A 56,893-nucleotide genomic window follows, 5' to 3' on the forward strand; every position below is an offset into this window, starting at 1 on the left:
CGCCGAGCGCCGCTCCGGCCAGCCGCGCCCGTCCGGTCAGCCGGTCGCGATGCGGCGTGACGGCGACCGGCTGCGCTTCGTCGGCGCGGCCACCCGGCGGATCGCCCGCGGCATCGACCTCGACGAGATCGTGATGGGGCTGTGCCGGGCCACGGTGCCGACGTTCTCGGACGCGATCCTGGTCTATCTGCGGGAGCCGCTGCCGGTCGGCGACGAGCGGCCCACCGGGCCGATGGTGCTGCGGCTGCGCCGCACCGACCGGATCCCGGACTCCGCCGACGACACCGAGACGGAGAACGGCGGCACACCCTCGGCGATGACCGCCCAGCAGCCCGAACTGGCCCCGGGCAGCGCCGAGTTGTGCGAGGTGCGGCCCGGTGGCCCGCTCGCCGAGGTGCTGCGCGGGGTCCGTCCGGTGTTCGCCGACTCGCCCGCCGCGCTCGCGGCGCTGCCCGAACTGCTGGGCGGGGAGCGGTCGTTGCCGACCGGTCGCCGCGCGATCCTGGCGCCGCTGCGGGGGCGGCGCCGGGTGATCGGCGCGGCCGTGTTCCTGCGCCGCCCCGACCGGGCCGCGTTCGACGCGGACGACCTGCTGGTGGCCGGGCAGCTGGCCACGCACAGCGCGCTCGGCATCGACAAGGCCGTGCTGTACGGGCGCGAGGCGTACATCGCGGACGAGTTGCAGCGCACGATGCTGCCGGAGACGCTGCCGCGCCCCACCGGGGTGCGGCTCGCGTCGCGCTACCTGCCGGCGGCGGAGACGGCGCGGGTGGGCGGCGACTGGTACGACGCGATCCCGCTGCCGGGCAGCCGGGTCGCGCTCGTCGTCGGCGACGTCATGGGGCACTCCATGACGTCGGCCGCCATCATGGGCCAGCTGCGCACCACCGCGCAGACGCTGGCCGGGCTCGACCTGCCGCCGCAGGAGGTGCTGCACCACCTCGACGAGCAGGCCCAGCGGCTCGGCACCGACCGGATGGCGACGTGCCTGTACGCCGTGTACGACCCGGTCTCGCACCGCATCACCATCGCCAACGCCGGGCATCCGCCGCCGGTCCTGCTGCACCTGGGCGGGCGCGCCGAGGTGCTGCGAGTACCGCCGGGTGCGCCGATCGGCGTCGGCGGGGTCGACTTCGAGGCCGTCGAGCTGGACGCGCCCGCGGGCGCCACGCTGCTGCTGTACACCGACGGGCTCGTCGAGTCGCGGCTGCGGGACGTGTGGACCGGGATAGAGCAGCTGCGCGAGCGGCTGGCCGCGACCGCGCAGTTGACCGGGCCCGACCATCCGCCGCCGCTGGAGGCGCTCTGCGACGACGTCCTCGACATGCTCGGCCCGGGCGACCGGGACGACGACATCGCGCTGCTCGCGGCCCGGTTCGACGGGATCGCGCCGAGCGACGTCGCGTACTGGTTCCTGGAGCCGGAGGACGCGGCGCCGTCGCGGGCGCGCAGGCTGGCCAGGAGCGCCCTGGCCCGCTGGGGTCTCGAGGAGATGACCGACGCGGTCGAGCTGCTGGTGAGCGAGGTCGTGACGAACGCGGTGCGGTACGCCTCGCGGCCGGTGACGCTGCGGCTGCTGCGGACCGACGTGCTGCGCTGCGAGGTGGGCGACGACGTGCCGCAGCTGCCGCGGCTGCGCCAGGCCCGGGCGACCGACGAGGGCGGCCGGGGACTGTTCCTGGTCAACCGGCTCGCCCGGCGCTGGGGGGCGACGCGGCTCAGCACCGGCAAGGTGGTGTGGTTCGAGCTGGCCAGGCCGCAGTCGGGCGCCGCGACGCCGTAGCCCGCCCGGTCCGGTGCCGGGGAAATGTTGCCGACGGGGTGTCGGCGGAGTTGACTGGTGCGGGTGACCAAAGCGTGACATGACCCCCGAACCCCCATGAAACGACGGGAGGACGTCGTGACCGAGGCGCCCCGGAACACCCCGTACACGACCACCAACGCAGGCATCCCGGTGGAGAGCGACGAACACTCGCTGACCGTCGGGCCCGACGGCCCGATCCTGCTGCAGGACCACTACCTCATCGAGAAGATGGCCCAGTTCAACCGCGAACGGGTCCCCGAGCGGGTGGTGCACGCCAAGGGCAGCGGCGCGTACGGCGTCTTCGAAGTCACCAACGACGTCAGCCAGTTCACCAAGGCGGACCTGTTCCAGCCCGGGAAGCGGACCGAGGTGCTGGCCCGCTTCTCGACCGTGGCCGGCGAGCAGGGCTCGCCCGACACCTGGCGCGACCCGCGCGGCTTCGCCCTCAAGTTCTATACGGAGCACGGCAATTACGACATGGTCGGCAACAACACGCCGGTCTTCTTCGTGCGCGACCCCATCAAGTTCCAGGACTTCATCCGCTCCCAGAAGCGCACCATCGACAGCGGGCTGCGCGACCACGACATGCAGTGGGACTTCTGGACGCTGTCCCCCGAGTCCGCCCACCAGGTCACCTGGCTGATGGGCGACCGGGGCATCCCGAAGACGTTCCGGCACATGGACGGCTTCAGCTCCCACACCTACATGTGGGTTAACGGCGGCGGCGCGAAGTTCTGGGTGAAGTACCACTTCAGGACCGACCAGGGCAACGAGTTCCTCACCCAGCAGGAGGCCGACGAGCTGGCCGGCTCGGACGGCGACCACCACCGGCGCGACCTGTTCGCGTCGATCGGCCGCGGGGACCACCCGAGCTGGACGCTGAAGATGCAGATCATGCCGTTCGAGGACGCGGCGGACTACCGCTTCAACCCGTTCGACCTGACCAAGGTGTGGCCGCACGCCGACTACCCGCTGATCGAGGTCGGCCGGATGACCCTGAACCGGAATCCGGAGGACTTCTTCGTCCACATCGAGCAGGCCGCCTTCGAGCCGTCGAACCTGGTGCCCGGCATCGGCCCGTCCCCCGACAAGATGCTGCTCGGCCGGCTCTTCTCGTACCCGGACACGCACCGCTACCGGATCGGCCCGAACTACCTCCAGCTCCCGCCGAACCGGCCGCACTCGCAGGTCAACTCGTACGCCAAGGACGGCCCGATGCGCTACGAGCCGCCGAACGTGGCCCGGCCCTACGCGCCCAACTCGTACGGCGGCCCCGCGGCCGACGTGCAGCGGTTCGGCGACCCGGCGGGCTGGGCGACGGCCGGGGAGATGGTCCGCGAGGCGTACGCGCTGCACCGCGAGGACGACGACTGGGGCCAGCCGGGCACGCTGGTGCGCGAGGTCCTGGACGACGCGGCCCGCGACCGGCTCGTGGACAACATCAGCGGGCACCTGCTCGACGGGGTGTCCCGGCCGGTCCTCGACCGCGCTCTGGAGTACTGGAGCAACGTCGACAAGACCCTCGGCGAGCGGGTGGCCGCGAAGGTGAACGGCGGAGGCTGAGGCCGGCCGTACGGACGCGAAGGGGCCCGGAACCGTGCGGTTCCGGGCCCCTTCGCGTACGCGCCGGTCAGTTGGTCTGCCGGCCTGCCTGTCTGCCCGACCCGTCGCCGTCGGCCGGGTTCTCCGGGATGCCGATCGTCGGTGTCGTCGGGTCGGTGGGCGGCTCGACGGTCTGCGTCGGCTCGTCCGTCGGCGGCTCGGTGGTCGGCGTCTCGCTCGGCGTCGTCGGGGTCGACGGCGGCGTCGAGGACGGCTCCTCCGTCGGCGAGGCCGGGGTCGAGGGCTCCTCCGTCGGCGTGACCGGGGCCTGCGTGGTGGGCTCGACGCCCGCACCCATGTCGGTGTCGAGGTCGAACTCGCTGCCCGCACTCGTCGCGTTGAACATGTACTGCGCCCAGATCCGCGCCGGGAAGCTGCCGCCGTCGACGCGGCCGCCGCCCGCGGCGCCGGTCATCGGCACCTGCTGGTTCGCCTTGGCCGTGCCCTGCGCGCCCTCGCCGAACAGGCCCACCGAGGTGACCAGGTCCGGGGTGTACCCGGTGAACCAGGCCGACCGGTTGTTGTCGGAGGTACCGGTCTTGCCTGCGACCTGCTGGCCGTCGCGGCCCGGGTTGTCGCGGACCGAGGCCCGCGCGGTGCCGTCGTCGACCACACCGGTGAGGACCGAGGTGACCGAGTCGGCGGCGCCGCGGCTGATGACCTGCTCGCCGACGGCGTCCGGCAGCTCCGACTTCTCGCCCTTCACCGACACCGACTTCACGATCTGCGGGGTGACCAGCTTGCCGTGGTTGTCGAGGGTCGCGTAGACACCGGCCATCTCCAGCGGGCTCGCGCCCATGGTGCCGAGGGTCTGGGCGTAGTACGGCTTGAGGTCGGCGCCGTCCATGCCGAGCTTCTTCGCCATCTCCATGACCTGGTCCATGCCGACGTCGGCGCCCATCTGCGCGAAGACGGAGTTCACGGACTTGTTCATGGCGGTCTGCACGGTGACCGGGCCGTAGCTGTGGTCGTCCTCGTTCGGCGGGGCGAAGCCGACCTTCCTGCCGTTCTCGACGACCGGCCGCTTGTTGGTGCCGTCGTAGATCGTGCTCGCCTTGATGGACGACCCGTTCTGCGTCTTGGCGTTGTCCTCCAGGGCGGCCGCGAGGATCAGCGGCTTGAACGTGGAGGCGGGCTGGTAGTCGGTGCGCGTGGCGTTGTTGCGCCAGTGCTTGGTGAGGCCCTCGCCGCCGTACATCGCGACGATGATGCCGGTCTTCGGATCGACCGAGACGGCGCCGGCCTGCACGTTCGCGTCGGCCTTGCGGTTCTTGCGGTCGAGGTGGTCGGTCAGCTGCGCCTTGACCGACTTCTCCAGCTGCTGCTGCTTCTTGCGGTCGATGTTCAGGGTGATGGTGTAGCCGCCGGCGTCGAACTGCGCGTCGGTCAGGTTGAGTTCCTTCATCACCTCGGCCTTGGCGGCCTGGTAGAGGTAGCCCTCCTGGCCCTGCAGCCCGGCGGCGGCCTTCGGCTTCTCGGGCTCGTCGAACTTCAGGCCCTGCCGCTCGCTCGCGCCCAGCCAGTGCATGTCGACCATGTTGTCCAGCACGTAGTTCCAGCGCGCCGTGGCCAGCTTCTTGCCGGTGTCGGAGGCGATCGCCCAGTCGTACTGGTTCGGGGCCTGGAGCAGGGCGGCGAGGTACGCGCCCTGCGAGACGTTCAGCTTCGAGGCGTCCTTGCCGTAGTACGCCTGGGCGGCGGCCTGGATGCCCCAGGCGCCGCGGCCGTAGTAGCTGGTGTTGATGTACCCGGCGAGGATCTCGTTCTTGGTCTTCTTCTGGTCGACCTTCAGCGAGATGACCAGTTCCTTCAGCTTGCGCGTGACGGTCTGGTCCTGGGTCAGGTAGTAGTTCTTCACGTACTGCTGGGTGATCGTCGAGCCACCCTGCTTGCCCTTGCCCGTGACCGTGTTCAGGACACCGCGGGCGGTGCCCTTCAGGTCCACGCCCTTGTCGTTGTAGAACGTCTTGTTCTCGGCGGCGACGAAGGTGTGCTGGACCTCGGGGGATATCTCCGACAGGTCGACGATCTCGCGGTTGACCTCGCCGGTGCGGGCCATGACCCTGCCGTCGCTGTACTTGTAGATGTTGCTCTGCAGCTCGGCTTCCGGGTTGCCCTCGGGTACGTCGATCAGCAGGTACAGCACCACGAACGCGCCCATGCACAGCAGCACGAAACCGAAGAACGCGCCCAGGATCTTCTTCCAGGTGAAGAAGCGGCGTATGCCCGACGGCCGCGCCGCGCGCTTGCGCGCCATTCTCGCATCCGCTCGGCCCATGACCTCTTGCTCCGCTTCTTCTTCCCGTGACCACGTTCCGTGGCCCGTGTGTTCGTGTTCCGTACTGAATCAGCTCATGAAGCTAACACCGTCACTTAAGGCAAAACCCTGCCCTTCCGGTCATTTCCGGACGTGACAATCAGCACCTGACCCATGGGAACCGACGATCCAGGGGTGCGGATGGTTGCCGGGCGGCGTAAAGTGATATCACTTTGCTAGACGGGTTCATGCCGCACCGGTCACGAACCGCCAGCTCAGAGAAACGGGGACTGCCATGTCCGAGACGGACGCCACACCCGACGTACCCACGATGCCGAAGGCCCGTGTGCGCGAGGTCACGGCCCACAGCATCGGCGGCGGGCTCGCCCTGCTGCTCGGCCTGATCGGCCTGCTGGTGGGCGCGGGCCTGATCGCCACCGCCACCGCCCTCGACTCGAACGGCGCCAAGGCGCTGCTGATCGTCCTCGGCGTCGTGATCGCGGTCGGCGCCTTCTTCGCGATGTGCGGGCTGAACATGGTGGCGCCGGGCGAGGCCCGCGTCGTCCAGCTCTTCGGCCGGTACCGCGGCACGATCCGCACGGACGGCCTGCGCTGGGTCAACCCGCTCACCTCCCGCACCAAGATCTCCACCCGCGTCCGCAACCACGAGACGGCGGTCCTCAAGGTCAACGACGCGTACGGCAACCCGATCGAGCTCGCCGCGGTCGTCGTCTGGAAGGTGGAGGACACCGCGCAGGCGACGTTCGAGGTCGACGACTTCCTGGAGTTCGTCTCGACGCAGACCGAGGCGGCCGTGCGGCACATCGCCATCGAGTACCCCTACGACGCGCACGACGAGGGAGGCCTCTCGCTGCGGGGCAACGCCGAGGAGATCACCGAGAAGCTCGCCGTCGAGCTCCACGCGCGGGTCGAGGCGGCCGGCGTCCAGATCATCGAGTCCCGGTTCACGCACCTCGCGTACGCGCCGGAGATCGCCTCGGCGATGCTGCAGCGCCAGCAGGCCGGTGCCGTGGTCGCGGCGCGCCGCCTCATCGTGGACGGCGCGGTGGGCATGGTCGAGGACGCGCTCGCCCGGATCACCGAGCAGGACTTCGTGGCGCTGGACGAGGAGCGCAAGGCGGCGATGGTGAGCAATCTGCTGGTCGTGCTCTGCGGTGACCGTTCCGCGCAGCCCGTCCTCAACACCGGGACGCTCTACCAGTGACCCCGCGTCCGCGTAAGCAGGTTCTGCTGCGGCTCGATCCGGCCGTGTACGACGCGCTGGCGCGGTGGGCCGGGGACGAGCTGCGCTCCGCGAACGCCCAGATCGAGTTCCTGCTCCGCAAGTCCCTCGCCGAGTCGGGCCGCCTGCCGGGGTCGACGGGGCCCATCCCCCGGAGGGGTCGTCCGCCCAAGACCCCGACGCCGCCCGAGGATCCCACGACGGACGCCTGACGGCGGGCCAGCGGGCCTTCTCGCACAGTTCCCCGCGCCCCCTGAAAGGCCGACTGCATCCGCGGGCCGGTGGGGGCTTCTCGCGCAGTTCCCCGCGCCCCCTGAAAGGCCAACTGCGTCCGCGGGCCGGTGGTGGGTTGCTCGCGCAGTTCCCCGCGCCCCTGGAATGCACGCCCTTCGGGCGGCATGCCAGGGGCGCGTCGCGTGGGGGGAGGCAGTGGCGAAGCCGCAGGCCTCCAGGGGCGCGGGGAACTGCGCGAGAAGCCCCACCACCCGCACCCCGCGACGAACGACCAGCCCGGCAGACGCAGTCGGCCCTTCAGGGGCGCGGGGAACTGCGCGAGCAACCCACCACCGGGCCGCAGCCCGCGACGAACGATCAGCCCGGCAGACGCAGTCGGCCTTTCAGGGGCGCGGGGAACTGCGCGAGCGACCCACCACCGGGCCGCACCCGACACCACACCCCACCCGGCAGGGCTATGCACCCCGGGTATACACCCCACGTATACACACGGTGTAGAGTCCTCCGCATGTCCATCGGCCACACCCTTCTCGGGCTGCTCGAATCCGGGCCCCGCCACGGTTACGACCTCAAGCGCACCTTCGACGAGACCTTCGGGCACGACAAGCCGCTGCACTACGGGCAGGTCTACTCGACCATGTCCCGCCTCCTGAAGAACGGCCTCGTGGAGGTCGACGGGATAGAGGCGGGCGGCGGCCCGGAGCGGAAGCGGTACGCGATCACCGACGCCGGCATCACGGACGTCCAGCGCTGGCTGGCGACGCCCGAGAAGCCGGAGCCGTACCTCCAGTCGACCCTGTACACGAAGGTCGTCCTCGCGCTGCTGACCGACCGCGACGCCGCGGAACTGCTCGACGCGCAACGCTCCGAGCACCTGCGCCTGATGCGCGCCCTCACCGAGCGCAAGCGCAAGGGCGACCTCGCCGACCAGCTGATCTGCGACCACGCCCTGTTCCACCTGGAAGCCGACCTGCGCTGGCTGGAACTGACCGCCGCGCGCCTCGACAAGCTCGCCGCGGAGGTGCGCCCCTCATGAGTTCCACCCCGACCCCCGCCGGTTCGCTGCTGACCGCGACCGACCTGCACAAGGCGTACGGGCCCACGCCCGCGCTCGACGGTGCCTCGTTCTCGGTCCACCCGGGCGAGGTCGTCGCCGTCATGGGCCCCTCGGGCTCCGGCAAGTCGACCCTGCTGCACTGCCTCGCCGGCATCGTCACGCCGGACTCCGGCACCATCACGTACGACGGCCGCGACCTGGCCGGGATGTCCGACGCGGAGCGCAGCGCCCTGCGCCGCGGCGAGTTCGGCTTCGTCTTCCAGTTCGGCCAGCTCGTCCCGGAGCTGACCTGCGTGGAGAACGTCGCGCTGCCGCTGCGGCTGAACGGCGTGAAGCGTAAGGAGGCCGAGCGCCGGGCCACCGCCTGGCTGCAGAAGCTGGAGGTCGACGGCCTCGCGGACAAGCGTCCCGGCGAGATGTCCGGCGGTCAGGGCCAGCGCGTCGCCGTGGCCCGTTCGCTGGTCACGAACCCGCGCGTGCTCTTCGCCGACGAGCCGACCGGCGCCCTGGACTCCCTCAACGGCGAGCGCGTCATGGAGCTGCTCACCGAGGCGGCCCGCGGCGCGAACGCCGCCGTCGTCCTGGTCACGCACGAGGCCCGGGTCGCGGCCTACTCCGACCGCGAGGTCGTGGTGCGCGACGGCAGGTCCAGGGACATGGAGTACACCCGATGACCCTGCTCGACGACCGCCCGACCCGCACCACCCCCGCGCCCACCCGGCCGGGCCTCGGCGGCCGGCTGCGCGACCTCGGCCTCGGCATCCGGTTCGCCGTGTCCGGTGGCCGCGAGGGCTGGATCCGGGCCCTGCTCACCGCGGTCGGCGTGGGCCTCGGCGTGGCCCTGCTGCTCGGCGCGGCGAGCGTCCCGACGTTCCAGCAGGAGCGCGACGCGCGCGGCGACGCACGCCAGCTGGGCGTCGGCACGGACGACCGGCTGAAGCCCGGCGACCGCACGATGCTCGCCGTCGACGCCTCGTCGGAGTACCGGGACGTCACGGTCGGCGGCTATCTGCTGCGCCCCGAGGGCGCGCACCCGCCGCTGCCGCCCGGCGTCGACAAGCTGCCGGGTCCCGGCGAGATGGTCGTCTCGCCCGCGCTCGACCGGCTCCTGCACTCCGCCGAGGGCAAGCTCCTCAAGGAGCGCTACGACTACCGCACCGTCGGCACGATCCACGACGCCGGTCTCGACAACCCCTTCGACCTCTACGTCTACGTGGGCAGCGACTCGATCAAGGACGGCACGGACACGTCCCGCATCGACCACTTCGGGATGAACTATCCGAAGGAGCCGATGGATCCGGTCCTCATCGTGCTCATCGTCCTGGCCTGCATCGTCCTGCTCGTCCCGGTCGCCATCTTCATCGCGACGGCCGTACGGTTCGGCGGCGAGCGGCGCGACAAGCGGCTCGCCGCGCTGCGGCTGGTCGGCGCGGACGTGCCGATGGCCCGGCGGATGGCGGCGGGCGAGACGCTGTTCGGCACGCTGGTCGGGCTCGTGCTCGGCGTCGTCTTCTTCCTGGCCGGGCGGCAGTTGCTGGGTGTCGTGGAGATCTGGCGGCTGTCGGCGTTCCCGTCCGACTTCGTGCCGGTGCCCGCGCTGGCGGTGCTGATCCTGGTGGCCGTGCCGCTGGCCTCGGTCGCCGTCACGGTGTTCGCGCTGCGCTCGGTGGTGATCGAGCCGCTGGGCGTCGTGCGCAGCGGCCGGGTCCGCGGCCGTCGCCTGTGGTGGCGGCTGCCGGTCCCGGTCGTCGGAGTCGCGCTGCTGCTCGCGTCGGGCCCCGGTGACACGCTCGGCACGCGCGGCGTCGTACAGATCTCGGCCGGCATCGCGTTCACCCTGATCGGTCTGGTCCTCGTCCTGCCCTGGGTGGTGGAGGCGACCGTACGACGGCTGCGCGGCGGCCCCGTGCCGTGGCAGCTGGCCGTGCGCAGGCTCCAGTTGAGCACCGACGGCGGCAGCCGCGCGGTCGCCGGCATCACCATCGCGGTGGCGGGCGGCATCGCCCTGCAGATGTTCACGGTCGGCATCAACGACGACTTCAACAAGAAGACCGGTCAGGACCCGTCGCGGGCCCAGCTCGGCGCGAGCGCGGGCTTCGCCAGCGGCGAGCTGGCCGAGCGGATGGTGACCGAGTTCGGCGCGACCAAGGGCGTCCGGTCGGTCATCGGCACCGTGGACAGCTGGGCGAGCCGGAGGGGCGCGAAGCCGGACGCCGACGGCATCCTGGCCTCCGTGTCGGTCTCCGTCGGCTCCTGCTCCACGCTGCGCGAGCTGGCGAAGGTGGACTCCTGCCGGGACGGCGACGTCTTCCGCGTCGAGGGCGCCGAGAACGCCAGTATCGACGACGAGCTGAAGATCGCCCCGCCCGGCGCGAAGCTCGACGTCGGCGACCCGGCCGTACGCTGGACGGTCCCCGCGGACGCCCGCACGGTGCACTCCCGGCGCGACCCGGGCGGCCACTACTTCGGCGGCCTCCTCGTCACCCCGGGCGCCCTGGACGTGCGCGAACTGGGCAACGCCTCGACGTCGGCGCAGGTCCAGGTCGACCCGAGCGTGCCGGACGTCCTCGACTACGTGCGCAACACCGGCTTCGCGATCAACCCGGGCATGCACATGTACGTGTACCAGACCACGCAGCGCGACAGCGAGTACGCCAGTATCCGCTCGGGCCTCTTCACGGCCGCCGCGCTCACCATGACGCTCATCGCGGCGTCCATGTTGGTCTCGCAGATCGAGCAACTCCGCGACCGCAGGCGCCTGTTGTCGATCCTGGTCGCCTACGGCACCCGGCGCTCGACGCTCGCCTGGTCGGTGCTGTGGCAGACCGCGATCCCGGTCGTCCTCGGCATGGCCGTCGCCGTCACGGGCGGCCTCGGCCTGGGCTGGCTGATGCTCCGCATGGTCGACAAACCGGTGACGGACTGGTTCCTGTTCCTGCCGCTGGCGGGCGTGGGCGCGGCGACGATCGCGGCGGTGACGCTGCTGAGCCTGCCTCCGCTGTACCGGATGATGCGCCCCGAGGGCCTGCGGACCGAGTAGCCGACCGCTCCGCCCCGCCGAAGGGCCCCTCCCCGCACCGCGGGGAGGGGCCCTTCGGCGTGCCTCAGAGGCTGAACTCCTTGATCACGCGGCGCACTTGGGCGACGAGCATGCCCACGTTCACGGACTTGCGGCACACCGTCACGGAGACGATGTCCTGCTGCTCGTTCAGCCGGACGAACAGATGGGTGATGTTGTCGCTGTTGACGAGGATCTCCTGGAAGAAGTGGTTGTCGTGCTCCTGATTGCGCCGCTCCTTCCAGACGTCCTCGATCATCAGGACGGTGCGGCCCTGGAACAGGTCGAGGGTCGCTCCGGCCAGCAGGTCGAGGACCTCGGGCGGATGGTTGTCGACGGTCTCGTAGGCCAGCAGCATGCCGGTCGACATGTCGACCACGCCCGCGGCGACACAGTCGGGTGCCTCGGTGCGCAGGCTCTTGACCAGGCTCACGACCTGGTCGGAGAAGTTGGCGTTCAGGCGTTTGGTCGCCATGCCGTCACACGCCTTCCGGGGTCTTCTCGGGTTCCGGGTTCTTCGCGGTGAGGATCGCCTCGATCCGGTCGAGGGCGGGCTGGGTCGCCGTGTGCAGCCGCTCCACGTCGAGCCCTTCGTCGCCGAGGACGACCATGAGGGCGGTGTCACCGACCGCGTAGCAGGCGGCGCAGCCCCGGCTGCCGTAGGTCACGGTCCGGCGCAGCGCCCCGCGGGACGCCAGGTCGGTGGTGCGCCGGGCGAGTCCGAGGCCGGCCGCGGCGACGGCGGCCAGCCCCTCCCGGTCGATGGAGTCGGCGGTGTCGGCGGCGATGAGCAGTCCGTCCGCTGCCGCGACGGCCGTGTCGGTTATTCCGGTCACCTGCTCGCGCAGGCCGCGCATTTCCTGCGCGAGAGCGTTGTGGTCCATGGGTCCAACCCCCCGGGTGCGGAGTGCATCTGATCGTGATCTTCGCTTCGCGCTCCTCGACCGCCGGCACGTCCTGCGCTGCCGCCACGGACCAGGAGTTATCTCAACTCGCCTGACTGTCCTGCGAGTTGACGGATTCATTGATGCCGCTGGCGCCGGGGCTGCGGCGCGGCAGATCGTCCGCGTCCGTCGCCGGCTCCTCGTCCGCCGGCGGCTCCGGGTCCGCGGCCCGCTCCGCCGCGTCCGGCTCAGGTCCCGGCAGCGGCAGGGCCCGCAGCCGCTGGCCCACGCCGTGTCGCGCGGCCGCCGGGCTGAGCGGGATGGGCGGCGGCTCCTCCACCCGCTCCAGCAGCCCTTCGCCCAGCATCCGGGCGACCTCGACGGTGACGGCGTAGACGCCGCGCCCGGTGAGGAAGGCGAGGTCGCGGGCGCTGCGCCGGCCGTCGGCGTGGGCCAGCAGTTCGCGCCGCAGTGCGGTGAGCCCCTCGGTCCACTCGGCACCGGGCGCGGCCACGGTGCGTTCGCGGTCCGGGCTCACGGGGCACGCCAGCGTCTCGACGGCGGCGAGCCGGCGGTCCGCGTCCTGCAGCAGCCGCCAGGGCGACTCGCCGTACGGGGACGGTGCGGCCGGCTCGGCCTCGGCATCGCGCTCGCAGTCGTCCAGCCGCCCCGCGACGATCGCGAACACGGCGTCCCGCATCGCCATCAGACAGACCACCCGCAACTGCGCCGCGCCGGCGTACTCCCGGGCGATCAGACCGGCGGCGGGCCAGGGCGATCCGCCCGCCTCCCGCACCAGTTCGGCCCACTGCTCGTCGCTCACCCGGCCGGAGCGCAGCAGCAGCGCCTCAGGACCCGGCGAGCCGGGGCTCTCCACCGCGACGACCAGGCCGCCCCGCAGGTGCAGGGTGCCGCCGGGCGTCCCGGTCACCCGGACCCGGCCGGTGAACTCCTCGCGCTCGCAGGCGGCCAGCTCCGCCGCTAGGAGGTCGCACCCGGCCCGGTCGGAAGACCCCCACCCGTCCTGCTCCGTACCCGACATCGCACCCCCCGGAATTTCGCACAGACGCCTGACGCGTCGCACTCAGGGGGCATGTTGTATCAGCCGGGGCGCACGCCTCCGGGGCTCGTTTCCTACCTGCCCCCACCTGACGCGAGTTGAAGCAATCGGCCGCACAAACGCCCATGCCCGAGGCACATTTGACCGGTTGCCAAGTGCCTTCAGTCGGCGGTGAGCACCCGGACGGGCAAGGGCTTCAGGGCCGCGCGCAGCGCCACGGCCAGCTCCTCGTACTCGGTGCCGCGCGCGGCGCCGGTGCGCATGGCGAGGGCGACCCGGCGCGACGGGGCCGGTTCGGCAAAGCCGCCGGTGAGCAACTGGGTGCTGCGGGCGGTCTCGACGCGCAGCGCGGTCCTGGGCAGCAGCGTGCAGCCGAGACCGCCGGCGACCAGCTGCACCAGGGTGGAGAGCCCGGCCGCGGTCGTGGTGACGCCGACGTCGTCGCCGCGCCCCGCCTCGCGGCAGATGTCGAGCGCCTGGTCGCGCAGGCAGTGCCCTTCGTCGAGCAGCAGCAGGTTGAGCTCGCGCAGCGCCTCGCGCGGAATCCCCTCCCGTCCGCCGAGCCAGTGGTCGAGCGGCGTGACGAGCACGAAGTCCTCGTCGAACAGGGGGAGTTCGGTGACGCCCGGCACACCGAGCGGCACCGCGAGCAGCAGCAGGTCGAGCCGCCCGGCGGCGAGCCCCTCGACGAGCGACGAGGTCTGTTCCTCGTGCACCTGGAGGTCGAGGTGCGGGTACTTCTCGTGCACCAGACGCAGGACCGTGGGCAGCAGGTACGGCGCGACGGTGGGGATCACCCCGAGCCGCAGCGCTCCGGTGAACGGGGCCCGCACCGCCTCGGCGTCCTCCATCAGCGCGCCGACCTCGTCGAGCACGGCCTTGGCCCGCACCGCGATCCGCTCACCGGCCGGGGAGAGCAGCACCTTGCGCGTCGTACGCTCGACGAGGGTCACCCCGAGCGTCTCCTCCAGCGCCGACACGGCACCGGACAGGGCCGGCTGACTCATCCCTATCGCCGCCGCCGCGTCCCGGAAGTGCAGGTGCTCGGCGACCGCGGCGAACGCCCGCAACTGCGCCAGGCTCGGCTGACGCTTGCGCCCGCTCGCGGGTTTTCCGTTCTGTACGGCCACTGATAGCCACCTCCGATCAACACGACCGAGTCTAGCTATTTCCATAATCAATGCACCCTGTGCCACGATCTTGAGCAGTCCAACCCATGGGAAGGTCCCCCAAAAAGGGACCTTTCTCGCTGCAAGGAGTGCGTGTGCTCACTGTCGGTGACAAGTTCCCCGAGTTCGACCTGACCGCCTGTGTCTCGCTGGAGAAGGGCTCGGAGTTCGAGCAGATCAACCACAAGACCTACGAGGGCAAGTGGAAGATCGTCTTCGCATGGCCCAAGGACTTCACCTTCGTGTGCCCCACCGAGATCGCCGCGTTCGGCAAGCTGAACGACGAGTTCGCCGACCGTGACGCCCAGGTCCTCGGCTTCTCCGGCGACTCCGAGTTCGTGCACCACGCCTGGCGCAAGGACCACCCGGACCTGACCGACCTGCCCTTCCCGATGCTGGCCGACTCGAAGCACGAGCTCATGCGTGACCTCGGCATCGAGGGCGAGGACGGCTTCGCGCAGCGCGCCGTCTTCATCGTCGACCAGAACAACGAGATCCAGTTCACGATGGTGACCGCCGGTTCCGTCGGCCGTAACCCCAAGGAGGTCCTCCGGGTCCTCGACGCGCTCCAGACGGACGAGCTCTGCCCGTGCAACTGGAGCAAGGGCGATGAGACCCTGGACCCGGTCGCGCTGCTCTCCGGCGAGTGAACGGACTGATCTGACATGGCACTCGACGAACTGAAGTCCGCCATACCGGACTACGCCAAGGACCTGAAGCTCAACCTGGGCTCGGTCATCGGCAACTCGGACCTCCCGCAGCAGCAGCTGTGGGGCACGGTCCTGGCGTGCGCCATCGCCTCCCGCTCGCCGCGCGTGCTGCGCGAGCTGGCGCCGGAGGCCGAGGCGAACCTGTCGCCCGAGGCGTTCAAGGCCGCCAAGTCGGCCGCCGCCATCATGTCGATGAACAACGTCTTCTACCGCACGCGTCACCTGCTCTCGGACGACGAGTACGGGACGATGCGCGCGGGCCTGCGGATGAACGTCATCGGCAACCCGGGCGTCGACAAGGTCGACTTCGAGCTGTGGTCGTTCGCGGTCTCCGCGATCAACGGCTGCGGGATGTGCCTCGACTCGCACGAGCAGGTGCTCCGCAAGGCCGGCGTCGACCGCGACGTCGTCCAGGAAGCGTTCAAGATCGCGTCCGTGATCCAGGCGGTGGCCGTCACGGTCGACGCCGAGGACGTCCTGGCGTAAGCCGTAAAAAGGCCCGCTGCTGTCCAGGTACTTGGACAGCAGCGGGCCTTTTCTTTCCAGGGACACGGGGCTCCGCCCCGGACCCCGCTCCTCAATCGCCGGAGGGGCTGGAGTGCGGGGCCACGTCCACCGCCGTCGCCCCCCGCGGCACCGGCGCCGACCGGATCGACCCCTCCCGCGACCACGCCCGCAGATAGACGACCACCGTGTTGGTCACGGCCACCAGCGGCACCGCCACCACCGCTCCCCCGATCCCGGCCACCATCCCGCCCGCCGCGACGGACAGCACCACGGCCAGCGGGTGCACCCGCACCGCGCGGCCCAGGATGAACGGCTGGAGGATGTGGCCCTCGATCTGCTGCACGGCGAGCACGACGGCCAGCGTCATGACGGCCGTGAACACGCCTTGCGTCACCAGCGCCACGACCACCGCGAGGGCACCCGAGACGACCGCGCCGACCAGCGGGATGAACGCGAACAGGAAGATGAAGACGGCGAGCGGCACCGCCATCGGCACGCCGAGGAAGAAGATGCCGAGGCCGATGAAGATGGCGTCGATCAGAGCGACTATCACCGTGCCGCGGACGTACGCCGTCAGCGTGCGCCACGCCCGCGGGCCCGCGCCCGCGATGCCCGGACGGGCCTGCGCCGGGACGAGCTTGAGGGTCCAGTCCCAGATCCGCCGGCCGTCGTAGAGCAGGAACAGCGTCGAGAACATCGTGAGCAGGATGCCGGTCATCGCCTCGACGATGACGGTGACGCCTTCGAGGCCCGCCGAGGTGATCTCGTCCGTGTTCGCGCCGACCGCGTCGCGAAGCGACTTCGCGATCTCGTTGATCTGGTTGTCGGTGACGTGGAAGGGGCTGTTGAGCAGCCACTTCCTGAGCTCGTCGATGCCGTCCTGGATCTGGTCGGAGAGCGTGTCGATGTTCTCCTGGACCTGCCAGACCACGAACCAGCCGACGAGTCCCATGATGACGAAGCCGAGGATCGCCGTCAGGGCGGTGGCGAGGCCGCGCGGCACCCCGTGGTTGCGCAGCCGCGCCACGGTCGGCTGCAGCAGCGCGGTGATGAGCAGCGCCGCGATGAACGCGAACACCACCAGCTGAACCGAGCTGATGACCTTCATCAGGACCCAGAGGGCGCCCGCCAGGACGAGCAGCCGCCAGCCCGCCTCCGCCGCGACCCGAAGTCCCCACGGCACGGCGGCGACCGGCTCCGGCCGGGACGCTATGGCCGGCGCGTAGGCGGGAGGGGCGGGCACGTGGTCGCGCGGCGACTCGCCGGCCACCGCTTCGGCCTGTCCGTCCGGCACCGGAGCCGGGGCGGGCCGGTCGCCGGGCAGGTCCCGGGCCTCGGCGCGCTCGGCCTCGGCGCGACGCTCGTCCAGGCGCTCGCCCACCTTGCTGATTCCTGCGCCGACTCGATCGAGCCAGCCGGGAACACGCGACATCATCCGTCCTTTTCCCCCGTGCGCTCTCACCACTCCCCCCGGAGCCTGTGGCTCAGACCGTACATGGCCGAAGCCCCTCACCGTAGGACGGTGAGGGGCTCCGCGAGGTTGAGAACCGTGGTGCTCAGTACCAGCTGTTGGCCTGCCAGAAGGACCAGGCCTCGCACGGGCTGCCGTAGCGGTCGTTCATGTAGTTGAGGCCCCACTTGATCTGCGTGGCGGGGTTCGTCTGCCAGTCGGCGCCGGCCGAGGCGTACTTGCCCGCGGGCAGCGCCTGGAAGAGGCCGTAGGCGCCCGAGGAGGCGTTGACGGCCTTGTAGTTCCAGCTGGACTCGTGGTTCACGATGTTGCTGAAGCACTGGAACTGACCGGACGGCACCATCTGGCGCGCCATCGCCTGGATCTGGGCGACGGAGTACGACGACTGGGTCGAGAAGCTGGAGGCGTCGCGGGTCTCGGAACGGCTGGCGGCTTCCTTCTTCGCCTCAGCGCGCTCCTTGGCCTCCTTCTCGGCCTTCTCCTTCGCGTCCTGCGCGGCCTGCTGCTTGGCGATCGCGTCCTCGGCGGCCTTCTTGCGGGCCGCTTCCTCCGCCGTCTTCTGTGCCGCGTTGTCGGCCGCGATGGCCTGCGTCTGTGCCTGCTGCGTCAGGGACGCGGTCTGCACCTGGGCCTGCTGACCCGCGGGTATGTCGGCGAGGAGGGTCGCGTCGCCTGCCGTGGCCTCAGCCTCGTTCGAGGGCTGAGCGGTGCTGCCCGAGGCAACACCCACGACGGCGCCGACTGTGGTGACCGCGGTGGCCGAGGCCACTGCGAATCCCCGGACCGAAATCCGGCTCACACGGTTTCCTTCCAGCATCGCCCGCTCTGGTGTGACCCCTCGCGGACGCAATCGTGCCCCTGGCACTGGCCTCCCAACTGACGGGTCACGGGAGGCACGGGCCCGGTGGGCAACTCCCTTGCGGAAGGCGCCGCGTGGTGCTCGGGCGGCATACGACGGCCGGTATGGAGTTCAAGGTGCAGCTGGTGCTGCGGTGGTGCTGTACCGCTGGGGGTACGCAAGTGTCGTATGCGGGGCCTGACAGGACCGTGACTCTGCCGTATTCGGACGCCGCAAGGCAATTCTGTGTTGCGTGGGAAACGTCACACCCCGTTTGCCCCACGGGTTTTACGGAAACGAGCACGCGTCAAGACGCCGCCCGGCTAAGCTCTCTCGCTTCGCCGGGCGGCGCCGAATACCGCGAACTACCTCTGACTACCTCAGATTTGGCCGTCTTCGAGCATTTCGGTCACCAGGGCCGCGATCTGCGACCTCTCCGAGCGCGTCAGCGTGACGTGCGCGAACAGCGGATGACCCTTCAGCTTCTCGACGACGGCGACGACCCCGTCGTAGCGCCCGACCCGGAGGTTGTCGCGCTGGGCGACGTCATGGGTGAGGACGACACGGGAGTTCGCGCCAATTCGGGACAGAACGGTCAACAGGACGTTCCGTTCCAGGGATTGGGCCTCGTCCACGATCACGAACGCGTCGTGCAGCGAGCGCCCGCGGATGTGCGTGAGCGGGAGCACCTCCAGCATGCCGCGGGCCGTGACCTCCTCGATGACCTCGCGGCTCGTCACGGCGGACAGCGTGTCGAAGACCGCCTGCGCCCACGGCCCCATCTTCTCGGCCTCGGTGCCCGGCAGATAGCCGAGCTCCTGCCCGCCCACCGCGTACAGCGGCCGGAACACCATCACCTTCTGGTGCTGGCGCCGCTCCAGGACGGCCTCCAGGCCCGCGCACAGGGCGAGGGCGGACTTGCCGGTGCCGGCCCGGCCGCCCATCGAGACGATGCCGACGTCCGGATCGAGCAGCAGGTCGAGCGCGATCCGCTGCTCGGCGCTGCGCCCCTTGAGGCCGAAGGCCTCGCGATCGCCGCGCACCAGCCGGACGTTGCCCTCCGGCGTGACCCGGCCCAGGGCCTTGCCGCGCTCGGAGTGGATCGTCAGACCCGTGTGGACGGGGAGGTCGGCGGCCTCGGGGACGTACACGCTCTCCTCGTCGAAGAGGAGGTCCACCTGTTCGGCGGGCAGCGTCAGTTCGGACATCCCGGTCCAGCCGGAGTCCGTGATGGCGAGTTCGGCGCGGTACTCCTCGGCGAGGAGACCGACCGACGACGCCTTGATCCTGAGCGGCAGGTCCTTCGAGACGACGGTGACGTCGAACCCCTCGGCCTGCAGATTGCGGGCCACGGCGAGGATCCGGCTGTCGTTGTCACCCAGGCGGTAGCCCGAGGGCAGGACGCTGGGGTCGGAGTGGTTGAGCTCGACGCGCAGCGTGCCGCCCAGTTCCCCGGTGGGGATCGGGGCGTCCAGACGGCCGTGCCGGATGCGGTAGTCGTCGAGCAGGCGCAGGGCCTGCCGGGCGAAGTACCCGAGCTCCGGATGGTGCCGCTTGGCCTCCAACTCCGTGACCACGACGACAGGAAGGACCACTTCGTGTTCGTCGAATCGGGTCATGGCGTTCGGATCGGCCAGCAGGACGCTGGTGTCGAGAACATAAGTGCGCCGGTCGGGCTTGGGGAGGCGCTTGTTGCTGGTCACCACGGAAGGACGTACCCCCTCGGATGAGGTCGGGGAGCGACAGAGGGTTCAGGACCGGTCCACGGCCGCGCTGCGCGGGCCGGGGTCCGGCCCTCCAAGTCGTCGTCCGTACCCATCTGCGTACGGTCCACCTGGTGCAAAGGGCCTCCCGGGCGGACGGCCCCGTGCCGTCCGCTGAGATCCGGCGTCCGTGGTTCGGACGCCGACCTGGAAGGCTTATTCCCTCGAACACGCGCAGCCATGCCAGGGCATATGACGGCGCGTGCGTTAACTCCTCATGACGTACGTCCCGTGCGGGGAGGTGCTCAGCCGCCGTAACGCCGGTGCCGGGCCGCGTAGTCGCGCAGGGCCCGCAGGAAGTCCACCTTGCGGAAGGCCGGCCAGAAGACTTCACAGAAGTAGTACTCGGAGTGCGCCGTCTGCCAGAGCATGAACCCGGACAGCCGCTGCTCGCCGCTGGTGCGGATGACGAGGTCCGGGTCGGGCTGCGCGCTCGTGTAGAGGTGCTTGCCGATGAGGTCGACGTCGACGGCGTCGGCGATCTCCTCCAGGGAGTTCCCCTTGTCCGCGGCGTCGAGCAGCATCGAGCGGACCGCGTCGGCGATCTCCTGGCGGCCGCCGTAGCCGATCGCGACGTTGACCAGTATTCCGTCGCGGTGGGCGGTCGCCTCCGCCGCCTCCTTGAGGACGGTCTGCAGGCCCGACGGCAGGATGTCGGTGGCGCCCACGTGGTGGACGCGCCAGCGGCCGTCGGCGGCGAGCGAGCGGACGGTGTCCTCGATGATGCCGAGGAGCGGTACCAGTTCCTCCTGCGGCCGGTCGAAGTTGTCCGTCGAGAGCAGCCACAGCGTGACGACCTCGACGTCCGACTCGCTGCACCAGCCGAGGAACTCCTCGATCTTGTCGGCGCCGGCCCGGTGGCCCTGGGCGGTGGTGGAGCCGGCGGCCTTCGCCCAGCGTCGGTTGCCATCCATGATGACTCCGATGTGCTTGGGCACCTGGTCGTGGTCCAGATGGCCTTCCACCCGGCGCGTGTACAGCCTGACCAGCAGGCCGCGCAGCCTGTCGCGCAGGTTCACGGTCTTCTTGCCCCTCCGTGCAGACGGCAGTCCCCGAAGCCGAAAGCGTACCCCCGCACATCTCGGTGGGAGCTATGGGGTGTCAGTGCACTGACGTAGCTTCGTACCCATGAACGACACCTCTCCCTATGTCGCGTCCGCCGACCGGTACGACTCGATGGAGTACCGGCGCACCGGCCGCAGCGGCCTGAAGCTGCCCGCGATCTCGCTCGGCCTGTGGCACAACTTCGGGGACGACCGCACCCTCGACTCCCAGCGCGCGATCCTGCGCCGCGCCTTCGACCTGGGCGTCACTCACTTCGACCTGGCGAACAACTACGGGCCGCCGGCCGGTTCGGCGGAGCTGAACTTCGGCAAGATGTTCGCGCAGGACTTCGCCCCGTACCGGGACGAGCTGGTCATCTCGACCAAGGCCGGCTATCTGATGCACCCCGGTCCGTACGGCGAGTGGGGCAGCCGCAAGTACCTGCTGTCGTCGCTGGACGCGTCGCTGGACCGGATGGGCCTCGACTACGTCGACATCTTCTACTCGCACCGCTTCGACCCGGACACTCCGCTCGAGGAGACGATGGGGGCGCTCGCATCGGCGGTGCAGCAGGGCAAGGCGCTGTACGTCGGCGTCTCCTCGTACACCAGCGAGCAGACGGCCGAGGCCGCGCGCCTGCTCAAGGAGATGGGCGTGCCCGCGCTCATCCACCAGCCGTCCTACTCGATGATCAACCGCTGGACCGAGGACGACGGGCTGCTCGACACGCTGGAGACGGCCGGCATGGGCTGCATCTCCTTCGTGCCGCTCGCCCAGGGCCTGCTGACGGGCAAGTACCTGAAGGGCATCCCCGAGGGCTCGCGCGCGACGCAGGGCAAGTCCCTCGACCCGGACCTGCTGAGCGACGAGGTGCTGCGCCGGCTGAACGGCCTGAACGACATCGCCAAGGGCCGCGGTCAGTCCCTCGCGCAGCTCGCGCTGAGCTGGGTGCTGCGGGACGAGCGGATGACGTCGGCGCTGATCGGCGCGTCCAGCGTGCGGCAGCTGGAGGAGAACGTGGCGGCGCTGGCCGGTCCGAAGCTGACCGACGAGGAGCTGACCGAAATCGACTCGTTCGCCGTCTCCACGCCCGGCACGAACATCTGGGCCGGCCGGAGCTGATCGAGCGGTCCGTCGGAACCCCCGCGACCGGGCCTTTGTCCGGACAAGAAAACGGGCCGGTCCGTGGGGGGGAGACGGACCGGCCCGAGGGGGGGTTTCCACCATAACCCTTCGTAAGTGATGCTGCGCGCATCGGCGTGCCACAACTACTCTCCGGAGTCGTCCGACGACGGCTGGAGGTAGCTTTCCGGCCGCTCCACAGCGGGCTCACAGGCGCCTTCAGGGCCCTTCCGGCGGGCGTGTCGCCGGGGGTCCTGCGTCCCTCTTGCGTGTCATGCGCGCGGTTGACGCGGTTCCGGCCCGCGCGGACGGCGCCGCAGATATGGCGCATTCGGGCCGCGCGGACGGCAGACGGCACCGCGCAGCCCCCTCCACCGCGCGGTACCGCCGCGCAGCTTTGCTCACGCGAATTGCCGTTGGTCTGAACTTACGTGAGGTTTACGTGAGGATCTAGCGAGCGTCGATAACGATGCGGAATCGGTTGCCTCAGGCGGCGGGTTCCGCCTCCTTCGCGGCCAGGATGGCGGCCATGTGCGCGTCGCCCCACAGACCGAGCGGGACCAGCGCCTCGTTCAGCGACTCCCCGAGACCGGTCAGCGAGTACTCGACGCGCGGCGGCACCTCCGGGAAGACCTCCCGGTGCACGACGCGGTCGGCCTCCAGCTCGCGCAGCTGCTGGGCGAGCACCTTCTCCGTCACCCCGTGCATCGAGCGCCGCAGCTCGCCGAAGCGCAGCGTCCCCGCGTCGTGCAGCGCCCAGAGGATCATCGGCTTCCACTTGCCGCCCACGACGTCCACGGCCGCGTCAAGACCACAGCTGTAGCGTCCCCCGTCGGCCCTGTTGTGCCCCATGAACTCCCTCTCTCCTCATGTTCCGTGTCGCGCCGCGCCGGCCCGGACCACCAGGACGGCGGAGCCCTCATGTCCCCAACGCACGGGGGCGGCCAGTTCGTCCCCGCCGCCAACTCCCTTGCGCTTTAAGCGGATTCGGCCGGAACGGCGGCCCGTGTTCGCGATCGCCGACAGCAACGGCGGTCCGCCCGCGGCCGCCGGACCCGTCAGACGGGCTTGCGGGCCTCGATCAGATGGCGGCTGCTGTGCGCCACGAACGGGCCCTCCCGCTCGATCCGCTCGTGCAGGGCACGGAGCCGGGACTCGTACGCCTCGACCGTGAAGTCCGGCACCATCCAGACGACCTTGCGCAGGAAGTGGACCACGGCCCCGATGTCGTAGAACTCCATGCGCAGGCGCTCCGCGCGCAGGTCGACGACCTCCAGGCCCGCGGCCCGCGCCCGCTCGACCTCCGCCCGCGGGTCGCGGCCGCCGCGGACCTCGTCGGGCTGCGGGCCGAGGAAGTACTCGACGACCTCGAACACGCTGCTGGGGCCCACGTGCTGGGCGAAGTACGTGCCGCCGGGGCGCAGCACGCGCGCGATCTCGGGGAACGGCGGGACGACCGGGTGGCGGGAGGTGACCAGGTCGAAGGCGGCGTCGGCGAAGGGCAGCGGGGCGTCGGCCCGGGCCGCGACGACGACCACGCCGCGGGGGCCGAGGAGACGGGTCGCCTTCTCGACGTTCGGGGGCCAGCCCTCGGTGGCGGCGGTCAGCGGCGGCAGCTTCGGCGCCAGGTTCAGGACCTCGCCACCGCCGGTGTCCAGGTCGAGGGCGGCCTCGGCGCGGGCGAGGCGCTCCCCCATCAGCCGGGCGTACCCCCAGGAGGGGCGCTCCTCGGTGGCCCGGCCGTCGAACCAGGAGAAGTCCCAGCCCTCGGTGGGCGCGGCGACGGCCTCCGCGACGAGCTCGTCGAAGGGCCGGCCGGTGTGGGTCGGGCGGTGGTCGTGGTGGTGGTGGTCGGCAGTGGTCATGCAGCGCATGGTCGCAGGGGGGCACGGTCCCGCTCATCCCCTTTTGGATCCGCACGCCTCGGGTCCGGCGGGGTTGTCGGTGGGCGCTGCTACGTTCTGCGGACCAGATCATGCGTGCGTACGGGGCGACGCGGCGCGACACGGGGGGAGACAGCATGAGCGCGGAGGAACGGATCAGGCACGTCCCTTACGAGGGCGGGGAGAAGGAGAGCCTGCGCGTCTCGCTCGACCGGCACCGGGACGTCGTCGTGTGGAAGCTCGCGGGGCTCGACGAGGAGCGGGCGCGCCGACCGCTCACCCCGTCGGGCACGAACCTGCTCGGCCTGGTGAAGCACCTGGCGGCCGTCGAGTACAGCTGGTTCTGCGAGACGTTCGGGCGGGAGAGCGAGCCGCTCTGGTTCGACCCGTACGCGGGCGAGGACATGGTCGCGGCCGACGACGAGACGACCGAGGGCATCCTCGCCTACTACGCGCGGGCGCGGGCCGCCGCGGACCGGGCCGTCGCGGAGCTCCCGCTGGAGACGGTCGGCACGGCGTGGGACGGCCGGAAGGTGTCGATGCGCTGGGTGCTGATCCACATGGTGGAGGAGACCGCCCGGCACGCGGGCCACATGGACATCGTGCGCGAGCTGATCGACGGGACGACAGGGGCCTATCCACAGCTGTAGACGGGTGGGGCGGCGGAGCGGGGTGGGGCTACCCGGAGGGCGATTTCGGGGGTCGCCCCCTCTTCCGTGCACCCCGGGGACCGCACGTACCCTTGGCGGACCCCGCTCCCGCAAGACCCCCGGCCCCCGTCCCCCACGCAGGGCCAGTCCGTCCCACACGCCTCACCGCAGAAATGCGAGCACATGTCCGTACGTTCCGCGATAGCGACCTGGCTGACCCGTCTCTACTTCTCCCGGCTGCGGAGGAAGGGGACGGGCCTCGATCTCTCCGTGCTGGCGAAACTGCCCGACGGCGCACTGCTGCCGTTGCGCCGCGACGGCGTCGACCCGGTGCCCGAGATCGGGGCGCTGCGTGACCGCGAGCCGGTCAGCAAGCTGCCCATCCCCGGTATGACGGTGTGGCTCGTGTCCGGCTACGACGAGGCGAAGGAAGTCCTCGGCGACGCCAGGGCGTTCAGCAACGACTTCCGTCATCTGGTGGGCGTGGGCGGCGCGGGCGCCGACCAGAACCCGGGCGGCCTCGGCTTCTGCGACCCGCCGGACCACACGCGCCTGCGCCGCCTCCTGACGCCCGAGTTCACGATGCGCCGGCTGTCCCGGCTGACGCCGCGCATCCACGCGATCGTCGAGGAGCAGCTGGCCCACCTGGAGAAGGCGGTGCGCGAGTCGCCGGACGGCACGGCGGACTTCGTCGAGCACTTCGCGATGCCGGTGCCCGCGCTCGTCATCTGCGAACTGCTGGGCGTCCCCTACGAGGAGCGGGACGCGTTCCAGCAGTTCTCGGTCGCCCGCTTCAACGTGCTCGGCGGCGCGGGCGCCTCGTTCGGCGCGGTCTCGCAGTCCCTCGACTATCTGCGCGGCGTCGTCGCCGAGCAGCGCCGCAACCCCGGCGAGGGCCTGCTCGGCATGCTCGTGCAGGAGCACGGCGACAACATCACCGACGAGGAACTCACCGGTCTCGCCGACGGGGTGCTCACCGGCGGCCTGGAGACCACGGCGAGCATGATCGCGCTCGGCACCATGATCATGCTCCAGGACCGCGAGCACTTCGAGGCGCTGCGCGACGCGGAGGACCCGGCGACCGTCGCGGCCCCCTTCGTCGACGAACTGCTGCGTCACCTCACCGTCGTCCAGACCGCGTTCCCCCGGTTCGCGCGCGAGGACACCGAGATAGGCGGCATACGCATAGCCGGCGGCGACATCGTGATCGTGTCGCTCAGCGCGGCCGACCGGGACCCTCGGCTCGGCGACGACATGGACGCCTTCCGGCCGGCCCGCCCGCCCGCCGCCTCCCACCTGGCCTTCGGCTACGGCATCCACCGCTGCATCGGCGCCGAGCTCGGCAAGATGGAACTGCGCGCCGCCTTCCCCCAACTGGTGCGCCGCTTCCCGGAGTTGCAGCTGGCGGTGCCCTCGTCGCAGCTGGAGTTCCGCAAGCTGTCGATCGTGTACGGGGTGGAGACGCTGCCGGTACGGGTGGACTGAGCACCGCCACCGGCGGCCGATTGCTTAGGCTGCTGACTGCATGGTCGATCCATCGGTCGGCCTGGGGATCGGGGGCGGCCCGGGGGACGGGGCCTGCCCGGGGATGGGGGCAGATCGATGAACGACGTACCAGGAGCACGTGGCGCACGCGGGACTGGCGGGACTGGCGGGGTTTTCCAGCCGTTGCAGCCGGACGATCCTTCCGTGGTGGCCGGCTACCGCCTCGCCGCCCGGCTCGGCGCGGGCGGCATGGGCCGGGTCTATCTCTCGCACACCCAGGGCGGCCGGCCGGTGGCCATCAAGGTCGTCCGCCCCGAACTCGCCGACGACCCGGACTTCCGGCGGCGCTTCCGGCGGGAGATGGAGGCGGCACGGCGGGTGCGCGGGGCGTACACCGCCGAGCTGATCGACGGCGACGCCGACGGCGCACCGCCCTGGCTGGCGACGCTGTACGTGCCGGGTCCCTCGCTCGCCGAGGCCGTCGGCCGGCGCGGACCGCTGCCGGTGCCCGCCGTGCTGTGGCTGATGGCGGGCGTGGCCGAGGCGCTGGAGGGCATCCACGGCGCCGGGATCGTGCACCGCGACCTCAAGCCGTCGAACGTGCTGCTGGCGTCCGACGGTCCCCGGGTCATCGACTTCGGCATCTCCCTGGCCTCCGGCATCAGTTCATACACCGCCACCGGCGCCTCCATCGGCACCCCGCAGTTCATGGCTCCGGAACAGGCGGCCGCGGGTGCGGCGGGCGAGATCACGGCGGCGACCGACGTCTTCGCCCTCGGTCAGACGGCGGCGTTCGCGGTGCTCGGCCGGCCGCTGTACGGGGACGGTCCCGCGGTCAGCGTGCTCTACCGGATCGTGCACGACGCGCCCGACCTCTCACCCCTGCCCGAGCAGCTCCGGCCGCTGATCGCCCGCTGCCTCGCCACGGATCCCGCGGACCGGGCCACGCCGGCCGAGATCGTGGAGTGGTGCCGCCGGGAGCTCGGCCGGGACGCGGACGCGGGAGCGGGCCCCGCCGTCTGGCAGGAGGTCACGGGCCCCGAGGTGACGGTGCCGCCCCCGGTCGCCGCCCCCGTCGCCGCGCCGCCCACCCAGGCGTACGGCACCCAGGCGTACGGCACTCAGCCGCTGTCCCCGTGGCGCGCACCGGAGACCACGCAGCCCGGCTGGCCCGACCCGGACCAGCTGCGCGCCCGAAGACGCCGCCACGGCCTGATCGGCGTGGCGGGCGTGACGGTGGGCGTCCTGATGCTGGGCGGACTCGGCTACTCGCTGTGGAACGCGCTGGGCGGGATCGGGGACCGGGGGAACGCCGGGGCGTCACAGTCGTCGGGCGCGACGTCCGGCTCGGCGGGTTCATCCGGTTCATCCGGTTCATCCGGTTCATCCGGTTCATCCGGTTCAGGTTCCTCGAAGACGTCCAAGGACGGGTCGGCGGACACGGCGGGTTCAGCGGGAGGATCCGGAGACTCCGACGGCTCCGGATCGAACGGTTCCACCTCCGGCTCCGGGACACCGCGGGCCGTCGCCCACCCCATGCAGTGGCTGGACGAGAAGAACTCCCTGACCCTCAAGAACGGCACCGCCCGCAAGGACCGCAAGGGCGACATCCGCTTCACCTGCGCCAAGGAGACCAGTTGCGCCCTGGAGGGCGACGAGGTCCTGATCGCCCCGGCCTGGGAAAGGGTGGGCACCCCCTTCGACAATTGCAGCGCCTACCTCGCCGGCAAGGGCGCGGACAAGCGCATGCCGCTGGCCGCGATCACCACGGGCAGCGAGATCTGCTTCAAGCAGCCCGACGGCACCATCGGCCTCTTCGTGGTCGAGGCGAAGTCGACCGCCCTGCCCAAGAGCGGGTCGAGCTTCCTGACGGGGAATCTGACGGTGTGGCGGGCGGACTGACTCCGAGCACGACCCGACCTACCCCATCACCGGATGCACCTGGCACTTCGCTGACCAGGGCGAGCGAGGACAGGGGCGCCCTGGACACGGCAAGGATCCATCCACTGACGGAAGGGCGTGATTTCCGCACTGTTCGACAGCAGGCTTTTCACTGTCACGTCCAGCGGAATCCCGTCAACCTGGAATTACTTCCAGGTTGAGAGTGGATCAGTATCCCTGCGTCCCGAAACATGGAACCGAGTCGGCTTCTGGGAATACTTCTCCTTGAGTCACTGCGGCGGAGCCGCAACGCCACGCCGACGGCCGGACGCAAGTGAATTCGCGTTCGCGCGGCCCGAGTCTGGACGTCAGTCCGACTTCGGGAACGACACCTCCACCCGGCGGTTCTTCTTGCGCCCCTCCTCGCTGCCGTTGTCCGCGATCGGGTAGTCCTCGCTGTAGCCGCGCACCTGGAAGGTGACGTCGCCGCCGGACGCGCCCAGTGCTGCATTCAGTTCGTCGTGGACCGCTTCCGCGCGCTTCTTGGAGAGCGTGAGGCCGTGGGCGTACGAGCCGAGGTTGTCCGTGAAGCCGAAGACCCTTACCGTGCCTGCCTTTTGGTTCTTGATCTCGTCGGCGATGGCCTGGATGCGGGACCTCGCGTCCGGGTTGAGCTTCGCGCTGTCCTTCGGGAAGAGCACCTCGGCCTGGAGGGCGAACGTGACGTCCTCGCTCGTGTCGGAGCGGCGTTCGTCGCCGGAGAGGTCTTCCACGACGGATTTGATGTCGAGGACCTTGGCGGGGGCCAGCGTGGCGCCGTCGGCGAGTTTGAGGCCCGGGCTGTTGGCGTCCACCTCGGGGGGCGGGGACGTCGTGGAGCTGCCGGGTGGGGCGCCCGTGGGGTCGTCGTCGGCCTGCACCGCCGTTGCCGTTCCGGCGACCAGGAGGAGGGTGAGGGCCGCCGTGGCGGTCAGGTGGCGTCGGGTTCGGGGCATGTCATTCGCCCTCGGAGATCTCGATGGGCGCCGGGGGCATCGAGCCGACCTGGAAGGTGACCTCGGTCGTGCCTTCGGGCGGGGCGGGGAACTGGGCGTACCAACTGGCGCTGTCCCCGGCTCGTAGCCGGCTGAACTTCGTGCACAGGCACCGCCCGGTGGTGTCCCGGAGCACGAGGTACTTCTTCTTGCCCTGCGTGTCGATGAGGCTCGCGCCGGACAACGACCCTCCGTTGACGGCGAGTTCGCGCTCGTCGCTCTGCCACTCCGCGCCCATCCAGGAGCTGTTCCCGCCGTTGCGGACCGTCCCGGTCACATTGACGAAGCCGCCCTGATCACGCGTGGCCGACGTGATGGTGACGGTCAGGTCGCCGTCCTTGGTCTCCGCCAGAGTCTTGTCGCTCGGCGACTCGGACTCCGGCTGCTTCGGGTCGGTGTCCTTCTCGGCGGGCGCCGACGTCGAGGAGCTCTTCGGCTGCCCTCCGTCGCCGTCCCCGCCGCACCCGGCCACGGACAGGACGAGTCCGGTCGTGATCGCCACCGCGGCCAGTGCCCGGCGGGTCGTCGTAGTGCGCCGAAGGTTCATCGCTGCGGCTTCCCTCTCTCGTCGTTCACTCGTCAGTCGGCCAGATGGACGGAGAAGAAGGTTGATGCGTCGGGCAGGTCGTCCAGGTCGAAGTCGTCCGGATCGATCTCGATCTTCTCGTCGTCACAGGTGAGTTGGACCGGCTTCTTCGGGTCCGCGTCCACCGGTACGTCACAGCGGGGTTTGACCACGGCCGTGGCATGCGCCTTCGCCTTGTCGTTCTCCGTGCCGGGAATGATCGTGTCGCCGACCGTGTAGCGGGTCTGCACCTCGACCCAGTAGCCCGGGAAGCCGTTCACCTCGGCCGGGTCGGGGCCCCCGACGACATCCGCGTCGTTCGCCGCCGCGAGCTGGGCGGCGGCGTCCGCCGCACCGGCGCCGTCGAGCTCCTGGCCGTCGAGCCACTGCAGCCAGTCGTCGCCGTCGTCCAGGGCCTGCCCCAAGTCGTCGAGCAGGTCGTCGCGCGCGGACTGCGCAGCCGCCAACGCCGCGGCATCAGCCGCGGACTGGGCCCCGTTGCGGGCGGAGGCCGCTTGGGCGAAGGCGAAGAACGCGAAGGCGGCGAAGAGCAGAATTCCGGTCAGCCAGATGTAGATCGGGAGCGTCGAACCCCGATCGCTCCGCAGCGAGGCCCCGATCAGCCGCCGATGACCCGGTCGACCGCGTCGCCGATCGCGCCGGAGATCAGCCCGTCCAACCCCAACTGGTCGATCAACGTGAAGATCCCGGCAATCAGAATCATCAACCCCGCATACTCCACGAACCCCGCCCCCGCGTCCCTCCGAGCCCCCCGGACCCGCTCCCCCACCGCACGCGTCCACGTCACCCACACCCCGAGCACTCGGTCCTTGATCACGGGATCCCCCTTCCGCCACTTCCTCCGCTGCAACCAAAACAACACACGCAACGTACGCGAAAGGCGACCCAGTGCACTCGGTTTCGGCAATTAAGGGGCGGGGCTTGACCGGAAGTTTTCGGCCTGTTGTCCGAGGCGTCATCGGGCATCAGCTCCGCCGGTCGCATCGGCTCCCGTCATGTGCGACACCCCCGTCATCGTGGCGAGATCCGTCCGGCGCTCCATCACAGTCTTCGCAATCGCCAACCATCTGCTCCAGCTACTGTAGCCAGCCGCGGCCCGTTGCTGGAGGGTCTCAACGTCCCAAAATGGAACCGAAGTTGGAACCTGAGCCCAGGAACATGCCCGTCGCGATCAGGATCATCGTGGCCGGGAGCATGAAGACGAGCGTCACCATCGTTGCCTTCGGGATCGTTTTCGCGGCGCGGCGGCGGGAGTTCTGGGCGTCGGTCCTGCGCATGTCGGTGGCCAGTTGGATCAGGGTCTCGGCGATGGGCGAGCCGAGTTCCTCGCCCTGCTGGAGTGCCGAGACGAACTGGGCGACCTGCTCGGAGGCGTTGCGTCGGCGCAGTTCGTCGAAGGCCTGGCGGCGGGGGACGCCCATGTCCATCTGCCGCAGGGTGATGCGGAGTTCGTCCGCCCAGGGGCCCTCGTACTTCTCCGCGACCCGGTCCAGCGCCTGGCGGAAACCGAGGCCCGCCGAGACGACGACGGCGAGGACGTCGAGGAAGTCGGGGAGGGTGCGGTCGATGACTTCCTTGCGTTCGCGCACCGCCTGCCAGATCAGGGCGTCGGCGGCCAGGGCGCCGAAGGCCAGGGTCAGCAGGGCGAGCAGCGGCTGGCCGTTGGTGAGGAAGACCAGGCCCATGACCACGCCGAAGGCGCCGTAGACCGCCCTGCGCGCCGCGTAGCGGTCGATGGTGAGGCCGCCGGGGTTGCCCGCCATGTCGATCCTGCGGCGCTTGGCGTCGACCCGGCGCGGGCCCATCAGGCGCAGGACCAGGGGCGCGAACCGCATGCCGAGGCGGTCGACCGCCGAGGACGGGGCGGAGACGCGGGTGGCGCCGACCTCCAGGGCGAGCGCGAGGTCGCTGGGGACCTTGGCGTCGGCGCGGTACATGCGGACGCCCGTGAAGACGCCGAGTACCGCGATGCCCATGAGGAGGGCGAGGAGAAGTCCTGCGGCCGTGGTGGACATGGCGTGTCAGACCTCGATCTTTCCCAGGCGGCGGATCACGAAGAACCCGATCCCGTACAGGCCGAGGGAGATCAGGATCAGGGTCTGGCCCAGCGGGGAGCCCGTCACCTTGGCCAGCGCGCCTTCGTTCGACGAGTTGATGAGGAGGAGCGAGCCGAGGCCGAGCAGCGGGACCGTGAAGGCCGTCGCGTTGACCTCGGAGAGCATGGTGCGGATCTCGCGCCGGGTCTCCTTGCGGTCCTCCAGGGTCTGGGTGAGGTTGCGCAGGGAGGAGACCACGGAGCCGCCGGCCTTGTTCGCCAGGACCAGCGTCGTGACGAGGACGACGAGCTCGCGGGAGGGGAGGCGGGCGGCCAGTTCGTCGAGGGCGTCGTCGACCGAGCGGCCGAGCGCCAACTGGTCGGCCACCCGGGACAGTTCCTCGCCCGCGGGTGCTTCCAGTTCCTCCGCCGCCATCGCGAGGGAGGTGCGCAGGGCGAGGCCCGCCGCCGTGGCGTTCGCCAGCAGGCGGGCCACGTCGGGGAGTTGGTTGATGAAGGCCTCGATCCTCTTCTGGCGCTGCCAGTTGAGGAAGATGACCGCGGCCCAGACGGCCACGAGTCCGGCGATCGGGCCGAAGAACGGGGCCAGGGCCGTCGCGGCCAGCACCCAGAGGGCGGCGACGACCGCGGACACGTAGACGAAGAACTCGCCCGGGGTGAGGTCCAGGCCCGTCGCCGACAGGCGCAGCTGGAGGGCGCGGCCCAGCCGGGTGCGGCGCAGCCGGCGGTCGACCGTGGTGAAGCGGCGCGTGCGGCCGCCGGGTCCCAGGGCGAGGCGGCCGCCCGGGTAGCCGTCGAGGCGGTCGACGAGGGCCTGGCGCCGGGCGCGTCCCGAGGCGTACACATGGGCGCCCGCGACCGCGAGGACGCAGGCCAGGACGGTGGCGCCGAGGGCGATGAGGGCGGGCTGCGTCATGACGCGCGCTCCTTCTCCGGCAGTCTCATCCCGTGGCCTCCCTCGTGTTGCGTGCGTCGACGGCCTCGACGACCCCGAACGCCGGTGGCACCGACTCCCCCGCCACGTACAGCCGGTCGGCGACGCGGCGCGGCAGCGGGAGGTGTTCGTAGTAGCCGTGCACCCGGCGCTGTTCCAGATCGGTGGTGCCCGACATGTAGGGCTGGACGGTGAAGCGGGTGACCGTGGCGATCGTGAACTGCTCGCGGCCGTGCGAGACGAGCAGCGCGATCTCGCTGATCCGGCGGGAGCCGTCGGCGTGCCGGGTGAGCTGGACGAGGACGTCGACGGCCGAGTTGATCTGGTCCCTGAGCGCCTCGAAGGGGACGTCGACCTCGGACATCGAGCCGAGGGTCTGGAGGCGGGTCAGGGCGTCCTCGGCGGTGTTCGCGTGGACGGTCGCGAGGGAGCCGTCGTGGCCCGTGGACATGGCCTGGAGCATGTCGAGCGTCTCGCCGCCGCGGACCTCGCCGACGATGATGCGGTCGGGGCGCATGCGCAGGCTGTTGCGGACGAGGTCGCGGATGGTGACCTGGCCCTTGCCCTCGACGTTCGGGGGGCGCGACTCCAGGCGGATGACGTGGTCCTGCTGGAGCTGGAGTTCCGCCGAGTCCTCGATGGTGATGATGCGCTCGTGGGAGGGAATCAGCGCCGAGAGGGCGTTGAGGAGGGTCGTCTTGCCTGAGCCGGTGCCGCCGCTGACGATGATGTTGAAGCGGGCCCGGACGCAGGCCGCGAGCAGCATCAGCATGTGCTCGTCGAGCGAGCCGAGTTCGATGAGCTCGGTGAGGCTGTACGCGCGGGGGAAGCGCCGGATGGTGAGGGTCGCGCCGGTCAGCGCGAGGGGCGGGATGATCACGTTGACGCGTTCGCCGGTGGGCAGGCGGGCGTCGACCATGGGGTTGGACTCGTCGACGCGGCGGTTCACGGTGGAGACGATGCGCTCGATCGTCTGCATGAGCTGCTCGGCGGACGCGAACCGCATGGGGAGCTGCTCGACCCGGCCCGAGCGCTCCACGAAGATCGCGTCGGGGCCGTTGACCATGATCTCGGTGATCGACGCGTCGGCGAGGAGGGGTTCGAGGATGCCGAGGCCGAGTGCCTCGTCGACCACGCGGCGGATGAGCTGGGTCCGCTCGCCGGAGGAGAGGACCGGGCCCTCGCGGCTGATGATGTGGCCGAGCACGCGCTCCAGGCGGACGCGGCGGTCCGCGGCCTGGAGCGAGGACATCTCGGCGAGGTCGATCTCCTCCAGGAGCTTGGCGCGGTAGACGGCGACCAGGCTGTCGTCGCGGGCCGGTTCGGGTCCGGCGGGGTCGCGGGTGGCGACGACCCGGGAACGCAGGCTCATGGTTCTCCTCAACTCCCGGTGTTCTGCTCGTCGTTGGGCATGGTCGCGGTGCGGGTGAGGTCCCAGCCGTCGAAGAGCGGGATGATCGCGGGTACGTGCACGGTGACGGTGGCGGTGATCGTGTCGCCGGTGCCGGTCGCCGCCGCGGGGTGCAGCCAGGTGCTCGTGGCGGCGGACGCGGCGGCCTGGGCGCTGCCGGGGGTGAGGGATTCCGCGCGCGCCGCCGCGCGTGCGGCGCTGCCGGCCTGGTTGGCGCCGTAGCCGACGAGGCCGAGCTGGATCGCGGCCATGCCGATGATCAGCAGGAAGGGGAGGAAGCCGGCGAATTCGAGCATGGACACTCCGTTGTCGGCGCGGAGGCGCCCTCTCGCCGTGGCCGGTCGGTCCTTCGTCGGCGGGTGCGGGTGGTGTGTGGTTGCTCGCGCAGTTCCCCGCGCCCCTTTGGGGCGCTTCCACCTCACTGGTCCGGATCCGCTTCGGTTGCCGCCCCCGCCTCGCCCGTCACGCTCCAGCCGGGGTTGATCCCGGGGAAGAACAAGGGGACGTCCACCTGCACCGTGGCCTTCATGACGGTGCCGTCGTCGGCGCAGCCGATGTTCGCCGCCTGCCAGGCCGAGGGCAGGTGGGACTTGCCCGCCGCGTCGCAGGCGCCCGCCACGTCCCCGCTCCCGGCGGCAGCCGATGTCGCCGCCCGCGCCGCCTCGTCCGCCGCGTTCCCGGCCAGCGAGTACGTGTAGCCGTACAGGACGCACTGCCACAGCAGGCCCATGACGACGAGGACCAGCGGGAACATCGCCGCGAACTCCAGCGTGACCGCGCCCTTGTCGCCGCGGCGGCGGGAGCGGCGCCCGCCGGCGTCCGGGGCGGGGGCGGCGACCAGGTCGAGTTCGGCGGCCAGCGCCCACATCGCCTGCTTGACCGTGGAGCGGTTGTCGAGGTCCTGCATCCGGCCCGCGTCGACGGCGGCCTGGAGTTCCTTGTACGCGGCGGGGACCGCGGTGCGGGCCACGTTCGTGCCGGTCACCCGGGCCACCAGGGCGGGCTGGATCTCGGCGGCCCTGGCCTGCCGGTTGACCACCGTGAGGGTCTCCTCGGCCTTGCGGATCTGGAGCCGGTCCCAGAGCCGGACCATGCGCTTGGCGGCGCGGACCGCGACGACGTCCGGGGTGACCAGGAGCGTCGCCTGGTCGGCGAGTTCGATCGCCGCGGCGTTGGCCGCGCCCATCTGGGTGCCGCAGTCGACGACCACGACCTCGTAGCGGGCGCGCAGGGCGTGCACGACCTGGCGGGCGACGCGGTCGGTGACCTCCTCGCCGCGTTCGCCGTCGGCGGGGGCGAGGAGCAGGTCGATGCCGGTCTCGTGGGTGAAGACGGCGTCCTGGACGACGCGCGGGGTGATGTCGCGGATCGCGGCGAGGTCGGCGACGGAGCGGCGGAACTGGACGTCGAGGTAGGAGGCGACGTCGCCGGACTGGAGGTCGAGGTCGAGGAGCGCGACGGAGCGTCCCGACGCGCGGGCGGCGAGGGCGAGCTGGACGGCGGTGAGGGTGGTGCCGACACCGCCCTTGGCGCCGGTCACCGCCACTACGCGGCCACCGCCGCCGGCCGGCACCAGTTCCGCGCCGGTGCCGCCCGCGAGGTGCCGGCGCATGCCCGCGGACCAGGACGCGGCGGCCTGGACGCGTTCGGCGAGGGCGTCGTAGCCGAGCGGGAACGCGACGATGCCGCGCGCTCCGCTGTCCATCGCGGCGGTGAGCAGGGCGGGGCTGGTGTCCGCGGTGACCAGGACGACGCCGACCGCGGGGAAGCGCAGGACGAGGTCGCGGATGAGGTCGAGGGCGGGGACGGGGCCGATGCGTTCGTGGACGAGGACGACCTCGGGCAGTTCGTCGAGCGACTCGGCGGCGAGCCGGGCCAGCGTGTCGAGCAGCGCGGTGGAGTCGGCCAGGGGTGGGGCGGGTTCGGTGTCGGCCAGCTGGGACAGCAGGGTGACCAGGGCGCGGGCGGCCTCGGGCTCCCCGACGGCCGGCAGGATGCGAATGGTCATCGGCCCCACTTTCGGTCGGCAGGACTGGCCGGACGGCGCCTGACGCCCGTCACTTGTCCTCGTCCAGCGTGTACGAGCGGTCGCCCGGCGCGATGGTCCCGTCGTCCCCGGGGGCGACGAGCGCGAGCCGGACGTGGGAGGCGAACGACTCGGCGTACGCGACCCGTTGGGCGTCGGCCGCGCCGAGCGCGAACGTGATCGGGACGGCCTCGCCCTGGCGCCGGACGGCGTTGCGGTCGCCGCCGCCCTGCTGGTCGATCGGGGTGAGCTTGCCGACGTCGAGCACCTCGGCGTTCTCCACGATGACCTTGGACTGGTCCTTCTGCTTGTCGTTCTCGGCCTTGAAGGTGGCGTAGATGTTGACCTTCGAACCGGGGTTGATCTTTCCGGCGACGCCGGTCTCCGCGTCGATCATGATGGCGATCTCCTGCTGCCCGGCGTCGAGCTGCGGACGGGCGACGATCATGTCCGACTGGAGGAGGGAGCCCTTCTTCAGCTGGGTGACGGCGATCTTGCCGCGGATGTCGCGCAGGCTGGTGACGGCGGTGGACGAGAGCCACCGCTCGGGCATCTCGACCTTCTCGAACTGGTCCTGCGACAGCTCCTTGTAGGGCGCCACGTCCGTCTTCAGGCGGTACGCGGCGACCTCGGGGCCCACCTTGGAGTTCACGTCCCGGATCACCGACAGCACACCGGCGAACGCGCCGACCGCGCACAGGGCGGAGACGACCAGGATGATGACGCCGCGGCGCTGACGTGAATTCATGGACCGGACAACCTCGTTGCTAGGCGGACGGAGCGATCGGGCAGGGACGGTGGGTGGTGGTGGTCAGGGGCGGGTGGCGCGGGGCAGCGCCGCCCGGCCCGCGCCCACGGCGGGGGCGAGCGCGGAGCGGCCGCCTGCCGTCGGCTCGGGCGGTGGGTCGGCACACAGGGGTGCGGAGCAGAACCCGCAGCGGTCGCCGATGAGTTCGAGCCCGCACCAGCGGCACTCCTCGCGCCGCACGGACGAGACGAGCTGGTACAGCACGGAGATGTCCGGGATGGCGGCGGCGAACTCGACGATGCGGCCCGGGTTCCCGGCCTTGCCGGTCGCCCACCAGCGCGGCGACTCGGCCGGCAGCGCCGCCTCGGTCGCGCCCTGGACCCGCCAGGCGGGGGCGAGGGTGTCGGTGATCCAGGCGGTGGACTGCTGGCCGGCGGCGTAGAAGAGCCGGGTGCCGAAGGACGGTCCCGCGGGGGTCTCGGTCCCGGTGACGCGCAGCAGCTGGGGCTGGGGCGAGGACACGACGGCGAACTGGGCGCCGGGTGACCAGGACTTGGCGTGCGCCTTCAGGGAGACCGGGACGCGGTCGAGCTTGGCGACGGAGCCGACGAGGGCCCCGGCGTGGATGTAGTGGGCGAGGAGCCGGGCGGCGGAGGCGAGGACGCCGGGGCTGAAGTCGCAGATCGACAACTGGCGGAGCTGGAGCGCGAGGACGGCCAGTCCGAGCGGTGGCAGCTCGGGCCGGAGGATCGCGATCCGGTCGGTCTCGAGCATCGACCGCACGGAATGCAGCCGGTGGACGGTCGCGTCCGGTACGGACTGCGGGCAGAGGGCGATCACATAGCCGTGCTGTTCGATCAGCGCGTGGACGTCGGTGATCGCGCGGTCGAGCGGATACGCGTCCTGCGCCTCGCCCACGGGCAGCACGGCGGCCGTCGGGGTGTGCCGGTCGGGCGAGGTCAGGACCAGGTCGGGGTCGGTCACGGCTATGACGGTCGGCACGCGTGAACCCCCCGGTCGCTCTGCGCTCCTCCAGAAACTTGCTCTCCAGGCACAGCAATGGTCCTGTCCGGGCACTGCGGTGTTCCTGCCTGAGCACCATATCCACGCGGGCGCCCGGCAACACCCCACTTCGCACTGTTCATGAAGCGTCCCGCCGGGGTTGGCGCGGAAGCATCGGCGCAAAGCCTTGACATCCCCAATGGTCTGGACCAGTTTGTACGCCCAGCAGCTGCTTCCCCACCCCCCACATCCGGAGGCAGAAATGAACTCCACCCACCGGCGAAGGCCCCGACTCGGCGTGCTCATAGGCACGTTCACCACGGCGGCCGCGCTGGCCGTGACCGGTCTGCTCGCGACGACGGGCAGCGCGTCGGCCGCCGCCGTCCCCGCCCACGCGGTGACCGGCTACTGGCAGAACTTCGACAACGGGGCGACGGTCCAGGAACTGGCCGACGTCCCCGCCGACTACGACATCGTCGCGGTCGCCTTCGCCGACGCCACGGCGACACCGGGCGCGGTCGACTTCACGCTCGACTCGGCCGGTCTCGGCGGCTACACCGAGGACGCCTTCAAGGCCGACATCAAGGCGAAGCAGGCGGCCGGCAAATCGGTCGTCATATCCATCGGTGGCGAGAAGGGCACGGTCTCCGTCAGCGACGCGACGTCGGCCGCGGCCTTCGCGGACAGCGTGTACGGGCTGATGCAGGAGTACGGCTTCGACGGCGTCGACATCGACCTGGAGAACGGCCTCAACTCCACCTACATGTCGCAGGCGTTGAAGTCGCTGGCGACGAAGGCGGGCGGCGACCTGGTCCTCACCATGGCGCCGCAGACCATCGACATGCAGTCCACGTCCGGCGAGTACTTCAAGACCGCGCTGGCCGTTAAGGACATCCTCACGGTCGTCAACATGCAGTACTACAACAGCGGTTCGATGCTCGGCTGCGACGGCAAGGTCTACAGCCAGGGCTCCGTCGACTTCCTCACGGCGCTCGCCTGCATCCAGCTGGAGGGCGGCCTCGACCCGTCGCAGGTCGGCATCGGCGTCCCCGCGTCGTCGAGCGCGGCGGGCGGCGGCTACGTCTCCCCGTCCGTGGTCAACGCCGCCCTCGACTGCCTGACCAAGGGCACGAACTGCGGCTCCTTCAAGCCGTCGAAGACGTACCCGGGCCTGCGCGGCGCGATGACCTGGTCGACGAACTGGGACGCGGCGTCCGGCAACGCCTGGTCCTCGGCGGTGGGCCCCCACGTCCACCAGCTGTAACCCCAGGACGGGCAGCGCCGCCGCTCCCCCGGCGGCGCTGCCCACGCCCCACCGTCCGCCCGGGGTCAGAAGAAGTCCGCCCACGGCTGGTCCCAGATCTGCTTCACGCACAGCACCACGAAGAGCAGCCCCGCCACCACCAGCATGCCGTTGCTCAGCCAACCGTTGCGCCACTCCGTGGGCACCCGGCGGGAGTTGAGCAGCCAGACCAGCGTCAGGGCGAGGAACGGCATGAAGGCCGCGCCCAGCACCCCGTACAGGATCACCAGACGGAACGGCTGGCCCTGGAAGAGCAGGACGATCGGCGGGAAGGTCAGCCAGAGCAGGTACACCCGGAACGGCCAGCCCTTCTCGCGGTCGCCGCGCGCCACCTCCTCGCCCGTCACGCGGGCGCTGCGGTAGCGCTCCACGAAGTCCGCGAACATCAGGCTCACGCCGTGCCAGACGCCGATGAGCGAGGTGAAGGACGTGGCGAAGAAGCCGATCAGGAAGAGCTTCGCCGTCGCCGTGCCGTACTCCGCCTGAAGGATCTTCGTGAGGTCGAGGAGGCCCTTGTCGCCGCTCGCGATCGAGGTGTGCGAGGCGTGCAGGAGCTCCGCCCCGACGAACAGCATGGCGACGACGAAGACGCCGGTCGTGATGTACGCGACCCGGTTGTCGAGGCGCATCACCTTCATCCAGGACGTGTTCGTCCAGCCCTTCGCGTTGACCCAGTAGCCGTACGCGGCCAGGGTGATGGTGCCGCCGACGCCGCCGATCAGGCCGAGCGTGTTGAGGATCGAGTCCTTCTCGTCGGGCAGCACCGGCAGCAGGCCGGCGAACGCGTCGCCGAGGTTCGGGGTGACCCTGACCGCCAGGTAGACGGTGACGACGAACATGACGCCCACCAGGACCGTCATGACCTTCTCGAAGACCTCGTACTTGTTGAACCAGACGAAGACCAGGCCGACCAGCCCGCAGATGATCGCCCACGGCTTGATCGACCAGTCCGCCGGGAACAGGTCCGGCCACAGCGCCTGGAGCGGGAGCGCGCTCGACGACATCGCCGCCGCGCCGTAGACGAAGCCCCAGACCACGACGTAGACGACGAAGAACCACGTCGTCCAGCGGCCGAGGCTCGCCCAGCCGTCGAAGAGGGTGCGGCCGGTGGCCAGGTGCCAGCGGCCCGCCGCCTCCGCCAGGCTGATCTTGACGAGGCAGCCGAGGACCGCGGCCCACAGGAGCGTGTAGCCGAAGTTGCTGCCCGCGACGAGCGTCGCGACGAGGTCGCCCGCCCCGACGCCCGTCGCGGCGACGACGATGCCGGGGCCGATGTACTTCCAGCTGGACTTGCGCGGTCGGGAGTCGGGGATGGTGGTACCGGTTCCTGAGGTGCCCGTGGTGTCCGCCATGAACATCAAGGGTGCGTAAAGAAGCCCCGCTGGCAAGGGGTTCGGCAGGATGCGTCAGGAACCGGTGCCCATGACCGCCGTCCGGTCGCCGTCCGGCCGCCGTCCGCGTCAGTCCTCGAAGTACGCGTCCAGCGCCTTGTCGAGGGTCTCCGTCCACTCGTTGAGGCGGGCCTTGTCGGGGGCCTCGACGTCGTTCGGGTACCAGCGGCTGTTCGGCGTGTGGACCGTCACCGTGAGGCGCTTGCGGGCCGTGCCGAACTCGACCGCGCTGATCTCGTCCCAGGTGAAGTCGGCCTCCTGGTCGTCCAGCGTGAAGCGGACGCCGGTCGCGTCGACGGTGATGGAGCCGCGACGGTCCTTGGCCTCCAGGGAGACCGAGCCGTCCGACGCGCCCTTGGGGGCCGCCGCTTCCGCCGAGCCCTCCGAGTCCGCATCGTCCGCCGGTTCCTCCGGCTCGTCCGGCTCGTCCGCGCCGGTCTCCTCGACCGGCTCCGCCGGCTTCTTCAGCAGGGCGGCCTGCGCCTCCGGCTCGGCGTCCGTCACCTCCTCCGGCGTCTCGTCGGGTTCCGTGACCGCGTCCTCGACAACCGCCTCCGGACCGGGAGACGTCAGACCGGGGACGTGCGCCGGGTCGAAACCGGCGCCGGCGACGGGCGTGACCTTCTGACTGTCCATACGCTGCTCCACGGGCCGAAGTATGGCGGACGAGCCTGTGCCCCGCTCCCCCCGGCCCCTCACGGCCTGGTCACGATGGCCTCACACCGCGGCCGGCAGGGCGCGGCGACGGCGGACCGGCGACAGGAACACCGGCAGGAACGCCACCGCCATGAACGCGCCGCCCGCCCACAGCGCCACCCGCACCGACGTCGCCCCGGCCAGCGCGCCGGACGCCGCGGCGCCGAGCGCGAGGGCGCCCATGAAGAGGAACCGGAACGTGGCGTTCATCCGGCCGAGCATCGCGTCCGGCGTCAGCCGCTGGCGCAGCGAGACGCCCAGCACGTTGTCCACGCCCGTCTTGAAGAGGACGGCGAGCCAGCCGCACCCGGCCAGGAACAGCAGCCACCACTCCCGGCCGACCAGCGGAACGAGCAGCCCGGCCGGGGCCAGGCACAGGCCCGCGAGGCCGAGGGTGCGGCCGAAGCCGAGGCGGGCCGCGATCCGGCGGGCGCCGCGCGCCCCGAGCAGCATGCCGAGGCCGCCCGCGCCCCAGAACAGGCCCAGCACCCCGGCGGGCAGGCCGAGTTCGCGGACGAAGAGGACCGGGAGCATGGTGTTGACCAGCTGGCTGCCGAAGTTGAGCAGGGCGCCGGCCGCGGCGAGGGCGCGCAGTTCCGGGTGGCCGAGGACGTGCCGCAGGCCCTCGGAGATCTGGGTGCGCAGCGGGACGCGCGGGGCGGCGTCCCGGGCGGCCGGGGCGGCGGGCGCGGCCCGTACGCGGGTGAGGGTGAGTGCCGAGGCCAGGTAGCCGACGGCCGCGGCCAGCACGGCGTAGGGCAGGGTGAGGAGCTGGACGAGGCCGCCGCCCGCGCTGCGGCCCGCGATGTTGCTCACGCCCATGAGGCTGACCAACGCGGCGTTCGCCGGGACGAGTTCGTCCTCGCCGACCAGCTGCGGCACCGTGCTCTGCGAGGCCACGTCGAAGAAGACCGTGGCGCAGCCGGCCAGCAGGACGACCGCGTACAGCTGGGTGAGACTCAGGACGTCGAGCCACCAGGCCAGGGGCACGGAGGCGTACAGGAGTCCGCGCAGCAGGTCCGCGGCGATCATCAGCCGCCGCTGCCGCATCCGGTCCACCCACGCTCCGGCGGGCAGGCCGATGAGCAGGAAGGCGAGAGTGCTGAGGGTGGCGAGGGCGCCGACCTGGCCGGGGCCGGCGTCGAGCGCGGAGACGGCGACCAGGGGCACCGCGAGGTAGCAGACGTTGGAGCCGAACTGGCTGAGGGCGGTGCCGGTGAACAGGGTACGGAAGTCGGGGTTGCGCCAGGGGGACGGGGGCGGCGCCCCGGGCGTGGTGGCCGTCCCGTGTGCCGCGCGCCGTGTCTGCGTCATGCGTCCCCGTCCCGTGTCCCTGGCCCAGCGTCCCGGCCTGACACGGTGCCGCGACGGGGCCCGCAGAACAAGTGAATAGTTCTACGGACCTCGTGAAGCAACGCTTAACCGTCTTGTTGTGCACGACCGTCCCGCGACGCCCGGCGGCGCCGCTCAGTCGTCCATGAACACGATCCGCCGCGGCGTGGGCGTCCCGCTCGCCGCCGGGGCCATCGCGGCGCGGCCCGCCGGGACCGCCCGTTCCCGGCCCCAGGTCCTGATCTCCTCGATCTGCTCGGGGTTGACCCGGCTCATCGGCACCGTGTTGGCGAACATGTCGAGGATCCGGGACGGCTTCAACTGCTCGGCGCCGCCGAGGACATGGGCCTCCGCACCGATCTCGTGCAGCGCCGACTCGATGTCGGAGCCCGCGAAGCCCTCGGAGAGGTCGACGAGCCGGTCGAGCTGCTCCGGCTCGGGGGCCGTCTTCAGATAGCGGGCGAAGTAGAGCTCGATGATCTCCCTGCGGTCCTCGGTGTCGGGCAGGTCCACGAAGAACAGCTCGTCGAAGCGGCCCTTGCGCAGCAGTTCGGGCGGCAGGCTGCGGATGTCGTTGGCGGTGGCGACGACGAAGGAGCGGGAGTGCGACTCCTGGAGCCAGAACAGGAACTGGCCGATGATGCGCTGCGGCACCCCGGAGGAGTCGTCCCGGCCCGCGAGGCCCTTCTCGATCTCGTCGATCCACAGGACGCAGGGCGCGACCCGGTCGGCCATCGCGAGGGCCTCGCGGAACCGCCCCTCGGACTCGCCCAGGTACTTGCCGTGGATGCTGGCCATGTCCAGTCGGTAGAGCGGGAGCTGCCACTCGTGGGCGATGGCCTTGGCGGACAGCGACTTGCCGCAGCCGGGCACGCCGACGAGGAGGACGCCGCGCGGCGGGCGCAGTTCCGTGCCGCGCAGGTCGGCCTGCATCAGCTGGTGCTTGCGGCGCAGCCAGGCGCGCAGGCTGGTGAGGCCGCCGACGGTGTAGTCGCTCTCCCGGAGGCGGACCCGCTCCAGGCCGGTGAGGTCGCTGAAGATGCGGTCCTTGGCCTGGGCCAGGCCGAGCACGTCCTCCTTGCGGATCGACTTCTTCGCGGCGATGGTCGCCATCAGGTTGATGCACTCGGCCTCGGTGACCCCGCTGAGGAACTCGGCGGCGCGGCGGGCGTCGTCCTCGTCCCAGTCGATGGGGATGTGCCCGTGGTGGTCCTGGAGGAAGCCGGTCAGGGTGCCGTACATCTCGTCGGTGTCCGGCAGGTCGAGGCGCAGACTCATGCCGAGGCGCTGCAGCCCGCTCCAGATGGGGGCGTCGGTGATCAGGACGATGCTGCCCATCGTGTTGTCGGCGAGCCGGGCCAGCTCGGCGATGTGCCGGGTGACCGGGGTGTCCCCCTCCAGGTGGTCGGGGTCGACGAGCACGATGGTGGCGTTCTGCCGGGTGCCGAACTGGCTGGCCGCGAACTCCATCGCGCCGGTCAGCGAACGGTCGTCCTGCACCGAGGCGTTGGTGCGCAGATCGCGCAGTCCGGTCGCCCTGGTGTAGATCCAGAACGGCATGGCGCTGCGCCGCGGCTGGGTGGCGGCCTCGCGCAGCAGCCGCAGGGCGCGCTGCTGCTCGATGGTGCGGATGCCGATCACCGGCACGCGCGCGGAGATGTAGCTGTCCAGGTGGGCCAGGCTCTCGGCGTAGTTCGACATGGGGCCTTCGGTCTCGGTGGGGTGAGGTGGTGCGGGCTCAGTCCAGGACGATCCGGCGGCGCGGACGGTCGGGCTGCGGTGCCGCCCACGGGTCGGGGCCGGGCGGGGGGGCGTCGTCGGCGGTGACCGCCGTCAGGCCGTTGTCGCGCAGGGTGCGGCGGCGCTGCTCGACCCACGCCGGGTCCGCGCCGCGCCGTGCCGCCGCGTCCAGCTGCCGCTCCAGCTCCGCCTGGGTGCGGGCGATCTCCTTGTCCAGTACGTCGGTCATGACGGCGCGGAGACCCTCGGGCAGGCCGGGATGGGTGGCGAGGGAGCGCAGCGCGCGCAGGCCCGCGCGGGCGTGGGTGAGCTCGCGGCCCGCGGTGAACTCGTCGTCGGCCGCCGACATGGCGGCGACGAGCCGGTCGGCCCAGGCCTGCAGGCGCCGGTGGTGGGCGTGGGCGAGGTGCGCGGTGATCCGCTGCCAGGTCTCCCGCGGATAGTCCCGCTCGACGAGCGGGGGCAGCGCGGTCACGTCGACGGGGTCGCCGCCGTCGTCGGCGGCCCAGCGACGCAGCCCGTCGACCCAGAGCTCGTACGGGCCGCCGTGCCCCCAGTACGTACCGCTCACGCCACCTCGCCGGAGCCGGGCCTGCGCACCACGGTCTCGCCCGGCGGGAGCGGTTCCCAGGCGGGCAGGCCGTCGACGACGCGGCGGGCCCGGTTGGTGACGCGCTCCCCGGCCGGTCTGCCGGTGGCGGCCCACGGGGAGTCGGCGGCGGCCGGTCTCCGGGCCCACGGGGAGTCGCCGGGCTGCCGGCCGGGCGGCGGCGGTGTCGGATGGCTCATGACGCGACGTCCTCCTTGTGCATCGGGTCCCGCTGCACGGTGCGCCCCTCGAAGGGTGAACCGCCCTGGGCGACGGCCGTGCTCAGCGAACCGATCAGCTCTCGGCACTGCGCCTCCACGGCGTCGGCGTCCCTGAACCGCTCGTACCAGTCGATGAGTTCGGCGGAGGCGCCGCGCACGAGGTGCAGCGACTCCAGCTTGGCCTGCTCCAGGGCCGTGCGCGCGTTGCCCTGCAGCCGCTTGGCGGCCTCCGCCCCGTTGCGCAGGACGAGCCCCCACACGCCGGCGACGACGGCCGCGGCGATCAGCGCGAAGCCGATGTGGATGCTGCCGACGATCAGCAGGATGCCGGCGACGACGGCGGCGAGCGGGAGGACCTTCTTCACCAGCGGAAAGGCGAGCGACGCGATGAACGGGGCCATGTGCTGGTCCCAGTGCGCACCGAGCGACGCCTCCAGCTGCACCAGCGGAGCCGAGAACGAGCCCTGCCATGGCGGCAGTTGGAACACGTGGGCGCCCACGGTGTGGGACGTGCCGAACTGCGCCTGCACATCCGGCGGCACTGCGGCCCGGTAGTCGCGGGTGAACTGGGCGTGCGCCTGCTGGAACCACTCGTGGCAGGCCGCGACGGCGAGCCGCTGGGTGGCGGGCGACGAGCCGATGGCGGTCGGGTTGAGTGCGGCGGTGGTCTGCACCGTCAGGTAGTCGAGTGTCCCCTCGTACGAGGCGGAGTCGGCGTCGGCGGCTCGGCGCGCGGCGGCGGTGTCGCCGTCGTAGTCGATCACGGCCTTGTTGTAGGCCAGTTCACGGCGCAGCGGCAGCTCTTCGTTGTCGTACTCGGAGACCAGCCGGTCGAGGATGTCGTCGACGGCGTCCTCCAGCCGCTCCGACGGCTGGAACTCGCGGTCGAGGACGGCTTGGTACTTGTCGAGGAGCGTCTGCTGGGTGCGGGCTCTGCCGAGCAGGTCCTCCAGGGTCGGCCACTGCGGGGAGACCTGCGCGAGCCGTGGGAACTCGCCCCGCTGTGCGGGTTGTTGGAGGCTGTTGATCTCCTCGCGCCAGCGGGTGATCTGCCGGGCCTGCACCTCGCCGCTGTCCATCAGCCGGTCGCGCCAGCCGGCGAGGGTGCGGCCGAGCAGGTCGCGGCCCGCCGCGCCGAAGGCGCCCTGCGCGATCGACTCCAGGATCACGGCGAACTCGCGGCCGAGCGCCGCCGGATCCTGCGCCAGCAGATAGTGCCGCAACCAGCGCACCGCGCTGTCCCTGCGGTTCTGGCGGCGCAGTACGAGCGCGAAGAACAAGGAGGTGCGGTCGGGCGAGCGGCGGAACGCCTCCTCGACGGCGCGCTCGCACAGGTCCCGGTCGTCGGCCGACCAGGACGCGAGGGCCACCAGGGCGGGTGCGAGCCAGTAGCGCGGCGTCTGGATCATCAGCTGGTCGCCGACCGAGCGCACGGTCTCCTCGGAGACCAGGCCCAGGTCGAAGGCCTGGAGCATGCCGACGGCGGTGCGGCGGACCGCCTTGTGGTGGCCGAACTCGTGGTCGACCTGGTCCTGGATGACGCCGACTCGGGTCTCGGCCCGCTGCACCTGGGCGGTGAGCCGTGCCGCGTTGACGAAGGCGAGGAACTCGTCGCGCAGTTGCTGCAGTTCGGTGCGGGTCTGGTGCTGCGTGGCCTCCACCGTCGAGACCTGGCCGGAGACCGACGCCACCTGCTCGGTGAGCCGGCTGACGATACCGGCGACCTGCTCGACCTTGCGGTGGAGTCCGTAGTCCACCTCGGACATGGCTGTCACTCCTCGGGCGACTGGCGTGCGGAGGGTTCTCAGGGACGGACGACGGTGCCGTCGTCCAGTACGGGCAGCAGCAGGCCTCCGGAGTAGACCTCCACGAAGGCGTAGCCGCCGGAGCGCACGAGCATGCGGGCTTCCGCAAACGGTTCGGGCACCGGATCGGCCGGCGCGAAGTGCCGCACGATGACCTCGAAGAGGTTCAACTGGTGGTCCACGTAGGGCGGCCCGAGGTGGCAGAGCGCGAAGAACCCGAGCGGGACCGCGCCGTGCGCGAGCGTGTACTGCTCGTGGACCCAGTCGGCGAGTTGGGCGCGAGCGGTCTCGTCGACGCCCGCGTCGATCCGGCTCACCGCTTCGCGCAGCGCGGACGAGCGCGGCTCCCACTGGGCGCGACCCGACACGCCTGAACTGTCGGCGACTTGGGGCGCGCCTCTCCGCGACTGTCCCGAATGCCGACCCGGCTGTTGACCTGGCGTACGGCCCGGAGCGAGATCCGGCGCGGATCCCGTCTGGACGATGCGCCGAGGCCGTTCCAAGTGACCCATGTGTCCCCCGACGGTCAATGAATACGCCAATGATGGCGCATACAGGCACCATCGTGCGACCTCCGGGACCACCTGCGGCCCGGATGCCCTGCTTCGGCCCGGAAGTCGCCCCGTTCTCGCCCACTGCCTCCGCCTCATGCGCCGCCCGCGGCTGTCAGACTCTCCGTCATGGGAAAGATCCATGCGCTGCTGGCGGGCGTGAACGCGTATCCCCGGGACATCGCCGCGCCGCTCAGCGGATGCGTCAACGACATCGAGTCCGCAGGTGAGTTGATTGCGGAACGGGCCAGGAACGAGCCACTCGTCCGCACGCTCCTGGACGGCGCCGCGACGGTGGCCGCGGTCAGCGATGGCATCCGCGAGGTACTGGGCACGGCGGGCCCCGGGGACACGGCCCTGTTCTGGTTCGCGGGGCACGGCACGGAGGAGATCGCCCACGGTGCCGACCTGTTGACGGAGTCGACGGGCCGCAATCAGGCGCTGGTGTGCGCCGACGGACCGCTGCTCGACAAGCGGCTCGCCGCTCTCCTCGACGCGGCGGCGGCGGGCGGCGCGCAGGTCGTGGCGGTGCTCGACTGCTGCCACTCCGGCGGCGGCTCCCGCAAGGGCGAGCTGCGGGCCCGGTTCGCGGCACCCGCGCCGGGCTGGGATCTGGCGGGCGCCGCGCGGGAGTTGACGCCCTTGGTCGCGGGAGCCGGGAGTCGGCACGTGCTGCTCGCGGCGAGCCGCTCCGACCAGCGGTCCTTCGAGGGCGTCTTCGGTGGCCGCACGCGCGGCGTGTTCTCGCACGCGCTGGTGGCGGCGGCGCGTGCGGCGGGCCCCGGGGCGACGTACCGGCAGCTGCTCGCGGCCACCGAGGCGCGGGTGCGGCACTCCGAGGAACGGCAGCAGCCGATCCTGCTGCCCACGCGGCGCGGCGGCCCGGCCGACCGGCCGTTCCTCGGCGGCGAGCTGGCCCAGGATCCCAGCCCGCACCTGCTGCGGAACGGGCCGCGGGGCTGGGAGGTCGACTGCGGGACGGGGCACGGGCTGCCGGAGGGCACCGGGGCGCGCGGCACGGAGTTCACGGTTCTGGAGGCCGACGAGGGTGCGGCCGATGCCGCCGACCCCGCGGCGGTGCGGGCCGTGCGGACGCGGGAGGCCCTCGCGGACCGGTCGCTCGTGGAGCCGGTGGAGTGGGCGCCGCGCGCCGCGGCGGTGTACCCGGTGGCCCTGTCGGCCCTGGCCCTGAGCCCGGCGACGTTCGACGTGACCGCACCGACCGAGGACGAACTCGCGGGCGCCCAGGCTCTGTTGACGCAATCCCTGGCGACGGCGGGCCCCGGCGGCGGGCCCGCGCCGCTGCTGCGCGCGGTCGGCTCGGGCGCCCAGGCCGCGGAGCTGCACTTCCGGGTCGACGTGCGTGGTGGGTCGGCGCGGGTGCTGCGGCGGGACGGCACGCCGTTCGTGGCGCCGCTGCCGTTCGCCGGGCCCACCGACGCCGACCGGGTCGTGGACTGTCTGAGCCACCTCACGCGCTGGTACCGGCTGCGGGACCTGACGCCGCGGCCCTCGCTGCTCGACAACCTCGTACAGGTGGAGATCGTGCCGTGGGGCGCCTCCTCGGGCGAGCGGCTGCTGCCGGACGGGAACGGGGAGCTGGTCTGCGCGTACGAGCAGGGGCGCGGCGGCGACTTCAGGGAACCGCTGGTCTCCGTCCGGCTGCACAACCGCTCGCCGCACCGGGCCCTGTGGTGCGTGCTGCTCGACCTCACCGAGGGCTACGGGAGCCACGCGACGCTGTTCCCCGGCCACTTCATCGCCCCCGGCCACACCGGGTACGCCCTCGACGGCGACCCGGTCGAGCTGTCGCTGCCGCGGCACCGGCCGGTGACGCCGGGCGCGGAGGTGCGCGACTGGCTGAAGCTGATCGTCGCGGAGGGCGAGATGAACACGCTGCCCTTCGAACTCCCGGCCTGGAACCCCGCCACGACCGACCGGGACCCGTCCGGCGCCGGCGATCCGGGGCTGCTGCGCTTCGCGCCGCCCGTGCCCGCCGGCATCGGCCGGGACGCGGGCCGGGTGAGCGCGGGGCGCGCGCCGGGGCGGTGGACGTCCCGCACCCTCGCGCTGCGCACCGTGGTGCCCGCTACTGGCCCAGGTGTGTGAAGCCCGCCCAGGCGCTCAGGTCGTCCGGCTCGATGCCGCCCGCACCGGCGGCGAGCCGCTCGGGGAACCCGGCGGGCAGTTCCCGATCCGGGTCGAGCATCCACAGCTGGGCGGCGCGCAGCGCCCGGGCCGGTGGCAGTCCCCCGACGCGCAGGTAGTGGTGGGTGAGGTACATCAGGACGGAGGTCGCGTCGTCCGGCACCGGCCACAGGGAGCCCACCACGGACCGCGCCCCGGCCACCAGGAACGCGGTGGCCAGGCTGTACGCCTCGTTGTCGCCACGCCCCGAGACATGGCTGCGGCACGCCGCGAGCAGCACCAGGCCGAGCCCGCCGCGCCGCCCTCCGCCGATCGCCTCGGTCAGCTCCTCCGCAGTCAACTCACCGCCGTGCAGCGCGAGATGAGCGGTACGACGGGCCTCCCGGGCGACGGCCGCGTGGCAGGCGAGGTGCAGCACGGCGCCCTCTCCCTCCGCACCGGCACCGGTGTCGTCAGGGGCGTCGAGGTCGTCGCCGCGCAGCCACTCCATGACCTCGCCCGCCGTACCCGGTCCGTCGACCGCGCCGCCCGCCCGGCGGCCGAGGAACCGCCCCGCCGGATAGAAGGCGCGCTGCACGGCGTCGGCCTCCTCGCCCGCGTAGCGCAGATCACCGGTCGGATTGCCGACGACGAGGGCCCGGCCGCGGTGCTCGGCGGCGGGTCGGGCCGCCACGTCGCACAGCAGGCGCGCCGACGCGGCGTAGGAGATCTCCGCCTCGTTCAGCGCGTACCGCCGTCGCCCGTCGTCGCCCTCCGTCCACGCGGCATGCCACGGCACGAGGCCGAGACTGCCCATCGGCACGAACACGAGCCTCGCCTCGCGCCCCGGCGCCGCGAACACGTCGAAGAGCGGCCGCACCGCCGCGTACCAGGCCCAGGAGCACAGCCGGTCGAGGGCGCCGCGCAGGTCGCGGGGCGGCGGGCCCGGCCGGGTGACGGGGCCGAGGTCACGGTTCCCCGGCACCCGGTTCGCCCGTACGTAGTCCGTCAGCGGTCCCGCGTCGTCCGCGAGCCGGGGCAGCGGCACCGCGTGCACGTCGCCGCGTGAGGTGACGACCACGGCGGTGCCGGGCACGTCGTCCGACGCGGGGACGAGGTAGACGAGGGCGTCCTTGCGCAGGGCACGCAGCGCGGTGCCGATCTCGTCCGGGGCGGGCGGTTCGAGGAGCCGGTCCTGGGTGCCGCCCGCCGCGTCGGTGAGCGCGGTCAGGACGTGCCGGCGCAGTGCGCTGGGCACCGCGAGCGAGGACCGGGCGGCGGCGAGCGGGTCGGCGGCCTCCCCGGTGGCCGGGGCGGCGGCCCGCCACTGGTCGGCCAGGTCCGTGCGGCCCGCCGCCGCGAGCCGTTCGGGCACCGTGCGGGAGGTCGTCGCCGCGTGCAGCACCAGGCCGCGGCAGGCGTCGAGCGCGGCGAGCGCCTCGCGCGGTTCGTTGTCGCGCAGGCACCAGCCCGCCACTTCGAGCGCGGACGACGTCGCCTGGACGGCGGCCTGTGCCGCGTGGTCGGTACCGGACTGGAGCAGCACCGCCCAGGCGTGCCCGCGCAGGCCGTCGAGCCCGGTGCGGCGGCTCGCGGCGCGGTCGCCGCGGTTCCGGTAGGCCCGGGCGAGGGCCAGGCCGGAGGCGGCGTGGAGGCGGTGCTCGGGTCCGCCGGTGGCCGCGAACGCGGCTTCCAGGAGGGCGATGCCGCGGGTGAGGTGGCGGGTGCGGGCGGCGGGCAGGGCCTGCGCCTCGGCGAGCAGGCAGTGGCCGGAGCCGAGGACGTGCGCGTACCGCAGTCTGCTGTCGCTGCCCTCGTCCACCATCTCGTACGCCTCCTTGACCAGCGCGAGCGCATCACCGACGGCGGCGAAGTCCTGCGCTTCGGCGGCGCGCGCGAAGCGGGCGATGCCGTTGTCGCCGAGGACCCAGGCATGGTGGTCGCGGGGCAACCGGGCCGCCATCCGGCGGAGTTCGGGGAGGGTGGGGCGGCCGGGGGGCGGCGGTGCGGGTGGCAGGCCCTGCCGGCGGGCCGCGTCGTCGCGGGACGCGCGGGCGTTCTCCACGTGGGTCCACATCTCGGCGCGCACGGGGTCGTCGGGGGCGAGCGACGCGTAGGTGTCGAGGACCACGCCGATCCGTTCGTCGGCGGTGGCGACGTCGCCGCGCTGCGCCGCGGTGTGCGCCTCGAAGGACGCCTGCTGCGCGTCGAACACGCGCCGCATGTGCGGCGACAGCGTCGACATCTCGCGCAGCCGCCGCCAGTCGGCGTCCGCGGCGTCCCGGTCGTCGCCGGTGGAGGCGATCTCGCCGCGGTGCCGGGTCGCGAGCATCCGGGTCAGCCCGATGCCCTCGCCGATCCGGTCGCCGGGGTCGCCGCCCGCGGCCTCGGCCTGGGCGAGGTGGTCCATCACCGCGTCGAGGCCGTGTCCCGAGCCGGACATCTCCTCCCACAGCCCCAGCTGGGCGAGCACCCCGTGCGCCTTGCGCCGCCACTCCGGGTCGTCCGGCCGGTGGGCCTGCACGCAGGCGACGAGGGCGGCCTTCTGCTCGGCGGTGACGTGGTTGCCGTGCGCGTCGAACAGGGGGATCTGGTTGAGGATGAAGAGCGCCATCTCGGCGCGGCCGCCGACGGTGGCGCCGGGGTCGTCGGCGCTGTCGTGCCAGCGGCGGTACACCGTGTCGAAGCCGGACGGCAGCCGACTGGGGCCCATGATCCCCTTCATCAGGCCCGGGTACTCGTCGTCCTCGGGCGAGAAGTCCAGGAAGGTCTGGCCCTGCTCGAAGTCGCCGAGCATGGCGAGGTACGCCTCCCGGGACTGGTCGAAGTCGAGCTCCTCGCCGGGTTCCGTGCCCGGTGCCACGCCGCGTTCCCTGCGGGTGATGCCGACCCAGGAGATCATGACGCGGGCGAGCTGCCGGATGTCGTCGCCGATCCCTCCGTCGCCCGGCTCCTCGTCGGCGAGCACCAGGCGTGCCCCGTCGAGCACGTCGCCGAGGCGGTCCAGGTCCTGGTCGTCCTCGTAGCGGCCCTGCTGGAACGCGGCCAGCATGAACGCCGTGACGGTCACCCTGCCGTCCTGTTCCGGGTTCCACTCGGCCACGGCCCGCCGGACCAGGGCGACCGCGCGGTCCTGGCCCGCCTTGTCGCCGCGCAGGCTGGTGCGCTCGAAGAGGAGCCGGCCGAATCCGTCGAGATAGTGCGCGGAGAGCCGGTCGACGGCGCCCGGCCTGGCCAGCAGGTCGTTCAGCTCGACCTCGCCCGCGGCCGCATGGGCCTGGTCCTTCCAGGTGGACCAGATCAGTACGCGGACGAACACGGCCCGGATCTCGGCCTCCCACGCCCACGCGGGCCGCTGCCCGGCCTGCCGCGCCAGGAGCAGCGCCGTACCGAACTCCTCCCTCGCCTCCTCCAGTTCGGCCTGGTCGCCGGCGGCCCGGCCGTGCAGTTGGAGGGCGATGCCGACGCTGTAGTGCACGCCCGGGAGGTCGCTGCCCGGCAGGGCGGCGTCGAGGACGGTCCGGTAGTGGCGGACGGCGGCCTCGGTGTGGGCGGCACCGTCGGCGACCCGGCAGCGTTCGAGGTGCAGGAATCCGAGGGCCTCGTGCAGGTCGACGGCGGCCTCGTCGCCCTCCGGGAGGACGTCGAGGGCCCGCTCGTGCAGCCGGATCGCGTCGTCGAGCCATGCGGCGCGTTCGAGGGTGAACGGCTCGGTCTCCAGCCGCGCGACGCAGCGGCGCTTGGCGCAGTACGCGAGGAGGTAGCGGCCGATCCGGTGCACCTCGTCGTCCTGGGGCTCCTTGCCGCCGCCTTCCAGGCACGTCATCCCGTCCTCGACCAACTCCGTCGCCCGCGCCAGGAGTTCACCGGTGGGCTCCGTGTCGTGGCGGTGCATGAGGACATGCCCGTACCGCACCCGCAGAACCCCCCACTCGCGTCCCTCCCCCGCCGCCCGGAACGCCAGCTCGAACGCCTCCTCGGCGAGGGACAGGTCGTCGGGGTCGGGGCGCAGGAGGAGCATGCGGTGACTCAACTCGCCTACTCGGCAGCAGAGTTCCACGGCCTCGGGCGCGTCCGCGGGCAGTCCGGCGAGCGCGTCGAGGAGTCCGTCGCGGCGGCGGCGCAGCGCGCGCAGTTCCAGCTCGTCCGAATCGGCGACGTTCACTTCTTGCACGGCTGACCTCTCGGCACGCTCACGGCGCGAGCTGGACGAAGTACGGCTGGAGCAGCGCGTCGAGCCACTCCCGGCCGTCGGCGGTGTCGAAGTCGACGGCGGCCTCCTCCTCGACGCGCAGCGCGCCCTGCGGGCAGCGGTCGCCGAACAGGACGGCGGTGCGGTCGGCGGGCTCCCGCTTGGACGACCAGAGCAGGCCGTGCGCCCAGGGCTCGGTGTTCCGGCGGATCCAGTGGCCCCAGTCGCGGGTGTACGGGTAGTCGTGGGACTCGGTGTGCACGAGCCAGCTGTCCTGCCGCACGCCCGCCAGCTCCCGGGCGGAGACCAGGGGTACGAGGGTGAGGTCGGCGGTGAGCCGTACGGTGCTCAGCCGGCGCCCCTCGACGGATCTGCGCGGTAGCAGCCGGGGGCCGCCCGCCGGGTCGAACGGCAGGGCGCGCAGCAGCGTCTCGCAGACGGCGGCGGCCGCGGTGAGCCCTACGTACAGATAGCCGTAGGGATCGCAGGAGGTGGCGTCGAACCGGCCGCCGCCGTAGAGGCAGTGCGCGGGACGCGGGTTGAACGCGTCGGCGCCGCGGTGGCTGCCGTGAACGCGGTGCAGGAGCGTGCCGCGGGCGAGGACCGCTTTGCCGGGTTCGGCGGTGCGGCCGTCCGGTGGTCGGTAGTTGGGCATGGTTAGTAGTCGTCCTCCGTCAGGAGCCGGACCGCGTCGAGGAGTCGGGCGTCCGCCGTGCCGATGAGGTCGGCGGGGCGGGCGCCGCCGGACAGCCAGGCGTTGGCGGACAGCCACCAGTCGGCGGCACCCCAGGGGTCGCGGTCGGCGCCGAGCACCGTGTTGGCGTCCAGGACGACCGGGAGCGGCACGGCGTCGGCGGTGAACTGGAACCGGGGCAGGCGCGTCCGCCCGCCGGGCCCGCGCAGCCGGATCAGCCGGGGCTCGTCCCGCTGCCGCACCTCGCCGGCGTCGTACGCGGGCTCGGCGAGCAGCCTGCGGCGTACCGGACCGAGCACCGGGCCGACCATCCGGTGGCCGTCGACGACCAGGGCGGCGAGGTCGTCGGCGACGAATCCGCCGATCGTCACCTCACCCTGGACCACGTGCAGTTCGGGGCCGGCGAGGGCGGGGGCGAAGCGGGCCGCCTGCGGGCCGCCGAACTCGTCGGGCAGCTCGTCGGCGAGCACCAGCGCGGCCTGCCGGGCGGCGTCCCGCTCCCCGTCCCGTACGCCGGTGAGCAGAACGGCGAGCCGGCCCTTGGCCGCCGGTGACAGCTGTCCGGCGATCAGGTCCCAGCGCTGGGCGGCGGCGGCGAGGACCGCGCGGGCGCCGTCGGGCATCACACCTTCTCCCCGGTCACGGCGCCGCCCAGGAGCCGCTCGACGAGGTCGGCGCGCTCCGGGCGGCGGACGACGAAGTGCACGTCCCAGTCGGCGCCGCGGGCCAGTTCTGCCTCCACGGCGGCCCAGACGGCGCGCAGGCTGACGGCCGCGGCGAGCCCGCCGCGGCCCGCGCCGAGCAGCGGCAGACACAGGGAGCGCAGCGGCGGATCGTGCCGTGCCGACTCCTCGGCCAGCAGGGCGAAGACGCGGGTCACACCGCGGGTGACGTCGGCGGGCTGGACGTCGTAGTCGTTGGTTCCGGGGCGGGGCACGGCGACGGCGACGTGGTAGATGCGGCGCACGCCCTGCTCGCCGAGGACTCCGGCGGAGGTGGCGGCGACGGTGCCCGGCTGGACGACGCGGCCCGCCACTCCGTGGCGCGCGGCCCACTCCCCCAGCTCGGTCTGGACGTGGTCCTCGACGAGTTCACCGGCCGGGTCGCGGCGGGCCGCGGCGCGGCGCAGCATCGCGGAGAGCGAGGACTTGTACGGGGCGGGCAGCGCCAGGTACGTGTTGGTCGACGAGACGACGACGTCCACGTCGCGCAGGAGGTCCACGGAGTGCAGGTGCACGGTGACCGGGACGGTGCGGTCCTGCACCCGGACGCGCACGGCCCGGTGCGTGGCCAAGGCGCCGCCCGGTGCCGGCTCAGATCCACCGCCGGGGTCCGCGGGGTGGGGCCCCGGGGCGATCGCGACGACCTGCTCGGCGACCTGCCCGAGCACCATCAGCTCGTGGTGCTTGCGGAACCGCTCGACACTCACCCCGTACACCTCGGCGGCCCGTCTGCGCCGGTCGGCCGGCGGCCAGTCACGGGTGCCGCGGGCGAGTCCCAGGCAGTACTCCGCCGATGTCTGCAGGGTGCCACCGCCGATGCGGGAGACGGCGAGCCGCAATACCTTCTCGACAGGCCCCCCGGGCAACTCGCCGCCTCCCTGCGGAAGTTCACGGGCGATCCCGGTCAGTACCGGCACGTCGAGTTCGCGCAGTCGGACGACTCCGGCTCGTCGCACCTTCCGTACCTCCGCGAGGACCGCTCCGTGCTCGGGCAGGTCGGGTCGCGGCGCCATGTCGATCAGGATCGCACCGGCGCCGCGAGCCCCACAAGCCCGTTCCGTGCTCACCATTGGAGCGCATCAGGGCGGTCGAACTCCGGTCGGTTCCGGGGCGGTTGCTGGTCGGCCGCCCCGGAGTCCGGGTCTAGACGAACAGACTCACGACGGCCGCGACCGCGAACCCGGCCACCGACAGGACCGACTCCAGGACGGTCCAGGTGCGCAGGGTGTCCCGCTCGGAGATGCCGAAGTACTTCGAGACCATCCAGAAGCCGCCGTCGTTGACGTGCGAGGCGAAGATGGAGCCCGCCGAGATCGCCATGATGACGAGGGCGACGAAGGCCTGCGAGTGGTCGCCCTCGGAGAGCAGCGGGGCCACGATGCCTGCCGTGGTCACGATGGCGACGGTCGCCGAGCCCTGGGCGACGCGCAGGACGAGCGAGATCAGGTAGGCCAGGACGATGACCGGCAGGCCGACGTCGTTGAACGTGTCCGAGAGCGCCTGGGCGATGCCGCTGGCCTTGAGGACGGCGCCGAAGACGCCGCCCGCGCCGACCACCAGCAGGATGTTGCCGACCGGCTTGAGGGACGCGGTCGAGACCGTCTCCAGGGACTTGCGGGACCAGCCGCGCCGGATGCCCAGCAGGTAGTACGCCATCAGCAGGGCGATCGTCAGCGCCACGAAGGGGTGGCCGAAGAACTCGATGACCGAGCGGCCCGTCGACGGGTCGAAGGCGATGGAGGAGAAGGTCGCGAGGAGGATCAGGACCAGCGGGGTGCCGATGATGGTGAAGACGATGCCCAGCGGGACCGGCTTCTCGGTCGGCGTGACGCCCGCGGCGCGCTGCTCGGCCTCCAGGGCGGCCTTGGCCTCGTCGGCGGCCTCGACCATGTCCTGCGGTACGGGGACGAAGATCCGCTTGCCGATCCAGGCGGCCCAGCCCCAGGCGGCGAGCACGGCCGGGATGCCGCAGACGATGCCCATGAGGATGACCCAGCCGAGGTCGACCTTC

General features: G+C 71.8%; 50 protein-coding genes (1 of these 50 cut by a window edge). 15 read left to right on the forward strand and 35 right to left on the reverse strand.

Annotation, left to right across the window (positions count from 1 at the left end):
• A partial coding sequence (locus RBJ77_RS36060; RefSeq protein WP_372348809.1) for a SpoIIE family protein phosphatase occupies positions 1-1,783 on the forward strand: 1,783 nt, incomplete at its 5' end.
• A 117-nt stretch (positions 1,784-1,900) separates the two neighbouring features.
• Positions 1,901-3,367 (forward strand): catalase, encoded by a 1,467-nt coding sequence (locus tag RBJ77_RS36065; RefSeq protein ID WP_372348810.1) that lies wholly within the window; start codon positions 1,901-1,903, stop codon positions 3,365-3,367.
• 67 nt (positions 3,368-3,434) lie between these two features.
• On the opposite strand, the gene RBJ77_RS36070 is transcribed toward RBJ77_RS36065, so the two are convergent.
• Positions 3,435-5,684 carry a transglycosylase domain-containing protein gene (locus RBJ77_RS36070; RefSeq protein ID WP_372348811.1) on the reverse strand — a complete coding sequence of 750 codons (2,250 nt, stop codon included), beginning with the start codon at positions 5,682-5,684 and terminating at the stop codon, positions 3,435-3,437.
• 274 nt (positions 5,685-5,958) lie between these two features.
• On the opposite strand from RBJ77_RS36070, the gene RBJ77_RS36075 reads away from it, so the two are divergent.
• The 5 genes from RBJ77_RS36075 to RBJ77_RS36095 all read left to right on the forward strand — a co-directional run bounded on the left by RBJ77_RS36075 (position 5,959) and on the right by RBJ77_RS36095 (position 11,237).
• Complete coding sequence (locus tag RBJ77_RS36075) at positions 5,959-6,888, forward strand: SPFH domain-containing protein (RefSeq protein ID WP_372348812.1); 930 nt, start codon at positions 5,959-5,961, stop codon at positions 6,886-6,888.
• A complete protein-coding gene (locus tag RBJ77_RS36080; protein WP_372348813.1) occupies positions 6,885-7,118 on the forward strand; it encodes a hypothetical protein in 234 nt (77 codons plus the stop codon). Before RBJ77_RS36075 ends, RBJ77_RS36080 begins: the two co-directional genes overlap by 4 nt.
• A 530-nt stretch (positions 7,119-7,648) precedes the next feature.
• Positions 7,649-8,176: a PadR family transcriptional regulator gene (locus RBJ77_RS36085; RefSeq protein ID WP_255975260.1), complete on the forward strand. Its 528-nt coding sequence runs from the start codon at positions 7,649-7,651 to the stop codon at positions 8,174-8,176.
• Positions 8,173-8,871 (forward strand): ABC transporter ATP-binding protein, encoded by a 699-nt coding sequence (locus tag RBJ77_RS36090; RefSeq protein WP_372348814.1) that lies wholly within the window; start codon positions 8,173-8,175, stop codon positions 8,869-8,871. Before RBJ77_RS36085 ends, RBJ77_RS36090 begins: the two co-directional genes overlap by 4 nt.
• Complete coding sequence (locus tag RBJ77_RS36095; protein WP_372348815.1) at positions 8,868-11,237, forward strand: ABC transporter permease; 2,370 nt, start codon at positions 8,868-8,870, stop codon at positions 11,235-11,237. The genes RBJ77_RS36090 and RBJ77_RS36095 overlap by 4 nt, the downstream gene beginning before the upstream one ends.
• 64 nt (positions 11,238-11,301) lie before the next feature.
• Here RBJ77_RS36095 and RBJ77_RS36100 read toward each other — a convergent pair whose 3' ends face one another.
• The 4 genes from RBJ77_RS36100 to RBJ77_RS36115 all read right to left on the reverse strand — a co-directional run bounded on the left by RBJ77_RS36100 (position 11,302) and on the right by RBJ77_RS36115 (position 14,329).
• Positions 11,302-11,730 (reverse strand): hypothetical protein, encoded by a 429-nt coding sequence (locus RBJ77_RS36100; protein WP_372348816.1) that lies wholly within the window; start codon positions 11,728-11,730, stop codon positions 11,302-11,304.
• Positions 11,731-11,734: 4 nt separating this feature from the next.
• The gene (locus tag RBJ77_RS36105; RefSeq protein WP_372348817.1) at positions 11,735-12,139 is read right to left on the reverse strand and encodes a roadblock/LC7 domain-containing protein; all 405 of its coding nucleotides are present in this window, start codon (positions 12,137-12,139) and stop codon (positions 11,735-11,737) included.
• A gap of 103 nt (positions 12,140-12,242) precedes the next feature.
• Complete coding sequence (locus RBJ77_RS36110; RefSeq protein ID WP_372348818.1) at positions 12,243-13,181, reverse strand: MarR family transcriptional regulator; 939 nt, start codon at positions 13,179-13,181, stop codon at positions 12,243-12,245.
• Positions 13,182-13,360: 179 nt separating this feature from the next.
• Positions 13,361-14,329, reverse strand: a complete 969-nt coding sequence (locus RBJ77_RS36115; RefSeq protein WP_372348819.1) for a LysR substrate-binding domain-containing protein — start codon at positions 14,327-14,329, stop codon at positions 13,361-13,363.
• Positions 14,330-14,463: 134 nt separating this feature from the next.
• Here RBJ77_RS36115 and RBJ77_RS36120 point away from each other — a divergent pair, with 134 nt between their 5' ends.
• Both RBJ77_RS36120 and RBJ77_RS36125 read left to right on the forward strand, forming a co-directional pair.
• Positions 14,464-15,018: a peroxiredoxin gene (locus RBJ77_RS36120; protein ID WP_164300746.1), complete on the forward strand. Its 555-nt coding sequence runs from the start codon at positions 14,464-14,466 to the stop codon at positions 15,016-15,018.
• A 15-nt stretch (positions 15,019-15,033) separates the two neighbouring features.
• Positions 15,034-15,564, forward strand: a complete 531-nt coding sequence (locus RBJ77_RS36125) for an alkyl hydroperoxide reductase (protein ID WP_372348820.1) — start codon at positions 15,034-15,036, stop codon at positions 15,562-15,564.
• A gap of 91 nt (positions 15,565-15,655) precedes the next feature.
• Here the strand turns inward: RBJ77_RS36125 and RBJ77_RS36130 are convergent, their stop codons facing one another.
• The 4 genes from RBJ77_RS36130 to RBJ77_RS36145 form a co-directional block, all read right to left on the reverse strand.
• Positions 15,656-17,017, reverse strand: a complete 1,362-nt coding sequence (locus tag RBJ77_RS36130) for an AI-2E family transporter (protein ID WP_372348821.1) — start codon at positions 17,015-17,017, stop codon at positions 15,656-15,658.
• 124 nt (positions 17,018-17,141) lie between these two features.
• Positions 17,142-17,873, reverse strand: coding sequence for a transglycosylase SLT domain-containing protein (locus RBJ77_RS36135; protein ID WP_372348822.1), 732 nt, complete (start codon positions 17,871-17,873; stop codon positions 17,142-17,144).
• 401 nt (positions 17,874-18,274) lie between these two features.
• Positions 18,275-19,600 (reverse strand): PhoH family protein, encoded by a 1,326-nt coding sequence (locus tag RBJ77_RS36140; protein ID WP_255975250.1) that lies wholly within the window; start codon positions 19,598-19,600, stop codon positions 18,275-18,277.
• Positions 19,601-19,902: 302 nt separating this feature from the next.
• A complete protein-coding gene (locus RBJ77_RS36145) occupies positions 19,903-20,676 on the reverse strand; it encodes an isoprenyl transferase (protein WP_255975249.1) in 774 nt (257 codons plus the stop codon).
• A gap of 109 nt (positions 20,677-20,785) precedes the next feature.
• On the opposite strand from RBJ77_RS36145, the gene mgrA reads away from it, so the two are divergent.
• Positions 20,786-21,823: an L-glyceraldehyde 3-phosphate reductase gene (mgrA, locus tag RBJ77_RS36150; RefSeq protein WP_372348823.1), complete on the forward strand. Its 1,038-nt coding sequence runs from the start codon at positions 20,786-20,788 to the stop codon at positions 21,821-21,823.
• 486 nt (positions 21,824-22,309) lie between these two features.
• Here mgrA and RBJ77_RS36155 read toward each other — a convergent pair whose 3' ends face one another.
• Positions 22,310-22,675: a winged helix-turn-helix transcriptional regulator gene (locus RBJ77_RS36155; RefSeq protein WP_372348824.1), complete on the reverse strand. Its 366-nt coding sequence runs from the start codon at positions 22,673-22,675 to the stop codon at positions 22,310-22,312.
• Between the two features lie 206 nt (positions 22,676-22,881).
• Complete coding sequence (locus RBJ77_RS36160) at positions 22,882-23,688, reverse strand: methyltransferase domain-containing protein (protein WP_372348825.1); 807 nt, start codon at positions 23,686-23,688, stop codon at positions 22,882-22,884.
• Between the two features lie 155 nt (positions 23,689-23,843).
• On the opposite strand from RBJ77_RS36160, the gene RBJ77_RS36165 reads away from it, so the two are divergent.
• The 3 genes from RBJ77_RS36165 (at position 23,844) to RBJ77_RS36175 (ending at position 27,743) form a co-directional block, all read left to right on the forward strand.
• Complete coding sequence (locus RBJ77_RS36165) at positions 23,844-24,356, forward strand: DinB family protein (RefSeq protein ID WP_372348826.1); 513 nt, start codon at positions 23,844-23,846, stop codon at positions 24,354-24,356.
• A 183-nt stretch (positions 24,357-24,539) separates the two neighbouring features.
• Positions 24,540-25,841: a cytochrome P450 gene (locus RBJ77_RS36170; RefSeq protein ID WP_372348827.1), complete on the forward strand. Its 1,302-nt coding sequence runs from the start codon at positions 24,540-24,542 to the stop codon at positions 25,839-25,841.
• Positions 25,842-25,958: 117 nt separating this feature from the next.
• Positions 25,959-27,743, forward strand: a complete 1,785-nt coding sequence (locus tag RBJ77_RS36175) for a serine/threonine-protein kinase (RefSeq protein WP_372348828.1) — start codon at positions 25,959-25,961, stop codon at positions 27,741-27,743.
• A gap of 347 nt (positions 27,744-28,090) precedes the next feature.
• Here RBJ77_RS36175 and RBJ77_RS36180 read toward each other — a convergent pair whose 3' ends face one another.
• The 11 genes from RBJ77_RS36180 to RBJ77_RS36230 all read right to left on the reverse strand — a co-directional run bounded on the left by RBJ77_RS36180 (position 28,091) and on the right by RBJ77_RS36230 (position 37,501).
• Positions 28,091-28,717, reverse strand: a complete 627-nt coding sequence (locus tag RBJ77_RS36180; RefSeq protein ID WP_372348829.1) for an OmpA family protein — start codon at positions 28,715-28,717, stop codon at positions 28,091-28,093.
• 1 nt (position 28,718) lies between these two features.
• Positions 28,719-29,303 carry a hypothetical protein gene (locus tag RBJ77_RS36185; RefSeq protein WP_372348830.1) on the reverse strand — a complete coding sequence of 195 codons (585 nt, stop codon included), beginning with the start codon at positions 29,301-29,303 and terminating at the stop codon, positions 28,719-28,721.
• A 32-nt stretch (positions 29,304-29,335) separates the two neighbouring features.
• Positions 29,336-29,944 carry a pilus assembly protein TadG-related protein gene (locus RBJ77_RS36190; RefSeq protein ID WP_372348894.1) on the reverse strand — a complete coding sequence of 203 codons (609 nt, stop codon included), beginning with the start codon at positions 29,942-29,944 and terminating at the stop codon, positions 29,336-29,338.
• Complete coding sequence (locus RBJ77_RS36195) at positions 29,941-30,144, reverse strand: hypothetical protein (protein WP_372348895.1); 204 nt, start codon at positions 30,142-30,144, stop codon at positions 29,941-29,943. Before RBJ77_RS36195 ends, RBJ77_RS36190 begins: the two co-directional genes overlap by 4 nt.
• A 310-nt stretch (positions 30,145-30,454) precedes the next feature.
• Positions 30,455-31,357 (reverse strand): DUF5936 domain-containing protein, encoded by a 903-nt coding sequence (locus RBJ77_RS36200; protein WP_255983041.1) that lies wholly within the window; start codon positions 31,355-31,357, stop codon positions 30,455-30,457.
• 6 nt (positions 31,358-31,363) lie between these two features.
• Positions 31,364-32,314, reverse strand: a complete 951-nt coding sequence (locus RBJ77_RS36205; RefSeq protein ID WP_372348831.1) for a type II secretion system F family protein — start codon at positions 32,312-32,314, stop codon at positions 31,364-31,366.
• Positions 32,315-32,339: 25 nt separating this feature from the next.
• Entirely contained in the window at positions 32,340-33,704 is a 1,365-nt protein-coding gene (locus tag RBJ77_RS36210; RefSeq protein ID WP_372348832.1) for a CpaF family protein, read from the reverse strand.
• Positions 33,705-33,712: 8 nt separating this feature from the next.
• Positions 33,713-34,039: a TadE/TadG family type IV pilus assembly protein gene (locus RBJ77_RS36215; protein WP_372348833.1), complete on the reverse strand. Its 327-nt coding sequence runs from the start codon at positions 34,037-34,039 to the stop codon at positions 33,713-33,715.
• A gap of 122 nt (positions 34,040-34,161) precedes the next feature.
• Positions 34,162-35,751, reverse strand: coding sequence for a CpaE family protein (locus RBJ77_RS36220; protein WP_372348834.1), 1,590 nt, complete (start codon positions 35,749-35,751; stop codon positions 34,162-34,164).
• 49 nt (positions 35,752-35,800) lie between these two features.
• Positions 35,801-36,517, reverse strand: coding sequence for a Flp pilus assembly protein CpaB (gene cpaB / locus RBJ77_RS36225; protein WP_372348835.1), 717 nt, complete (start codon positions 36,515-36,517; stop codon positions 35,801-35,803).
• A gap of 63 nt (positions 36,518-36,580) precedes the next feature.
• A complete protein-coding gene (locus tag RBJ77_RS36230) occupies positions 36,581-37,501 on the reverse strand; it encodes a hypothetical protein (protein ID WP_372348836.1) in 921 nt (306 codons plus the stop codon).
• A gap of 280 nt (positions 37,502-37,781) precedes the next feature.
• Between RBJ77_RS36230 and RBJ77_RS36235 the strand changes: the two genes are divergently transcribed.
• Positions 37,782-38,783, forward strand: coding sequence for a chitinase (locus RBJ77_RS36235; RefSeq protein ID WP_372348837.1), 1,002 nt, complete (start codon positions 37,782-37,784; stop codon positions 38,781-38,783).
• A gap of 65 nt (positions 38,784-38,848) precedes the next feature.
• On the opposite strand, the gene RBJ77_RS36240 is transcribed toward RBJ77_RS36235, so the two are convergent.
• From RBJ77_RS36240 to RBJ77_RS36275, 8 genes are all read right to left on the reverse strand, one after another.
• Positions 38,849-40,174: an Nramp family divalent metal transporter gene (locus tag RBJ77_RS36240; RefSeq protein WP_372348838.1), complete on the reverse strand. Its 1,326-nt coding sequence runs from the start codon at positions 40,172-40,174 to the stop codon at positions 38,849-38,851.
• 108 nt (positions 40,175-40,282) lie between these two features.
• A complete protein-coding gene (locus tag RBJ77_RS36245) occupies positions 40,283-40,849 on the reverse strand; it encodes a hypothetical protein (RefSeq protein WP_372348839.1) in 567 nt (188 codons plus the stop codon).
• An 81-nt stretch (positions 40,850-40,930) separates the two neighbouring features.
• Positions 40,931-42,223, reverse strand: coding sequence for an MFS transporter (locus RBJ77_RS36250; RefSeq protein WP_372348840.1), 1,293 nt, complete (start codon positions 42,221-42,223; stop codon positions 40,931-40,933).
• Between the two features lie 153 nt (positions 42,224-42,376).
• On the reverse strand, positions 42,377-43,942 hold the full coding sequence (locus RBJ77_RS36255) for an AAA family ATPase (protein WP_372348841.1): 1,566 nt from the start codon (positions 43,940-43,942) through the stop codon (positions 42,377-42,379).
• A 37-nt stretch (positions 43,943-43,979) separates the two neighbouring features.
• On the reverse strand, positions 43,980-44,552 hold the full coding sequence (locus RBJ77_RS36260; RefSeq protein WP_372348842.1) for a hypothetical protein: 573 nt from the start codon (positions 44,550-44,552) through the stop codon (positions 43,980-43,982).
• Positions 44,549-44,770, reverse strand: coding sequence for a hypothetical protein (locus RBJ77_RS36265; RefSeq protein WP_372348843.1), 222 nt, complete (start codon positions 44,768-44,770; stop codon positions 44,549-44,551). Before RBJ77_RS36265 ends, RBJ77_RS36260 begins: the two co-directional genes overlap by 4 nt.
• Positions 44,767-46,557: a hypothetical protein gene (locus RBJ77_RS36270; RefSeq protein WP_372348844.1), complete on the reverse strand. Its 1,791-nt coding sequence runs from the start codon at positions 46,555-46,557 to the stop codon at positions 44,767-44,769. The genes RBJ77_RS36265 and RBJ77_RS36270 overlap by 4 nt, the downstream gene beginning before the upstream one ends.
• 38 nt (positions 46,558-46,595) lie before the next feature.
• Positions 46,596-46,964, reverse strand: coding sequence for a hypothetical protein (locus RBJ77_RS36275; protein ID WP_372348845.1), 369 nt, complete (start codon positions 46,962-46,964; stop codon positions 46,596-46,598).
• A 312-nt stretch (positions 46,965-47,276) separates the two neighbouring features.
• Between RBJ77_RS36275 and RBJ77_RS36280 the strand changes: the two genes are divergently transcribed.
• The gene (locus RBJ77_RS36280) at positions 47,277-49,256 is read left to right on the forward strand and encodes a caspase family protein (protein WP_372348846.1); all 1,980 of its coding nucleotides are present in this window, start codon (positions 47,277-47,279) and stop codon (positions 49,254-49,256) included.
• On the opposite strand, the gene RBJ77_RS36285 is transcribed toward RBJ77_RS36280, so the two are convergent.
• The 5 genes from RBJ77_RS36285 to RBJ77_RS36305 form a co-directional block, all read right to left on the reverse strand.
• Entirely contained in the window at positions 49,237-53,448 is a 4,212-nt protein-coding gene (locus tag RBJ77_RS36285) for a CHAT domain-containing protein (protein WP_372348847.1), read from the reverse strand. The genes RBJ77_RS36280 and RBJ77_RS36285 overlap by 20 nt on opposite strands.
• Positions 53,449-53,467: 19 nt before the next feature.
• Positions 53,468-54,121, reverse strand: a complete 654-nt coding sequence (locus tag RBJ77_RS36290) for an RES family NAD+ phosphorylase (protein WP_372348848.1) — start codon at positions 54,119-54,121, stop codon at positions 53,468-53,470.
• Between the two features lie 2 nt (positions 54,122-54,123).
• Positions 54,124-54,783, reverse strand: coding sequence for a hypothetical protein (locus RBJ77_RS36295; RefSeq protein ID WP_372348849.1), 660 nt, complete (start codon positions 54,781-54,783; stop codon positions 54,124-54,126).
• A complete protein-coding gene (locus tag RBJ77_RS36300; RefSeq protein ID WP_372348850.1) occupies positions 54,783-55,895 on the reverse strand; it encodes a hypothetical protein in 1,113 nt (370 codons plus the stop codon). Before RBJ77_RS36300 ends, RBJ77_RS36295 begins: the two co-directional genes overlap by 1 nt.
• Before the next feature lie 130 nt (positions 55,896-56,025).
• Positions 56,026-56,893, reverse strand: partial view of a GntP family permease gene (locus tag RBJ77_RS36305; RefSeq protein ID WP_372348851.1) — the 3' portion only. The gene runs 614 nt beyond the window's last position; only the last 868 of its 1,482 coding nucleotides appear in the window; the start codon falls outside the window, past its right edge; it ends in the stop codon at positions 56,026-56,028.

This window comes from Streptomyces sp. KL116D, assembly GCF_030766975.1.
In the GTDB taxonomy this organism is placed as follows: domain Bacteria; phylum Actinomycetota; class Actinomycetes; order Streptomycetales; family Streptomycetaceae; genus Streptomyces; species Streptomyces longispororuber_A.

What these genes read in the sequence shown, in the direction of transcription:
- RBJ77_RS36170 (WP_372348827.1), top strand. Translation starts at nt 24,540, where the DNA reads ATGTCCGTACGTTCCGCGATAGCGACCTGGCTGACCCGTCTCTACTTC.
- RBJ77_RS36085 (WP_255975260.1), top strand. Translation starts at nt 7,649, where the DNA reads ATGTCCATCGGCCACACCCTTCTCGGGCTGCTCGAATCCGGGCCCCGC.
- RBJ77_RS36235 (WP_372348837.1), top strand. Translation starts at nt 37,782, where the DNA reads ATGAACTCCACCCACCGGCGAAGGCCCCGACTCGGCGTGCTCATAGGC.
- RBJ77_RS36215 (WP_372348833.1), bottom strand. Translation starts at nt 34,039, where the DNA reads ATGCTCGAATTCGCCGGCTTCCTCCCCTTCCTGCTGATCATCGGCATG.
- RBJ77_RS36280 (WP_372348846.1), top strand. Translation starts at nt 47,277, where the DNA reads ATGGGAAAGATCCATGCGCTGCTGGCGGGCGTGAACGCGTATCCCCGG.
- RBJ77_RS36175 (WP_372348828.1), top strand. Translation starts at nt 25,959, where the DNA reads ATGAACGACGTACCAGGAGCACGTGGCGCACGCGGGACTGGCGGGACT.
- RBJ77_RS36300 (WP_372348850.1), bottom strand. Translation starts at nt 55,895, where the DNA reads ATGGCGCCGCGACCCGACCTGCCCGAGCACGGAGCGGTCCTCGCGGAG.
- RBJ77_RS36100 (WP_372348816.1), bottom strand. Translation starts at nt 11,730, where the DNA reads ATGGCGACCAAACGCCTGAACGCCAACTTCTCCGACCAGGTCGTGAGC.
- RBJ77_RS36070 (WP_372348811.1), bottom strand. Translation starts at nt 5,684, where the DNA reads ATGGGCCGAGCGGATGCGAGAATGGCGCGCAAGCGCGCGGCGCGGCCG.
- RBJ77_RS36155 (WP_372348824.1), bottom strand. Translation starts at nt 22,675, where the DNA reads ATGGGGCACAACAGGGCCGACGGGGGACGCTACAGCTGTGGTCTTGAC.
- RBJ77_RS36200 (WP_255983041.1), bottom strand. Translation starts at nt 31,357, where the DNA reads ATGTCCACCACGGCCGCAGGACTTCTCCTCGCCCTCCTCATGGGCATC.
- RBJ77_RS36295 (WP_372348849.1), bottom strand. Translation starts at nt 54,783, where the DNA reads ATGCCCGACGGCGCCCGCGCGGTCCTCGCCGCCGCCGCCCAGCGCTGG.
- RBJ77_RS36180 (WP_372348829.1), bottom strand. Translation starts at nt 28,717, where the DNA reads ATGCCCCGAACCCGACGCCACCTGACCGCCACGGCGGCCCTCACCCTC.
- RBJ77_RS36160 (WP_372348825.1), bottom strand. Translation starts at nt 23,688, where the DNA reads ATGACCACTGCCGACCACCACCACCACGACCACCGCCCGACCCACACC.
- RBJ77_RS36245 (WP_372348839.1), bottom strand. Translation starts at nt 40,849, where the DNA reads ATGGACAGTCAGAAGGTCACGCCCGTCGCCGGCGCCGGTTTCGACCCG.
- RBJ77_RS36105 (WP_372348817.1), bottom strand. Translation starts at nt 12,139, where the DNA reads ATGGACCACAACGCTCTCGCGCAGGAAATGCGCGGCCTGCGCGAGCAG.
- RBJ77_RS36130 (WP_372348821.1), bottom strand. Translation starts at nt 17,017, where the DNA reads ATGTCGCGTGTTCCCGGCTGGCTCGATCGAGTCGGCGCAGGAATCAGC.
- RBJ77_RS36255 (WP_372348841.1), bottom strand. Translation starts at nt 43,942, where the DNA reads ATGTCGAACTACGCCGAGAGCCTGGCCCACCTGGACAGCTACATCTCC.
- RBJ77_RS36185 (WP_372348830.1), bottom strand. Translation starts at nt 29,303, where the DNA reads ATGAACCTTCGGCGCACTACGACGACCCGCCGGGCACTGGCCGCGGTG.
- RBJ77_RS36095 (WP_372348815.1), top strand. Translation starts at nt 8,868, where the DNA reads ATGACCCTGCTCGACGACCGCCCGACCCGCACCACCCCCGCGCCCACC.
- RBJ77_RS36265 (WP_372348843.1), bottom strand. Translation starts at nt 44,770, where the DNA reads ATGAGCCATCCGACACCGCCGCCGCCCGGCCGGCAGCCCGGCGACTCC.
- mgrA (WP_372348823.1), top strand. Translation starts at nt 20,786, where the DNA reads ATGAACGACACCTCTCCCTATGTCGCGTCCGCCGACCGGTACGACTCG.
- RBJ77_RS36210 (WP_372348832.1), bottom strand. Translation starts at nt 33,704, where the DNA reads ATGAGCCTGCGTTCCCGGGTCGTCGCCACCCGCGACCCCGCCGGACCC.
- RBJ77_RS36240 (WP_372348838.1), bottom strand. Translation starts at nt 40,174, where the DNA reads ATGGCGGACACCACGGGCACCTCAGGAACCGGTACCACCATCCCCGAC.
- RBJ77_RS36135 (WP_372348822.1), bottom strand. Translation starts at nt 17,873, where the DNA reads ATGCTGGAAGGAAACCGTGTGAGCCGGATTTCGGTCCGGGGATTCGCA.
- RBJ77_RS36075 (WP_372348812.1), top strand. Translation starts at nt 5,959, where the DNA reads ATGTCCGAGACGGACGCCACACCCGACGTACCCACGATGCCGAAGGCC.
- cpaB (WP_372348835.1), bottom strand. Translation starts at nt 36,517, where the DNA reads ATGAATTCACGTCAGCGCCGCGGCGTCATCATCCTGGTCGTCTCCGCC.
- RBJ77_RS36205 (WP_372348831.1), bottom strand. Translation starts at nt 32,314, where the DNA reads ATGACGCAGCCCGCCCTCATCGCCCTCGGCGCCACCGTCCTGGCCTGC.
- RBJ77_RS36125 (WP_372348820.1), top strand. Translation starts at nt 15,034, where the DNA reads ATGGCACTCGACGAACTGAAGTCCGCCATACCGGACTACGCCAAGGAC.
- RBJ77_RS36220 (WP_372348834.1), bottom strand. Translation starts at nt 35,751, where the DNA reads ATGACCATTCGCATCCTGCCGGCCGTCGGGGAGCCCGAGGCCGCCCGC.
- RBJ77_RS36250 (WP_372348840.1), bottom strand. Translation starts at nt 42,223, where the DNA reads ATGACGCAGACACGGCGCGCGGCACACGGGACGGCCACCACGCCCGGG.
- RBJ77_RS36090 (WP_372348814.1), top strand. Translation starts at nt 8,173, where the DNA reads ATGAGTTCCACCCCGACCCCCGCCGGTTCGCTGCTGACCGCGACCGAC.
- RBJ77_RS36165 (WP_372348826.1), top strand. Translation starts at nt 23,844, where the DNA reads ATGAGCGCGGAGGAACGGATCAGGCACGTCCCTTACGAGGGCGGGGAG.
- RBJ77_RS36290 (WP_372348848.1), bottom strand. Translation starts at nt 54,121, where the DNA reads ATGCCCAACTACCGACCACCGGACGGCCGCACCGCCGAACCCGGCAAA.
- RBJ77_RS36110 (WP_372348818.1), bottom strand. Translation starts at nt 13,181, where the DNA reads ATGTCGGGTACGGAGCAGGACGGGTGGGGGTCTTCCGACCGGGCCGGG.
- RBJ77_RS36270 (WP_372348844.1), bottom strand. Translation starts at nt 46,557, where the DNA reads ATGTCCGAGGTGGACTACGGACTCCACCGCAAGGTCGAGCAGGTCGCC.